Source organism: Roseomonas gilardii (genome assembly GCF_001941945.1).
In the GTDB taxonomy this organism is placed as follows: Bacteria; Pseudomonadota; Alphaproteobacteria; order Acetobacterales; family Acetobacteraceae; genus Roseomonas.
On record NZ_CP015583.1, the window covers coordinates 739,862 to 795,195 of the forward strand.

Consider the following 55,334-nt stretch of genomic DNA (forward strand, 5'->3'; position numbering starts at 1 on the left):
AGGGAAAATACCAGTATTTCACCGAGGCGCGCATGGACCGGCTGCGGCAACTCGGCTTCAACCACCCGGCCACGGAGCTGGAGGATGGCGTCGGCCGCTATGTCCGCCAGCTCATGGCCGAGTCCCCGTTGGAGCCGCAGAACCGGGCATGATCCCCGCCATCCTCTTTCCCGCTTTCGACCCGGTGGCCATCCAGCTCGGCCCCTTCGCCATCCGCTGGTACGCCCTGGCCTATATCACCGGCATCCTGCTGGGCTGGTGGATGGTGCGCCGGCTGGTGCAGCTCGCCCCCCAGGCCGCGACGCGGGAGCAGGTGGACGACTTCGTGACCTGGGCCACGCTGGGCATCGTGCTGGGCGGGCGCATCGGCTACGTCCTGTTCTACCGCCCCGGCCACTATATCGAGCACCCGCTGGAGGCGCTCTATCTCTGGCAGGGCGGCATGTCCTTCCATGGCGGTGCGGCGGGCGTGATCCTGGCACTGTACTTCTTCACCCGCTCCCAAAGGCTGGACTTCCTCGGCTTCTCCGACCGGGTGACCTCGGTGGTGCCAGTCGGCCTGTTCTTCGGGCGCATTGCCAACTTCATCAACGGCGAGCTCTGGGGCCGCGTCACCGACGTCCCCTGGGGCATGATCTTCCCGACCGGCGGGCCGGAGCCGCGTCATCCCTCGCAGCTCTATCAGGCCAGCATGGAGGGGGTGATCCTCTTCATCCTGCTGCAGATCCTGGTCCACCGCTCGACGCTGCGGGCGCGGAGCGGCTTTGTTTCCGGCGCCTTCCTGGCCGGCTATGGCGTCGCCCGCATCGTCGGGGAGCTGTTCCGCCAGCCGGACGCGCAGCTCGGCTTCCTCTTCGCCGGGATCACCATGGGGCAGCTCCTGTCCCTGCCGATGGTGCTCATCGGGGCCTGGCTGATGTGGCGGTCCCGGCCCGCGACGGCCCCCGCCCCGGGCGCCGTGCGGCACGAGGGCGCCTGACATGGCGGGGGCCGAACGGCTCGACCGCTTCATGGCCCGCGCCGTGGCCGCCTACTATGCCGGCCGCGACCCGCTGGGCCGGGAGGGCGACTTCATCACCGCGCCGGAGATCAGCCAGACCTTCGGCGAGTGCCTGGGCCTCTGGGCCGCCGTCTGCTGGCAGATGATGGGCGCGCCGCGGCGCGTCGTCCTGGCCGAGCTTGGCCCCGGCCGCGGCACGCTGATGGCCGATGCCCTGCGTGCGGTGCGGGAGGTCATCCCCGCCTTCGCCCAGGCGGCCGAGCCGCATCTGGTGGAGGCCTCACCCGTGCTGCGGGCGGCGCAGCGGGCGAAGCTGCCGGACGCGCAGTGGCACGACCGGGTGGAGGACCTGCCGGAAGGGCCGCTCCTGCTCCTGGCAAACGAGTTCCTCGACGCCCTGCCGATCCGGCAGTTCGTGCGGCAGGACGGCTCCTGGCGGGAACGCTGGGTTCGGGACGGCGCCTTCCTCCTCCGCGAGATCGAGGAGCCTCCCCCGCTGCCCCTCTCCGACGACACGCCGGAGGGCACGATCCAGGAGGCCTGCGCCCCGGCCCTGTCCCTGGCCGCATGGGTCGCGGGGCGTCTGGCCCGGCAGGGTGGCGCCGCGCTCTTCATCGACTACGGCCATACCAGGGGCGGCAGCGGCGACAGCCTCCAGGCCGTCCGGCGGCATGAGCCGGTTGATCCCCTGGCGGCCCCCGGCACCGCCGACCTGACTGCGCATGTGGATTTCCGGGCCCTGGCCGACGCCGCCCTTTCCGCCGGCGGCGCCGTGCATGGGCCGGTGCCGCAGGGCATGTTCCTGCGCCGCCTGGGCCTGGGGCAGCGCGCCGCCATGCTGGCCGCCGCCAACCCCCGGCAGGCCCAGGCGCATCTGGCCGCGGCGAACCGCCTGACGGCGCAGGAGGCGATGGGCCTGCTCTTCCAGGCGCTGGCCATCACGCCGCCCGGCTTCCCCACCCCACCCGGATTCGAGAACGCATGAGCACCGCCGAGTTCCTCGTCGCCGCTGGTCTGGCGGGCCTGCCGCATGGCTTCTTCACCCGCCGGGGCGGTGTCTCCGAGGGGGCCTTCGCCTCGCTGAACTGCTCGCTCTCTGGCGCCGACGACCCGGCCCGCGTGGCGGAGAACCGCGCCCTGGCCATGGAGGCACTAGGCCTAGCGCCGGCGGCGCTGGTGGGTCTGCACCAGGTCCATGGCGCCGAGGTGGTGGTGGCACGCGAGCCCTGGTCCGACACGGCGCGGCCGCGCGCGGATGGCGTGGTGACCGACCGGCCCGAGCTGGCCCTGGGGATCGTCACGGCGGATTGCGGCCCGGTGCTCTTCGCCGATGCCGAGGCCGGAGTGATCGGCGCCTGCCATGCAGGCTGGCGCGGGGCCGTGGCCGGGATCTGCGAAGCGGTGCTGGAAGCCATGGAGGGAATCGGGGCGAAGCGCGAGCGTGTCGTGGCCGCGCTGGGCCCCTGCATCCGGCAGGCCTCCTACGAGGTCGGGCGCGATCTCTTCGAGGCCGTGGGCAGGCCGGAATTCTTCCAGCCGGGTATGCGGGATGGGCACTGGCAGTTCGACATGGCGGGCTATATCGCGGCCCGGCTGCAAGGCGCCGGCACCGGGCTGGTGCAGGTGATCGACGCCGACACCCAGGCGGACACCGAACGCTTCTTCTCCCACCGCCGCCGTACCCTGACCGGCGGCGGCCCGATCGGGCACCAGCTCTCGGCCATCGCCCTCCAGGGTTGAAGTTCTTCCGAATCCTTCGCGAGATCGGGCAAATGTGAGGACTGAAATCCTCTGGGAAGGATTCAGTTCTCCTTTTGTTCCTAGAATCGGTCTAGGATCGGGGGATGCCCCCCGATCCCTTGCTCGAACAGCTCGAAAGGACCCTGGCCGACTCCTACAAGCGGGAGATCGAGGCGGAGGAGAATGTCTGGCGCAGCTTGCCCTTCTTCGCCGCGACCCTTGCCCTGCAATTCGCGGGGCTGGCCCAGGCGCGCGACTGGCTGCTGGCGATGCAGGGCAACGCCGCCCTCGTCGCCATCGTGCTGCTGGTCCTGGCCGGCGGCTCGACGGCGCTGGGCCTGCTCTTCCTGGCCCAGTCCATCGCTCCCGCCGAGTTCCGCTACCTGTCCCGAGAGACCGAGCTGCTGCGCTATGCCGGCGCGTTGCGGGAGCAGGAGCGGTCGGTCGGGCGCGAGGTGGCCGAGGCATCCGCCGCGGCCCTGGCCAGCTTCCGCGCGACTCTGGTGGCGCAATACGCCATGGCGGTGGATCATAACCGGGCCATCAACCGCCGCAGGGCGACACGGCGAACCAGGGCCGCCCTGGCGATCCTCTGCTCGGTCCTGCTGGTCACGGCACTGGTGGCGCTGACACTGGGCACCAACATGTCCCATGCCACCGGAGCCGGACCGATCCATGACAGCCAGAAGCCCGCCGAAAGCACCCGCGCCACCGAAAGCGGAGCCATCCGGCCAGGACTGCTCGGCGAAGACCCGGCAGCAGCCAGGCCCGGAGGAAAAGCCGGCCGAACCGCCGATGGTGGTGGTGCGCGAGGGATGGTGGAGCCGCAAGGTGGCGGAGCGGCCGCGCGAGGTGCTGCGGCGGGAGGATGAGGGGAAGAAGCGATAAGCGGCGGGAAGGCCCCGGAGGCCCGCCCGCCGCCTGAAATCATATCTGGAGCCGGCTGTTACTCCGGGCGGATCCACTCGGGCTCGTCGACGATATCGAGATCGTCGAGGTTCACGATCACCTCCTCGGTCCCGGAGCGGACCAGGACGCAGTGCAGGTCCTCGGTGTCGGAGGCGTTCAGCTCCTGATGCGGCAGATAGGGCGGCACCAGCATGAAATCTCCTGCCTTGGCCTCGGTGATGAACTCCAGCCGGTTGCCCCAGCGCATCAGCGCATGGCCCCGCACCACGTAGATGATGCTTTCCAGTGCGCCATGATGGTGCGGGCCGGTCGGATGACCTGGCCTGATGAGGTTGGTTCCGGCCCAGAGATGCTGGGAGCCGTTGCGGCTGCCGCTGATCGCGACCTCGCGGTTCATGCCGAGCGTTTCCGGCGTGTCGCAGCTCCGGGCGCCGGCCTTCACCACCTTGATGCCGTTGTTGCGCCAGTCCTGGGTCTGGCCGGGGGCCTTCGCGATCGTGCCATCGGGCATGACGAGCGTCTCCTTCACGGGAATATTCGTCTCTCGGCCCATATTTTAGGGCGTCGCCAGCATCGTGAAATGGGCTGGTTTTCCAAACTCCCCCGCTTCTCCAGCACAATTCTCTCCCTCTGTCCCGGTGGCGAGGATGGCTTTCCGAAAAGGGTGCCAACCCGCCAAGGTGCCCGAAACCGATGCTCGACGTGAGGCGCCGCACGCGATAAGCGGCCTGCGATGCCTTATATGGTCTTCTTCGTGTTCCTGATCTTCCTGACCGCGCTGGCCTCCTGTGTTGTCGGCTGAACGGCGCGTCCTGGCGGCGCTTCTCCTCCTGCTCCTGCCTCTGGCCGGTTGCGGGGACCTGCCACAGCCCTATCGCGGGCAGCCGGGCGGCATGGCAGCCAAGTTGGTGCAGCCGCCTGCCTACCGGATCGCCGTGCCTCCCCCGGACGGCGCCATGCTGACCGATGCGGGCAGCAAGCGCTTCGCTTCCGATCTCGCGGAGGCGCTGGTGGCGGCCGAGGTGCCGGCCGTGGCGAGCCAGCCCTGGCCGCTCGACTGGCGGCTGAAGGTGGTGGCGAGCCGCGAGGGCCAGACCATCGTGCCGCGCTACACGCTGGAGAACGCCGACGCGCAGTCCGTGGTCGAGGCCCGCGGCAACCCGGTGCGGATCGAGGACTGGGCAGGCGAGGACCCGAAGATGCTGCAACGCGTGGCCACCAGCGATGCCGGCACCGTGGCCACGCTGCTGGCGCGCGCCGATGCCGCCCGGCGCGCGGCGGACCCCGCGACGCTGGTGGCGAACGGCCCGCCACGCCTCCGCTTCATCGGCGTGAAGGGCGCGCCCGGCGACGGCGACACCGCCCTGACCACGCGCATGACCGATTTCCTGGCGGATAAGGGCTTCCTGGTGCAGCCCCAGGCGGAGGGTTCCCTGTTCAGCCTGGAGGGGCAGGTCAACATGGTGCCCATCCCCGACCGGCAGCAGCGGGTGGAGATCCAGTGGATCGTGACCCGCAAGGACGGCCAGGAGATCGGGCGGGCCATCCAGATGAACCAGATCCCGCAGGGGACGCTGAACGGGCTCTGGGGCGATGTCGCCTATGTGGTGAGCCAGGAGGCGGCGCAGGGGGTGCGCGACATCATCTCCAACGCCGGCGGCTTCGGACCGCCGCCCGCCCCGGCCGGCGGGTCCGGCACGAAAGCGCCCGCCGACAAGGCATCCCCGGGCAAGCCGCAGGCTGGCGTGGCAGCGCCCGGTCCGGCGGGGGGCACGGCCTCCGTGGCCACGCCGCTCCTCCTGCCACAGGACGACGAATCCCTGCCGCCACCCCGGGGCTGAGGCATGGGGAGCAGTGCCGCGCAGCCCCTTTCGTGGGGCCGCGACGGCCGCGATCCCGTGGCGGAAGATTTGCTCACTGGATCGCGATTGCTCTGGAAGAGACCCGCCATGCCGCCTACGCTGCGTCGCATGATGCCATTCTCCCTGGAGCCGGGGCTGCGCGCGGTCCTGCTGACCGCCGCGCTCCTCGCGGGATGTGCGGCGGGCGATGGCCCGCGAACCGCGGGCGATGCGCCCCGCGGTGCCTTCGGACCCTATCTGGCGGGCCGTTTCGCCTCCTCCGAGGCGGACAGTGCCATGGCCGCCTCGCAGCTCGGGGAGGCCCTGCGCCAGGACCCCGACCAGGTCGAGGTGCTGCAGCAGGCCTTCGGCGCCGCGGTGATGAATGGCCAGTCCGATGCGGCGCGCCTCGCCCGGCGCCTGCCCGAGGACCAGTTGGCGAACCTGCTGCTCGCCGGGTCGGATGCCCAGGCGGGGCGCTGGGACCGTGCCGAGCAGCGGTTGCGCGCCCTGCCGCGCCGGGGCTCGGCACAGCTTCTCCAGCCTCTGCTGGTCGCCTGGGCCCAGGCGGGGCGGGGCGATACCGCGCAGGCCCTGGCCCTGCTGCGGCCCTTCATCGAGGACGGGCGGCTGCGGGGCGTGATCGCCCTGCACGCCGCGATGATCGCCGATCTCGGCGGGCAGCCGCAGGACGCGGCGCGCTACCTCCGTCTGGCGATCGCGGACACCCGAGAGCCGAACCTCCGTCTGGCGCAGATCGGCGCCGGCATCCTCGCCCGGGCCGGGCAGGAGGCCCAGGGCGCGCGGCTCTTCGACGTGATGGCCCGGGGGAATGACGACATCGCCATGGTGGTGACGCCGGCGCTGCGCCAGAAGGCGTTGCAGGGCCGCGCGGTGGCGAGCGCGACCGAGGGGATGGCGGAGGCTCAGGTCGCCTTCGGGGCGGCGCTCCGCTCCCAGGGGGCCCCGGACCTCGCCCTGATGCTGTCGCGCCTGTCGCTCCGCCTGCGCCCGGATTTCGCCCCGGCCCTGCTCCTCGCCGCCGATTCCCTGGCGGATCAGAAACATACCGACCGCGCCCTGGCGATGCTGGAAATGGTGCCGGAGCGTGATCCCCTGGCGCCGCTGGTGGCACTGCGCCGTGCCGCCTTGCTGGACGCCGTGGGCCGGACCGCCGAGGCCGAAGGGCTGCTGCGCCAGTTGGGGCAGAGCCATCCGCAGGCCGTGCAGCCCGTGGCGCAACTCGGCGACATGCTGCGCACGCGGGGACGCTTCGGCGAGGCCTCGGCGGCCTATGGGGAGGCACTGGCCCGGGCCCGCACGGACGGGTCTGCCGGTTGGCCGCTCTACTATGCCCAGGGCATCGCGATGGAACGCGACGGCCGCTGGGCCGAGGCCGAGGCTTCCTTCCGCCGCGCCCTGGCCCTGGCGCCGGACCAGCCCAGCGTCCTGAACTACCTCGCCTATTCCTGGGCCGAGCGGGGCGAGCGGCTGCCGGAGGCGAAGCGCATGCTGGAACGGGCCGCGGCGCTGCGGCCGCAGGACGGCAACATCGCCGACAGCCTCGGTTGGGTCCTGCTGCGCCAGGGGGAGCTGCCGAAGGCCGTTCAGACGCTGGAGCGGGCCGTGGAACTGGAATCGCGCAATTCCACGATCAACGAGCATCTGGGGGACGCCTATTGGGCGGTCGGCCGGCGGACGGAGGCGCGCTACCAGTGGCGCCGGGCGCTGGATCTTGCTCCGGCATCCGAGGACGGGCCCCGGCTTTCCGCCAAGCTGCGGGATGGGTTGCAGACCCCGCCCACCGCTTCCGCTATGCGCTGAACCATGTCCGACATGATGACGAACCGGCCCCGGGCCACGGGGGCCGGGGCGGCTGAATTCGCCCCGGCCAAGGTCAATCTCTTCCTGCATGTCACCGGGCGGCGCGAGGATGGGTATCACCTGCTCGACAGCCTGGCCGTCTTCGCGGGGGTGGGCGATGAGCTCACGGCCTCGCCGGCGGAAGCGCTGACGCTGGAGATCGACGGGCCGGAAGGCGGTGCCCTGGCCGCCGAGCCGGACAACCTCGTGCTGCGCGCGGCGCGCCTGCTGGCGGAGAGCCATGGTGTGTCCGGCGGCGCGACGCTGCGGCTGACCAAGCGCCTGCCGGTGGCCTCCGGCATCGGCGGCGGCTCGGCCGACGCGGCCGCGGCGCTGCGCCTGCTGTCCCGCCAGTGGCGGCTGGCCCTGCCGCCCGAGGCGGCGGTGACGCGGCTGGGGGCGGATGTGCCCGTCTGCGTCGCGTCCCGGGCCGCGCGCATGGGTGGCATCGGCGAGGAACTGGTGCCGGCGCCGCGTTTCCCGACCTATGGGCTGTTGCTGGCCAATCCGCGCATCCCCCTGTCCACGCCCGCCGTGTTCCGGGCCAGGGCGCCCGGCTTCACGCCCCCGGCGGAACTGCCCGGGTCCTGGCCCGATGCCCGGGCCATGGCCGAGGATCTCCGACTCTGTGCGAACGATCTGGAGGCCCCGGCACGGCAGCTTTGCCCCGCCGTGACGGAGGTGCTTGCGGCGATCGCCACCCGGAAGGACTGCCTGCTGGCACGGATGAGCGGTTCCGGCGCGACCTGCTTCGGCCTCTTTCCCGATCCGGCCGCGGCCCGGGCGGCGGCTGAGAGCCTGCCCTCCGTCTGGTGGCGCTGGGGCGGGGCACCCGCGGAAGGCTGAATCCTGGCCCCTTGCTGCGACGCGGCGGAAAGAAACCCGGGCCGGGAGGTCTTTACGGACCCCCTGGGCTCCGATTATCTCCCTCCCCACGCCGAGGCCCGGTTCGCGGGAGCCTGCTACTGGGGCGTAGCCAAGCGGTAAGGCAGCGGTTTTTGGTACCGCCATTCCCAGGTTCGAATCCTGGCGCCCCAACCAGCAATCACGCTTCCGGTTTCCTAGCGCATGGGTCCCAGCCGGGCGGCGAGGCGACGGGCCAGGGCATAGCCCAGCATGCCGCCGACCGGCGCGGCCGGAAGGGCCAGCAGCCAGCCGAGATGAACGCCCTGCACCACCAGCCCCAGGCCGATGCCGAACATCGTCCCACCGGTCAGGCAGCCGAGGACCCCGGCGGTCAGGCCGAGGATCAGGATCTCTTCGCGTCTCACCATCGTATCCCAGCAGGTGCAGGAAGCCCGTCGCTTTGACAAGCGGGGGTTTGACAAGGGGATGGCGCGCCGTTAAGGGGCGCCCTCCTTCCTGGGAATGTGGACGCGGCACCCTGCCGTGCGCCCGCTCACGGCCTTCCGGGGCCGGGGGACTACCGGGACAAAACAGGTCCATCGGGCCGACGAAGACGAAAGGACCCGCCGCATGACGAAGCGCGCGGAAAGCAAGTACAAGATCAATCGCCGCCTGGGCGTGAACCTCTGGGGCCGTGCGAAGTCCCCGATCGCCAAGCGCGAGTATGGTCCCGGCCAGCATGGCCAGCGCCGCAAGCAGAAGCCGACCGACTTCGGCATCCAGCTGATGGCCAAGCAGAAGCTCAAGGGCTACTACGGCAACATCGGCGAGAAGCAGTTCCGCAAGTATTACGAGGAGGCCGTGCGCCGTAAGGGCGACACCTCCGAGAACCTGATCGAGCTGCTGGAGCGCCGCCTGGACGCCGTGGTGTACCGCATGAAGCTGGCGGTGACGCCCTTCGCGGCCCGCCAGTTCGTCAACCACGGCCACCTGCTGGTGAACGGCAAGCGCGTGAACATCCCCTCCTACCTCGTGAAGGACGGCGACGTCATCGAGGTGAAGGAGAAGTCCAAGCAGCTCACCGCCGTGCTCGACGCCGCGCAGTCCGGCGAGCGTGACGTGCCGGAGTATGTGCAGATCGACCACCGCCAGATGAAGGGCTCCTTCATCCGCGCGCCGAAGCTGAGCGATGTGCCGTACCCGGTGCAGATGGAGCCGAACCTGGTCATCGAGTTCTACTCGCGCTGATATTGATGAAGGCGGGGCCAAAAACTCCGCCTTTTCAATAATTTATCTAAGACAATAAGAGGCGAATCCCCCTCACGCCACCCCTCACGGCAGCCCCCTCACGGTACTCCCACCCTTTCTTGCGAGAGGGCGGCACCACTACGTGGATGTGAGCGGGCGTTACGGCGGAACCCTGGATCGCATGGCTGGCGGCGGTCCGGAGATGCAAGCGAGCGGTTGCACCTAAAAACGAAGCACTCCTGCTCCGTCGCAACCGATACAATGCCACGCTACGAACGCGCGGGCGTACACCCGAAAGACCACATTTGATGCAAGACCGTACCAGCCTCCCCCCGGAGGCCACCACGGCGCATGTCCCCGATTTCGGCGCACCAATCCACGCTTGGTCGGATGGGGGATGCCGCCCCAATCCAGGCTTCGGCGCCCATGCCGCCATCGTGGTTCTGCCAAGCGGGAAAGAAGTAACCTTTGAGGGCACCGAGAAAGACTCAACAAACAACCGCATGGAGTTGAAGGCGGCTCTAAGTATCCTCCAAGGCGCCAAGCACGCGCGCCACATCATTATCCATACGGACAGCGAGTATCTGTTTCTAGGCATCACGCAACGGGTGGAGAAATGGAGGACCAAAGGGTGGATCAACAGCGCAAAAGAGCCTGTCGTGAACCGCGACCTGTGGGAAGCAATTCTGGCAGAGGCAGCCCGTCACCGCGTTGAATGGGTGCTAACACGCGGTCACGCGGATGATGCCATGAACAACCGCGCCGATGCGGCGGTGCAACGGCTGTTGCGGGCTGCCTCTGCCCCGAAGAAGGGGGCGAAATGAACCGCCTCCGAGGGAAGTCGCAGGGGGCAGGAGATGCCCCCCAGACGGTGGCGTTAGCGGATATCGTGGTGATGCCCGCCTATCGCATCCGGGACCGTCTAGACCGGGCTGCCGTAGCGCAATACCGGCAGGCATATGCGCAGGGGGACGTTCTGCCCCCGCTTAGCATCGCCCTGGTGGAAGGCGCATTGATCCTGCGGGACGGTTGGCACCGGTTGGAAGCCCTCCGCGAGATCGGCACGCTGCACACGGAAGCCGTCATCTCGGAGATGTCGGGCAATGAGGCGCGCTGGCAGTCCGGCAAGCTGAACCTCACTCACGGCGTGCGACTTTCGGCGGGCGAGGTGCGGAAGACCTTCAAGGCGTATGTGAGGGCCGGGCATCACAAGAGAGGCGCGCGCGGGTTCAAGACGTACCGCGAAATGGCGGCTGACTTCGGAGGGAACGCCACGCGTTCCAGCCTTCACCGATGGATGCGCGAGGACTTTCCGGCGGTGGCCCGGAAGATCGGCGGCGAAGAAGGAGGAGGAGATGGCAGCTTGAGAGAGCGTAGCCCCGAGGCAGTCTTAGCGCAGCAGGCGGCGAAGCACCTTGAGGGCGTCGAAGCGGCCATGAAAGGCATCAAGACCCCGCGCTTGCGTGGCGAGGTGCTGGCACGGATGGCGGAGGCGCAGCGGAAAGCGAGTGTGGCGTGCCCGTGGACACCGGCAGAAGACGAAACCTTCTAGCGGGAGAGCTAACGCACTGTTTCTGCTGCTGAAATGAGACATCCTGTCCCAATAGGACATGTCTAGGCAACGGCAAGGGCGCTAAACCGCTGACTTAGAACGCGTATTTAACGAGAAACGCGCCACCTCGAAAATGGGGATGGGGCCGATGCGACGCGGCCCCGCCTCCCGCCCGTGGCGGATACTGGATCAGGAAGACGCGGGGGCCGCATCTCCGTGCCCCTGGCGCAGAGCACGAATTTCAGCAGGTGTGCTGCGGACCCACTCACCGGGGCGCGCAAAGACTTCCCCAATGAAGGGTGCGCGTAGCCAAAGGTTGAAGTGACTTGTGGAAGCGTATGCCTCCACCTCGAAAGAGCGACCCAGGGTGAACTTGAAGGACGGGATGATGGTCACGGCGTCTGCAACTTTTGGTTGTCGTTCCGGCAGAGAATCACTCACGGAATCGTGCGTCAAGAGTGCGTCGGGGTGGTCCGGATAGTTTTGGCGCAAAAATCTGACGGGGCATCCAATAATCGGAGTGCACTCGTTTCCCCCCGCACTTCCCCCTGGGAACCCTTGAGGCCAGCCGAAGGGGCCGCGAGAACGGGAGCAGCCTCGCCTCATGGCCGCCCCACCCCCCCGCCATCTTCACCTTCCCCGAAACGCAGCAGACGATCCGCACGGTGTCCCTCGACGGGGCGCCGTGGTTCGTGGCGGGAGATGTAACGCGATGCCTCGGGCTTGTGCGGGGCGGCACCACACTATCCCCGCTGTGTGCTACGGAACGTCGCGTTATCCGTAAGTGGGGCCAGACCCCACTTAAGGGACAGGGCCTCGCCCTCATCTCCGAGAGCGGCCTCTACAAGCTCATCATGCGCTCCGACAAACCCCAGGCGCGCGCCTTCCAAGATTGGGTGACGCGCGACGTGCTCCCCGCGATCCGGAAAGACGGGATGTACGTGATGGGCGAGGAGAAGGTGCGCTCCGGATATGCCTGCAGGGAGCATCTGCCAATCACTAGGGCCTGCCCATATGATTCGGTATGGAGGGAACGATTGATCGGATCACTAGCATTGTCTTTTGAGTTTTGATGCGAATAGATCGCTGCATCTAGGATGTTGTGATCGGATATCGCGCCATGATCGTTGGCTACGCCCGCACCTCCACCGCCGAACAAGACGCCGGTCTAGAAGCCCAGGAACGCGACCTCCGCGCCGCTGGGTGCGAGCGGCTGTTCTCCGAGAAGGTATCCTCGGGGGCAAAGCGGGATCGGCTGGAGGAGGCCGTACGCTTCATCCGCGAGGGGGATGTGCTGGTGGTCACGAAGCCGGATCGCTTGGCCCGCTCCACCGCCGACCTACTGACCATCGTGGAACAGCTTGAGGCCCGCAAGGTGGCGCTGCGCGTCCTCTCCATGGGCGGGCAGGAGGTGGACACCCGCAGCCCTACAGGGCGGCTCATGCTGACAATGCTGGGCGCCGTGGCCGAGTTCGAGCGCGCCTTGATGCTGGAACGCCAGCGGGAGGGCGTGGCCGCTGCCAAGGCCGAGGGAAAGTACAAGGGCCGCGCCCCGACTGCCCGCGCCAAGAGCGCCGAGGTGTTAGCCCTTCATGCCCAAGGGGTGGCGGCGGCCGAGGTCGCACGGCGTGTGGGGATCGGCGTGGCGTCGGTCTTTCGTATCCTCCGGGACCAGCGGGAAGCAGCGTAGCGGCAGGGACGTGCCTTCGATCCCCTGCGTTTTTCCCTGCCCCCCCTCGGCCTTACGAAATGGCAACGTTCTTGACACAACCTTGAATTGTATAGAGCCTGCCGAAGCAATCCTAGGAGGACATTATGGGGGCGGTGGGCGGTGTGTTTGGTCTCGTGATATGGATTGTTTTAGTTCTTGCCCAAGGGGCGGCCTTTTTCGAGGGGCTTGAGTTGTGGTGGGGAACTACTGGGTTCCTTGCATTCGGTGTCTTCGTAGTGGCAATCCTATTCAGGCCGCTTGGAACCCTATTCCTCTCTTGCGTAGCCTTTTACGGCATGTGGAAGGGCTGGCATTGGCCCTTCCTGGGCGCTGTGGCAGCGGCTTTCCCGGCTGTCCTTATGGCTTTTGTCGGGGCAGGAGGAGCGGGCATCCTGGCCCTTTTCGAGCGCATAAAGTCCGGGCTGCGAGCGACATAGCGCTTCGAACAGCAGTGGCGCGGCGCCAATTAACCAAGAGCAGGCAGCCTCACCGCCTCCACACATTCCCGTAGCGCTGTCACGAGGTCGCCACCGAAGTAAACACCGAGCGTCACGTCTGCCTTCGGCAGCTTGTGCCCTACAACCTGCTTCACCACCCGTTCCGGCCGGTTGGCCCGCAGGGCTTCGGTGATGAACCACCGCCGCCACGAGTGAAAGTTGACGCGCGACCGGCGCTGTCCTTCCGCTTTCTCATGCACTTTGAGTTTCACCCGAAAATTGTGGAAGCGGGCTGTGGCGTTGGTTGACCGCTTCCCGAATCGATTCGGTTCCCCGAATTCCGGAAACAACCACGTTGCCGCATCCTGGCCGCCGATCCGCCGTGCTACGATGGCGGCAAGATCAGGATGGATTGGGACCCTTCGGGTGGCTGCTGCGGTCTTCCCTCCACGCACGGTGAAGACATCCCCCTGACAGTGCCCAACGGTAAGCTGGCAAATCTCCTCCACCCGCATCCCACTTAGCGCTGCGACGCGCATGAGATCGGCCAAGCCGTCATCTGGAGCGTGCGCCAGGAGCGTTTGAACCTCTTTGGTGGTGAAGGCGCGTTCACTCTCCTCCCCATCCTGCACCACCTCGCGGGGCTTGGAGGGCGCTTGCCGGGGCCACGGGTTTGCTCCTTCAGCCACGATGCCGCGCCGCTCCATCCATTGCCAGTAGCCGGAGAGAGCGGAAGCAATGTCGCGGATGCGCGCCGCGCTCCGGCCCTTGTCATGGAGGGCAGTGACGTACTGCCCGGCAACGCGGCGGGTGATGCGCTCCACGCCGGAAGGGAAGCCGCTGCTATCCAGCCAAGCGCCCAAGGCCGCCACGTCGCTCCGGTACTGCGCCTTGGTGCGCTCGTGGCGCTGCCGCCCGCGTGGCCCCGGCTGCGCCAGCCAAGTTTCCATGTGGTGGGGCAAGGGGGTAGTCCGGCCCAGGGCGAGGTCCACAAAGTTCTCCGCGCGCTCCCACCCCTCACGACGCCCGATCTCATCATGCCGGGCCGCTACGGTGTCCGTGAGAACATCTGCGGCAAGCTCAGTGTCGGAGAGTTCCACCCGGCCTCCTTCGGCATCATCTCGAAAGACGTAGGCAGGGCGCCCGGAGGGATCACGGCGGAGGCTATCCAGATTGGCCCGGATCGCCAGCGCCTCCGCAGTGACGGGATCGGTGGCGGGGCTGCCGCGCCGTGCTGCGTCAATGCGCGCGTGGAGCGTCAGCAAAGCCGCCGCCAGTCGTGCCTTCGCCACATGCTTGTCGCGGGTGCCAAGCCCTTTCCGCAGCCGCTTCCGGCCCACCACAGCCTGTAGCGAAGGAGGAACGTCCACCACCGCCTCCCAGCTTTGGCGGCGCTGCTCAAGGTATCCAGAAACCTTCGCCACCCCTCGCGGCTCCCCTCACGTTTCACCCCTCACGATGGCTATGAAGCGAAGCGAAAGCAATAGCTTCAGTATGTTGGGCGGATGGAGTGGCGAGTTCTACTCGCGCTGATCCTGCGGCCCCTTCCGGGACCCTGTCGAACGCCGCCCCTGGGGACGAACCCCCGGGGGCGGCGTTTCTCGTTTCTGGGCTATGCTGTGCGTCTTCCCGGGAGAATCGCCTGTGCCGAGTGAGCAGACCCGCCGTGTCCTGGCCCTGATCCTGCCGCTGCTGCAGATCGTCGTGGGGCTTCTGCCGCTGGTGGGGGTGGGGACCTCCATGGCGGTGGTATCCGGGAGCAGCCAGACCCCGGTGGTGCCGGCCTCCTATGCCTTTCCGATCATGTGGACGGTGCTCTTCGCCCTGTCGCTGGCTTATGGCGTCTGGCAGATCCTGCCGATGAATCACGCGGACCCCCTGCTGAGCCGTGTCGGCTGGCCGCTGGTCGGGGTCTTCGCGCTGAACACGCTGTGGGAGGCGGTGGCGCAGTTCTCGGGGCGGAACGGCTTCTTCCTGGTGGCGATCATGCTGCTGAACGTGGTCTGCGCGCTGGCGGCCTTCTTTCTGGCGCGGCGTGGGGTCGAGCCGTCGCGCAGCGGGCGCTGGCTGGTGCTGCCGTTGACCGGGCTGATGGCGGGCTGGCTGACGGCGGCCTGCTTCGCGAACATCTCCGGCGCCGCGCGGGTGGCGGGGATCATCCCGGTGGAAGGGATGGTGGCCACGGTGGCGGCGGTGTTGCTGCTGCTGGCGGCCGGGGGCTTCGCCGCGGCGGTGGTCTGGGCCGCGAAGGGCAGTGTCTGGTATCTGGGCGGCGTCGGCTGGGCGCTGGTGGCCGTGGTGGTGGCCAATCTGGGGGCGAACCAGCTGGATGTGCTGGCGGCGCTGGCGGCCGCGGTGATGCTGGCCCTGGTGGCGGGCGTGGCCTGGACGCGGCGTGTGCCGGGGCGGCGGGGAAAGCAGTTCGGCGCCTGAGGGCTGAAGGGCGCCGGGAGGCAAGCGGTTGCGTTGTGAGGGCGGGGTGCCCGTGCCGTCGGGTGAAGCCGGTGCGGCGGAGCCGGAACGTCCTGCCGGGCCGGCTCGGAGATTGGCGGGACGGGCGGCATTCGGACAAAAGAAACCCCGGCGAGGGCGGGCCCTGCCGGGGTTTTCCTTGGCGCCGGGCGTGTGCCCGGTTGGCGGAGGGGGCTCAGCCGGCCCTCTCAGGCCGCCTGCCCGGTGGGGATGTTCTTGTCCTGGAGCAGGGTCTGGAGCTCGCCGGACTGGAACATCTCCATGATGATGTCGCAACCGCCGACGAACTCGCCCTGGACGTAGAGCTGGGGGATGGTCGGCCAGTTGGTGAAGGTCTTGATGCCTTCACGCAGTTCAGGGTCGGCCAGGACGTTCACGCCCCTGAAGGGCACGCCGACGTGGCTGAGGATCTGCACCACGCGGGCGGAGAAGCCGCATTGCGGGAAGGCCGGGGTGCCCTTCATGTAGAGGACCACCGGGTTCTCGGTGATCTCCTGCTGGATGCGGGCGCTGACGTCGCTCATCGGGGTTCCTTTCAATCGGGGGCGGAGGTCTGCAGGGCGAGGGCGTGGAGTTCGCCCCCCATGCGGCCCCGCAGCGCGGCGTAGACGAGCTGGTGCTGCTGGACGCGGGACTTGCCGCGAAAGGCCTCGGACACGACGGTGGCGGCGTAGTGGTCGCCGTCGCCCGCCAGGTCCTCGATGGTCACGCGGGCGTCCGGGATGGCGGCGCGGATCAGCGCCTCGATCTCGGCTTGCTCCATGGCCATGGGTCAGTTCCCCTCCATCAGTGCGGGCAGGGTAGCCTCGTTGGCGGCCCGCAGCGAAGCCACCGATATGGCGGTGCCGTCGGGGAGAACCAAGTCCTTCTCGCCCGTCTCCCCCAGGATCGTGGCGGGGATGCCGGCGGCCTGGGCGGCGGCGAGGAGGGCCTGTGCGTCGGCGGTGGCGACCACGTAGCGGGACTGGTCCTCGCCGAACCAGAAGGCGTGGGCGGGGATGGAGCCCGCCACGTCCCGGAGGCGGAGGCCGGTGCCGGTCTCCATCAGCATTTCCGCGATCGTAACCAGGAGGCCGCCATCGGCGCAGTCATGGGCGGCCTGGATGCGGCCTTCGGTGATCTGGGCGCGGAGGAAGTCGCCGGTGCGGCGCTCGGTGGCGAGGTCCACGGGCGGGGGGGCGCCGTCCTCGCGGCCCGCGATCTCCCGCAGCCAGAGGGACTGGCCCAGGTGGCCGGTGGTGGCGCCCAGGAGGACTAGGGTAGCGTTGGCGGGGGCGCCGAGGCGGGTGGCCTTCGCCACGTCCTCCAGCACGCCCACGGCGCCGATGGCGGGGGTGGGGAGGATGGGGCGGCCCTCGGTCTCGTTGTAGAGGGAGACGTTGCCGCTCACGACCGGGAAGTCCAGCGCCTTGCAGGCGGCGGCCATGCCGCGGACGGCGCTGGCGAACTGGCCCATGATCTCCGGCTTCTCGGGGTTGCCGAAGTTCATGTTGTCGGTGATCGCGAGGGGGAGGGCGCCGGTCGCGGTGAGGTTGCGCCAAGCCTCGGCCACGGCCTGGGTGCCGCCCATCTCCGGATCGGCCAGGACGTAGCGCGGGGTGCAGTCGGTGGTGATGGCGAGCGCGCGGGTGCCCTCGCCCACGCGGACCACCGCCGCATCGGCGGCGCCGGGGCGGCGGGTGGTGTTGCCGCCGACGGTGGCGTCGTACTGGTCCCAGATCCAGCGGCGGGAGCAGAGGTCCGGGCTGGCGACGAGAGTCTGCAGCGCCTCGCCGATGGTGGTGGGGTTGGGGATGTCGGCCGGGGCCAGAACGGGCTGCTTCGGCGTTTCGGCGGTGGGGCGGCGGTAGAGGGGGGCCTCGGATTCCAGGGGGGCGAGGGGGATGTCGGCCTCGACCTGGCCCTTGTGCCTGACCACGATGCGGCCGGTGTCGGTGATGTGGCCGACGACGGCGAAGTCCAGCTCCCACTTGCGGAAGATGGCTTCGGCGATGTGCTCGGCGCCGGGGCGGAGGACGATCAGCATGCGCTCCTGCGATTCGGAGAGCATCATCTCGTAGGCGGTCATGCCGTCCTCGCGCTGCGGGACGTTGTCGAGGATCATCTCGATCCCCACGCCGCCCTTGCCGGCCATTTCGACGCCGGAGGAGGTGAGGCCGGCGGCGCCCATGTCCTGGATCGCGACGATGGCGTCGGTGGCCATGAGTTCGAGGCAGGCCTCGATCAGCAGCTTCTCCGCGAAGGGGTCGCCGATCTGGACGGTGGGGCGTTTTTCCTCGCTGTCCGCGTTGAATTCCGCGCTGGACATGGTGGCGCCGTGGATGCCGTCGCGGCCGGTCTTGCTGCCGACATAGACCACGGGGTTGCCGATGCCGGCGGCGGCGGAGAGGAAGATGCGGTCCTTCGGCGCGATGCCCACGGTCATGGCGTTGACCAGGGGGTTGCCGTCGTAGCGGGGGTGGAAGTTCACCTCTCCGCCCACCGTGGGCACGCCGACGCAGTTGCCGTAGCCGCCGATGCCGCGAACGACGCCGTCGAGGACACGCTTCGTGACCGGGTTGCTCGGCGAGCCGAAGCGGAGGGCGTTGAGGTTGGCGATGGGGCGGGCGCCCATGGTGAAGACGTCGCGCAGGATGCCGCCCACGCCGGTCGCCGCACCCTGGTAGGGCTCGATGAAGCTCGGGTGGTTGTGGGATTCCATCTTGAAGATGGCGGCCAGCCCCTCGCCGATGTCGATGACGCCGGCATTCTCGCCCGGGCCGTGGATGACCCAGGGGGCCTTGGTCGGCAGCTCCTTCAGCCAGACGCGGCTGGATTTGTAGGAGCAGTGTTCCGACCACATCACCGAGAAGATCCCGAGCTCGGTCATGGAGGGCTGGCGGCCGAGGATGGCGAGGACACGCTCGAACTCATCCGGCTTCAGGCCGAATTCCGCGGCGAGCTGCTTGGCGCGATCCGCCTCCAGTTGGGCGGGCGCGAGGGGGGCGGGGCTGGACATGTTCGCCTTGTGGGAAGGCGCGGGCGCGATGTCCAGGGGTTCGCGCATCGGGGGAGGGTTGCCGGGACGGGTGCTCATGGCCAGGCGTGGCGGAGGCGGTTTGGGAGGCGGGCGCGGCCGCCGGCGGTGCGGTGGAGGGCGGCGAGGGTTTTCAGCCAGTTCCGGTAGGCGGTGATTGTGCCATAGCGCGTTGGAAAGGGCGGGATTTTCGTCCGGCGCAGGGTTTCGGACAAATCCGGGTCGGGGAGGAGCCAGGGCGGGCCGGGGAGGGCGGAGCGGAGGCCGAGGCGGCGGGCGAGGAGGATGAGGCGCAGGCCGAGGATGCGGTAGGCGCGGCGGGCGGCGCGGCAGATGCGATGCTCGATGGCGCGGAGGGGGTGGCTGGGGTGGGTTTCGGCCAGGAGGGTGAGGAGGCGGGACCAGAGGCCGTTATGGGTGAGGCGGCGGAAGTAGCGGGAGATGGTGGCGGGGTTGCCGTAGTGGGGCGGGAGGGCGCGCCAGGGGTCGGGGGTGAGAGCGAGGTGGAAGATGGCGTCCATGCGGAGGCGGAGATCGGCGATGGGGCGGCCAGCGGGTGAGCGCGGGAGGATGTGGGGGAGGAGGGCGAGCCACTCGTCGTCGGTGAGGGGGCGGAAGGGTTGGGGTGGGGAGAAGCGGGAGGGGTGGCGCATGGGTGGGAGTGTAGCATGGGGGTGGGAAATAGGCAAGTTTTCCTAATTCTATATGCCGAAAACTGAGAAACACCTCAATACTGGTTGATGATAGACAAACTGTGATTCTATATCATAATTGCGTATTGTATCGATCGCCAAAGACTATGGCTGCATTGTTTTGCATAGAAATTTTCCGGACATAAATCGGAGAAAGCATGATAAATTTCGAAATCTTGTTGACTTCTGGAGATAAAATAAACTTGCCCCTGGAGGCAGGGCAGTTGACATTAATTATTGGGCCAAATGGGGCTGGAAAGTCATCGTTAGTAGATGAAATTAACAACGCATTTAGCTCAAGTCATGAAGTAGAAAGATTTTCTGGATATAGGCAAATACACTTCAATGGAGATGATATTGATCAAATAGGGCAAGGAATGGAAACTTTTTCAAACAACATCCGTATAGGGTCAAATAGATATCAGAATCATATGAGTGAACAGCATTTAAAGTCTGTTATGAAGAGGATTATGAACAAGCAGACGGAAGCCGCAACAGCAGCTTTAGGCTGTATTGAAAGTGGTATGACACTTGCCCAGGCAAATCAAAAGCACCCACAGCCAATTGTTACTATTAATGAGATATTCGTGGCGGCAAAATTGCCGGTTAAACTAACTGTCGATACAGTGGGCCTTCGAGCGTCACGAGATGGTGAAATCTATAACATTAGTCAATTATCTGATGGCGAGCGGGCAGCTTTGCTCTTAGCTGGAGCAACTGTAATTAGGCCGGAAAGTACATTTCTCATCATAGATGAGCCGGAAAGGCATCTCAATCCGAGCATATCGGGTCCGCTGATCGCAGCCGCTGTACGATCTCGCCCCGATGTGGGGTTTATTTTTTCAACTCATGATTTACAGTTAATAGAATGGCTTACGGTTAATCATTTAGTGTATGTTAAGAATTCTAAAATTACGGCTACCATGCCAGAAAAAAGGAAATATGATGCATTTAATGTAGATTTTAACGCCGAAATTACGGACGACTTGCGGCAGGCAATTTTGGGTAGTCGTCGCGCGTTGCTGTTAGTTGAGGGCCAAATGTCATCGGAGGATAAAGCCCTCTATGGTATGATATATCCTGGGTGGACTGTGAAGGAACAGGGTGGTTGGGATTCTGTTGTCAGCAGTGTTCGATCTCTGAGAAAAAATAGACGCTATCACTGGATTGAAGTTGCGGGATTGATTGATTCTGATGGAAAGAATGATAAAGAGAAAGAAGAATACCAAAAAGATCAAATTTACTCTCTTCCGACACCAACGATAGAAAATTTATTCTTTGACCGAATTGTGGTGCAGCAGATGGCCGAGGCAATTTATGAGTTGCACGGTGGTGCGTCAGTCAGCGAAAGGCTAGAAATAATTAAAGGCCAAATAAAAATTCTTCTAGACGAAAATAAAGAAGACATTCTGCTTAAGCAGTTGGTTTGGGCTGTAAATAGAGAATTATCATCACGAAAGGTATCGATGAAATCCGTTCGTGCTGGGCAAAGCGAAATTCATGGCATTAACATAGAGGAAATTAGATGTTCCATCGATTTAGCTCTGTGCGAACAGTTGAAGGAAGAGGATGTATTCAAAATCATTGCTGCTATACCGATAAAAAATACAAAATTGCCTGCAGGTATTGCTCAGGCTTTAGGTTTTAATGGATATAAGGAGTATGCTAATTCAATTCTAACACAAATGCAGCGAAAATCGGAAAGAGGTCGGTTAATAGTGGAGTCGCTAGCAAAAAGATTGCCCATTTTGCCCGCTTTGTAGAGGAGCGAATGTATTAAACTGAGGTGCAGGAACCTCAGAGTCCTGCTGGGGTGCAGGGGCAGAGCCCCTGCGCTGCGACGTTCGGCCAATCAGGCCCCGACCAGGGTTTCCGCGATGCTGTGGGACAGCGGTTGGCCGGCCTCGCCGCCGTGAGGGAGTCCGTGTAATTCTCAAGGTAAGGCATCATGCCGAGGATGCGGAGGTCGGAGATAGGGGTCTAGTGATGCATGTGGACTTCGAGAGCTACCAGGAACGCCCAGGCAAGAAGCGTGATAGTGGCGAGCGGTAGTAGGAGAGATTGGTAGCTGAGCGGCCTCAGCGGCCAGCGGAACGAAGCGGCGCGGAAGATCACGAAGGTCGCGGCTCCGAAGAGCAAATTGATGGTCAGGTTGAAACCATCATTCTCGGCGATGTTCAAAGGGATCACTGCGATCGGAAACGCCGCGATGATTGCCAGCAGCCGGGGCGGAAGCAGGATGAGGAGTAGAGGAAGGCTGAACTCCTCCATTCCCGAACATCGTATGATGCTCGGATCAAAGAGGTAAGAGCGAGACGGGCAGGCTGAATTGTCGATGAAGAGAAGCTGGAGCAGGACGCCCAGGAGATTTCCCAGCGTCACATAGAGCAAAAGCCAGCCCGATGCCGCCTGGAACCAGGTGTGTGAACGGGGTGGTTTGCCGCCGGACATGAGCGCCCACTCACGGGAGGTGCAGGAACCTCAGGTTCCTGCCGGGGTGCAGGGGCAGGGCCCCTGCGATGCGACGCCCGAACCTCAGGCCCCGACCAGGGTTTCCGCGATGCTCTGGAAGAGGGGTAGGCCGTCCTCGCCGCCGGTGAGGGGGTCCGCGTAGTTCTCGGGGTGGGGCATCATGCCGAGGATGCGGAGGTTGGGGGAGAGGATGCCGGCGATGTCGCGGACGGCACCGTTGCGGTTGCGGTCGGCGTAGCGGAAGGCGACGAGGCCCTCGCCCTCCAGCCGGTCCAGCGTCGTGTCATCGGCGAAGTAGTTGCCGTCGCCGTGGGCCATGGGGGCGCGGAAGGTTTCGCCCTGCTGCCAGCGCGCGGTGTAGGGGGTGCCGGCGCGTTCGACGCGCAGGACGCAGTCCATGGAGAGGAAGCGGAGGCCGGCGTTGCGGAGGAGGGCGCCGGGGAGGAGGCCGGCCTCGGTGAGGATCTGGAAGCCGTTGCAGACGCCGAGGACGTGGCCGCCTTTGGCCGCGAAGTCCTTGATGGACTGCATGATGGGGGACTGGGCGGCCATGGCGCCGCAGCGGAGGTAGTCGCCGTGGGAGAAGCCGCCGGGGAGGACGACGAGGTCGAGGCCCGGGGGGAGGGCGTGCTCGCCATGCCAGAGCATCAGGGGCTCGCGGCCCGAGGCGCGCCTGAGGGCGAGGGCCATGTCGCGCTCGCGGTTGGTGCCGGGGAAGACGACGATGGCGGCCTTCATGGGGGGTGCCTTTCCGTGGAGGTCAGTTCTGCCAGAGCTTCAGGTAGTGCAGGCCGCCCATCAGGACGATGGTGAGGCAGGCGGCGATGGCGGCGGCGGTGACCCAGCGGTCGAGGGTGCGCTTGCCTTCCCGGAGGAGGGAGGGGCGGCGGGCGCGGCGGGGCCGTGCCGTGGGCTGGGGCGGCGGGGCGGGGGGGTAGTGGCGTTCCCGCCAGCGCAGGGTCATGGCGACGAGGACGGTGAGGCCCAGCATGAGGAGGAGGGAGGCCTTGATCATGCGCGCGGGGCCCCTCCGGGTGGGTGGGGGCGCGGCATGGGTAAGGTTCCCTCCGCCGGAATCACGCGGGGGAGACCTCGACGCGGAAGCTCTCGATGACGGTGTTGGCGAGGAGCTTGCGGGCCATGTCCTCGGCCTGGGCCTTCGCCTTGTCCGGGTCGGTCTCGGTCAGGTCGAGCTCGATGACCTTGCCGGCGCGGACGTCGTGGACGGCGTCGTAGCCCAGGTTGGCGAGGGCATGGGCGATGGCCTTGCCCTGGGGATCGAGGACGCCCTGCTTGGGCATGACGGTCACGCGGGCTTTCACGGGGTGGGGTCTCCCAGGGAGTAAGCGGTGGGGCGGGTGAGGGCCTGGCGGGGCCGTCACTGCATCAGTTCGGGGCCCTTGAGGTCGCGGACGCCGGCTTCGGGGAGGATGCCGAGGCGGCGGGCGACTTCCTGGTAGCCTTCCTCGACCTTGCCGAGGTCGCGGCGGAAGCGGTCCTTGTCCATCTTCTCGCCGGTCTTGCTGTCCCAGAGGCGGCAGTTGTCGGGGGAGATCTCGTCGGCGAGGACGATGCGGACCTCCTCGTTCTCGTAGAAGCGGCCGAATTCGAGCTTGAGGTCCACGAGGACGATGCCGATGCCGAGGAAGAGGCCGGTGAGGAAGTCGTTCACGCGCAGGGCGAGCTGGACCATGTCGTCCAGGTCCTGGGTGGAGGCCCAGCCGAAGCAGGTGATGTGCTCCTCGCTGACCATGGGGTCCTGGAGGGCGTCGTTCTTGTAGTAGTACTCGATGATCGAGCGGGGGAGGCGCTGGCCTTCCTGGATGCCGAGGCGTGTGGAGAGGGAGCCGGCGGCGACGTTGCGGACCACCAGTTCGAGGGGGATGATCTCGACCTCCCGGATCAGCTGCTCGCGCATGTTCAGGCGGCGGATGAAGTGGGTGGGGATGCCGATGTCGGAGAGGCGCGTCATCAGGTATTCGCTGATGCGGTTGTTGAGCACGCCCTTGCCGGTGATGACGCCCTTCTTGGCGCCGTTGGCGGCGGAGGCGTCATCCTTGAAGTACTGGACGAGGGTGCCCGGTTCCGGACCTTCGAAGAGGATCTTCGCCTTGCCTTCGTAGAGTTGCCGCCGTCGGGCCATCGTCAATCGTCGTCCAGAAATCCGTCGTGGCCGCCGGACCCTGGGTCGTGGGACCGGGGGTCGGGCAGCCTGTGGCGGGTGGGTATAGCAGGGGGTGGGGGGTTCTTCCACCGCCCAGGGTGTGCCGGCTGACCCGCGTGGCCGTGAGGGCGGTTGGCCCCTTGGGTGACCTGCCGGGTCGTGTCCCGCGCCACGGTCCGGGCGGCGGGCGCGGTTGCCGCGTGAACGGGCCTTATCACGTTTCGGAAGGGGGGCTGTCAACGGAAGCGGTGCTGGGCCGTTAACCCGGGCACAGGCGGACGGGCCGGATGCCCGGTCGGACAACGCCGCAGATGGACGAGGAGAGAGCGCATGCGGAACAGTCTCATGGGTGGCATCGGTGGCTTCGCGGTGGCGGCGGGGCTGATGCTGGGAGCGGTGGGGTTCGTGCCGGCGGCGATGGCACAGAGCCAGACGGGGGCCAGCCAGCAGGGCACGATCGGGACGCCGACAATGCCGGGCGGCGGCGGGTCCACCATGGCGCAGGGTACGCCCGGGGCCACGCCGGGAACGGCGCCCGGGACGGGGACGGCGGCACCGATGACCGCGCCGCGGCCGGCGGGCGAGGCGGGTTCGCGGCCGCAGGCCTCGGGGACGCCGGTGACGACGACGCCTGAGGCCGGGGCGAACAGCTTCACGGAAGGGCAGGCGCGGAGCCGGATCGAGGCGGCGGGTTATTCGCAGGTCTCGGAGCTGAAGAAGGACGATGCGGGCGTCTGGCGCGGGAAGGCCACGCGGAACGGGCAGACCGTGGATGTGGGACTGGATTTCCGCGGCAACGTGGTGATGGGCACCGCTTCCGTCGCGCGCTGATGGCTGACCCTTGCGGCTCCCTCAGGGGAGGACCGCAGGGGCGGAGCGCGCGGATCATGCAAGAACGATACGAGAGGAACGCGAATCATGGCTATGCGGACCATTACCCGGCTGTTCGACACCCACGACCATGCGCTGGCGGCAGTGCGGGATCTGGAGGCGGTGGGTTTCCGGCATGAGGATGTGAGCATCCTCGCCAACAATACCGAGGGACGTTACGGCACGACCTCCACGGCGGCCGGGACGACCACGGAGACCACCACGGACACGGCGGAGAACAGCGAGTCCGGGGCCGGGGTCGGCGCCACGCTGGGGACGGTGCTGGGCGGTGGCGCGGGGCTCGCGGCCGGACTCGGGGCGCTGGCGATCCCGGGCGTGGGCCCGGTGGTCGCGGCGGGCTGGCTGGTGGCGACGCTGACCGGCGCGGGGGCGGGTGCGGCGGCCGGCGGGTTGCTGGGCGCGCTGACCGGGGCCGGGGTGAGCGAGAACGAGGCCGGGACCTATGCCGAGGGCGTGCGGCGGGGCGGGACGCTGGTGACGGTGCGGAGCGAGGATGCGCGCATCGACGAGGCGGAGCGCATCCTGGCCAGCCATGGGCCGGTGGATGCCGCCACGCGCGAGGCGGATTACCGGGCCGGCGGCTGGGCCGGATACCGGGATGATGACGACCTGAACACGTTGGAGGCTGGGCGGGGCACGGCCTCGGCGCCGGATGGCGCGCCGGGGAACCCACCCGGGACGGCGGCGACGCGGGCGGCGGATCGCGCGGCGGGCACCAATCTGAGCGGGGCCTATCCCGGGCAGTCGGACGGTACGCCGGAGAACCCGAAGGGCACGATGGCCAGCCGGGGCTTCGACAAGGTCACGGGCGCGAATACCAGCGGGACCAACCCGACCGGGACGGGGCGCTAAGGCCTGTCCGCCGGGGCTCGCCCGGTTGAGGGTGTGAGGATGGGGGCGGACGGTTGGGTCCGCCCCTTTTCCATGTGACGCTGCGGGCGGGCGGGCTCCGGCAGCGCGATAAGCCGGGGATTTCGTGGCCGGCGTAGCGAGGATCGAGGGACCCGTGGTGCCAGGCGGCACCGCGGGTCCTTTCGTGTCAGGCGCCTTCGCTGGCGAAGACGCGGGCCAGGGTGTCCTGGATGTGGCGGAAGTCCTTGGCCGGGTCCATGGCGGCGTCGAGCGTCGCGGCGTCGAGGGTGGCGGAGACTTCGGGGTCGGCCAGGAGCTCATCGCGGAAGGAGCGGCCATTGGGGGTGCCCAGGGCGGTCCAGGTGGCCATGGCGGCGCGCTGGACGGCGGCATAGGAGGCCTCGCGGCTCATGCCGGCCTGGGTGAGGGCGAGCAGAACCTTCTGGCTGTGGACCACGCCGCCCAGGGCTTCGAGGTTGCGCTTCATCTGCTCGGGATAGACGGTCAGCTTGTCCATCATCGAGGTGGCGCGGGCCAGGGCGAAGTCCAGCGTGATGGTGGCGTCGGGGCCGATGAAGCGCTCGACGCTGCTGTGGCTGATGTCGCGCTCGTGCCAGAGGGCGACATTCTCCAGCGCCGGGGTGGCGTAGCCGCGGATGACGCGGGCGAGGCCGGTGAGGTTCTCGCTCAGCACCGGGTTGCGCTTGTGGGGCATCGCGGAGGAGCCCTTCTGGCCGGGGTGGAAGTATTCCTCGGCCTCCCGCACCTCGGAGCGCTGGAGGTGGCGGACCTCGGTGGCCAAACGTTCGATGGCGCTGGCGGTGATGGCCAGGGCGCAGAAGAAAGCGGCGTGGCGGTCGCGCGGGATCACCTGGGTGGAGACGGGCTCGGCACGCAGGCCGAGGCGGCTGGCGACGAAGGCCTCCACGCGCGGATCGACCGAGGCGAAGGTGCCGACGGGGCCGGAGATGGCGCAGGTCGCGACCTCGTCACGGGCGGCGGCGAGGCGCCTGCGGCAGCGGGCGAATTCCGCCCAGTGGCCGGCGAGCTTGATGCCGAAGGTCGTGGGCTCGGCATGGATGCCGTGGCTGCGGCCGATGGTGGGGGTGAGGGCGTGTTCCTCGGCCCGGCGGCGGAGCGCGGCGAGGAGGGCGTCCATGTCGGCCAGGAGCAGGTCGGCGGCGCGGGTGAGCTGCACGTTCAGGCAGGTGTCGAGCACGTCCGAGGAGGTCATGCCCTGGTGCATGAAGCGGGCCTCGGGGCCGATGCCCTCGCCCAGCCAGGTGAGGAAGGCGATGACGTCGTGGCGGGTGACGCGCTCGATCTCGTCGATGCGGCCGACATCGGCGTCGGTGATGTCGGCGGTGCGCCGGTCGCCCTTTTCCCGGATCACGCGCGCGGCCTCGGCCGGGATGGTGCCGAGGTTGCCCATGGCCTCGGCCGCCAGGGCCTCGATCTCGAACCAGATCTTGTAGCGGGTCGCGGGCGACCAGATCGCGGTCATCTCGGGGCGGGCGTAGCGCGGGACCATGGGGGGGACCTCTCTGAACGGCGCGGTCCCCCTCGCGCGCGGGGGGCGGGTTCGTCAAGGGAAAGCGGTGCGGGGCTGGGGTGCGGGGGCTGGGCGAGCCTTGGCGGGGAGGCCTGCCGCCTTCGGGACGGGCTGCCCCCCCCCCCCGGACTGGGACCGGAACCGGGACCTGGGGGGGGCGGCCCGCTGGCCGTGGGGCGGTGCCTATTCCGGCATGGTCTCGCCGGAACCGCCGAAATCGATCGGGAAGTCCCGCAGCTTCGGCAGGCCGTCGCGCATCGGCAGGACCGTCTCGGCGTAGTTCACATGCACCATCGGGTCGAAGGGCAGGTCCGGGATCGTCGCGGCGAAGACGTCCACCATGTGCAGGGGCGGGTGGCGGGCCATCAGGTGGCCGCCGCAGAGGCGGCAGTACTGCCGCTCGCTCATCGGGGTCTTGGCATAGGTGGCCACGTGCTCGCCGCCCTTGGCCACCTGCACGGCTTCGGGCGGCCAGAGGCTGAAGGCGTTGACCGGCCCGCCCGACCAGGACCGGCAGGAACGGCAGTGGCAGTAGCCCATCGCGTTGGGTTCGCCGGTGACGGTGATCTCGACGGCGCCGCAGAAGCAGGCGCCGGCATAGGATGTGGCCATGGCGTTTCCTCCTGATGTTTCGATTTCATTATGAGTTGCCGCCCGATCCTCCCGGAAGGCAAGGGAAATGCGGCCAGGCCAGTCTCCCGCAGGGGCGGGAGGAGCGTGCTGCCGTCCGGCGGAAGGACGGGGTTCGCGGTGATCGCGGCTGGGTCCGCCCCGCACTCCGCACAAGGCAGGCAAAACCAGATCGTGCAGGCTTGAGGGCCGACGCGGCAGTTTCTTGCGCTACAAAGGCATGACAAGCAACGAAGTCATAAGAGCTGGTGTCCATGACCATCCCCGCCATCCGAGTGACCCGCACCCTGGCGCCGAAGCAGCGCCCCGACGATGCCGACCTGACCTTCGGCAAGGTCATGACCGACCACATGTTCCTGATGGACTACGAGGAGGGGAAAGGCTGGCACGACCCGCGCATCGTTCCCTATGGCCCGCTCAACATGGACCCCGCGACCTCGGTCCTGCATTACGGGCAGACGGTGTTCGACGGGCTGAAGGCCTTTCGCGGCCAGGACGGGACGGTGCGCCTGTTCCGTGCGCAGCGGCATGCCGAGCGGCTGAACAGGTCCTGCGCCGCGCTCTGCATCCCGCCGATGGACCCGGAGCTGATCCGCCGCTCCTTCGAGGCGCTGGTGGCGGTGGACCATGACTGGGTGCCGCACCGGGCGGGGACCTCGCTCTATATCCGGCCGACGGTGGTGGCGACGGAGGTGCAGCTCGGCGTGCATCCGGCGCACCGGCTCACCTACTTCGTGATCTGCTCACCGGTCGGCGCCTATTACAAGGAAGGCGTGAAGCCGGTGAAGATCCTGGCCACGGACAAGTATGTCCGCGCCGTGCGCGGCGGGCTGGGCGAGGCCAAGACGGCGGCCAACTACGCGGCCTCCCTCGCCGCCGCGCAGGATGCCGAGGCGCAGGGCTATACCCAGGTGCTGTGGCTGGATGGCGTGGAGCGGCGCTACCTCGACGAGGTGGGCACCATGAACATCATGGTGAAGATCGGCGACGAGGTGATCACCCCGCCGCTGGCTGGCACCATCCTGGACGGCGTGACGCGGAACTCCATCCTGACCCTGCTGCGCGACTGGGGCGTGAAGGCCAGCGAGCGGCCGATCACCATCGACGAGGTGATGCAGGCCGGGCGCGACGGCACGCTGAAGGAGATGTGGGGCACGGGCACCGCCGCCGTGGTCTCGCCGGTCGGCCTGCTGGGCTACAAGGGCGAGAAGATCACCATCAATGGCGGCGAGACCGGGCCGCTGACGCAGAAGCTGTACGAGGCGATCGTGGCGATCCAGTACGGCACCGCGCCGGATGCCCATGGCTGGACGAGCGAGGTGAAGGTGCCGGCGGAGGCGTCGTAAGGCGCTCCGGTTCGGGCGTTGCGCTGTTCCGGGGGGAAGGCGCTGCCTTCGCCCCCGGACCCCCCATCCGCCAGGACGCTGCGCGCCCTGGACCCGGTTCGTTGGCGCTTGCCGCGGCCGGATCTCGCCGGAGAGCCATGCTCTCCGGCGGGCTGCCGGCGCCGCGAGTGCGGGCAGGGTGTTTTTCTGTTTTCGGGGCCTCATTGATCCACCTGCGCTCAGGGATCAGGCCCGGGACCGGCCTTGCCGCGGAGTACCGGCGAAAGGCGGGGTCTGGGGAGGCGGCGCCTCCCCAGGGAGCCGCTCAGCGCCAGCCGAGGGCGGGGGCGACCTGCTTCAGGATGCCCTCGATGACATGGGCGCAGTATTCGACGCCGAGCTGGTTGGGGATGGTCAGCAGCAGGGTGTCGGCCTCGGCGATGGCCTCGTCCTCGCGGAGCTGGGCGATCAGGGCCTCGGGCTCGGCGGTGTAGCCGCGGCCGAAGATGGCACGGGTGCTGTCGCCGAGAAGGCCGACCTGGTCCTGCTCCTTGCCGCCACGGCCGAAATACTCGCGGTCCCGGTCGTCGAGCAGGGGGAAGATGCTGCGGCTGACGGAGACGCGCGGGGCGCGGTCGTGGCCGGCCTCCTTCCAGGCCTCGCGGTAGAGGCGGATCTGCTTCGCCTGCTGGATGTGGAAGGGCTCGCCGGTCTCGTCATCCTTGAGGGTGGAACTCTGCAGGTTCATGCCGAGCTTCGCCGCCCAGACGGCCGTGGCGTTGGAGCCGGAACCCCACCAGATGCGCTCGCGCAGCCCCTCGGAATAGGGCTCCAGCCGCAGCAGGCCGGGCGGGTTGGGGAACATCGGGCGCGGGTTGGGGCGGGCGAAGCCCTGGCCCTTCAGCACCTCCAGGAAGACCTCGGCATGGCGGCGGCCCAGATCGGCATCCGTCTCGCCCTCGGCGGGGACGTAGCCGAAGTGGCGCCAGCCATCGATCACCTGCTCGGGCGAGCCGCGGCTGAGGCCGAGCTGGAGGCGGCCGTCGGAGATGAGGTCGGCGGCGCCGGCATCCTCCGCCATGTAGAGCGGGTTCTCGTAGCGCATGTCGATGACGGCGGTGCCGAGCTCGATCGTCTTCGTCCGCGCGCCCATGGCGGCGAGGAGCGGGAAGGGCGAGGCGAGCTGGCGGGCGAAATGGTGGACGCGGATATAGGCGCCGTCCGTGCCCAGTTCCTCGGCCGCGACGGCGAGGTCGATGGTCTGGTGCATGACGTCGGCGGCGCTGCGGGTGCCGGAATGCGGCGAGGGCGTCCAATGGCCGAAGGAGAGGAAGCCGATCTTCTTCATGGATTTCAGGGGTCCGGTGGGGCGGCGGAGCGGCCCCTTGCGCGAGGGTGGTCGGGAGGCGCCGGCCTGGGGAGCCTCGCCTGTCGCGGGGGATATGGTGCGGGTGCGGGCGGATGGTCATCATCGCGGGTGATGACCGTCATGGCGTGCTTCCGGACGCTGCCATCCTGGAGCGGAGCCCCGCGCCCCGCCGAGGAGACCTGAGGCCGGATCGCGAAGGTTCCGGCTTTCGCGGCCGCGTATTGGTACGCCGGATCGGTGGGTGGCCGATCGTTCCTTGTGATCACGAATTCTTGAGGAATGTGGAGCAGGCTTCCTTCCGGAGCTTCGGTGTCCGGGTGCGCCGGAGGCTTTCTTTCTGTCGATAAGGTCTTCTCATGTCACTGAACTTCCTGCGCGGGCTGACGATCCGCGCGCGCATCCTCATGGCGTTCGGCTGCGTACTTCTTTGCACGCTGATCCTGGGCGGCTTCGCCCTGAAGCAGATAGGGGAGGTGGCCCAGGTCGCGGCCGAGATCCGCGGCAACTGGCTGCCTTCGGTGCGCTACCTCGGCCAACTGGCCAGCAACAGCGAGCGGCTGCGCGGGGCCCAGAGCTCGCTCTTCCTGGCCCGGGACGAGGAGAACAAGAAGACCTTCCTGGAGGGGGGCCAGGCTGCCATGGAGGCAGCCAACGCCGCGCTGGAAGCCTACAGGCCCCTGGTCACGCCGGGCGAGGGGGCCATGCTCGCGACGCAGGTGATGGAGGACTGGAAGCAGGTCCTGCGGGCCCGCGACGAGTTCCTGACGCTCAAGCAGCGTGGCGACGGGGTGGCGCTGTCCGCGCTGCTGGAGGGGCCGGTCTCCCAGACCGCCCAGCAGCTGCGGACGTCCCTGGCCAAGCTGATCGAGGTGAACCGGCGTGGCGGGGAGGCGGCCTCGGTCTTGGCGGCGGAGGCGGAGCACACCGCCCGGATCGGAATCGCCGCCTCCGCCGCGCTGGCGGTGCTGCTGTGCCTGGGCTGCGGCTTTTCGATCGTGCGCGGCGTGTCGCGTCCGGTGAGGGACATGACCACCGCCATGGAGCGGTTGGCCGGGCATGACCTGTCCGTGACGATCCCGGGCCTGGAGCGCCAGGACGAGATCGGCGGCATGGCGCGCGCCGTGGCGGTGTTCCGCGACAGCATGCAGACGGCGGACCGGCTGGCGGCCGAGCAGGCGGCCGAGCACCAGGCGAGGGAGCAGAGGGCGGAGCGGATCGAGCGCCTCGTGCAGGGTTTCGAGACCCGTGCCGGCGGCATGGTCGGCGTGCTGTCCGCCGCCGCGACCGAGCTGGAGGCGACCGCGCGCGGCATGCGTGCCACGGCCGAGCAGACCAACCATCAGGCCAGCGAGGTGAGCGGTGCCGCCGAGCAGGCGGGGCAGGGCGTGCAGACGGTGGCGGCCGCGGCCGAGGAGCTCGCCACCTCGATCCAGGAGATCAGCCGCCAAGTATCGCAGGCCGCCGGGGTGACCAACAAGGCGGTGGACGAGGCCCGGCGCACCAATGAGACGGTGCGGCTGCTGGCCGAAGGGGCTGCGCGGATCGGCGAGGTGGTGGGGCTGATCAGCAGCATCGCGGGCCAGACAAACCTGTTGGCGCTGAACGCCACGATCGAGGCGGCGCGGGCGGGCGAGGCCGGCAAGGGCTTCGCTGTCGTCGCCTCGGAGGTGAAGGCGCTGGCGGCCCAGACGGCGCGGGCGACGGAGGAGATCGGCGCGCAGATCGGCCAGATCCAGCAGGCCACCTCCGGTGCGGTGGTGGCGATCCAGAACATCGCCGCGACGATCGAGGAGGTGAGCGCGATCACGGTCACCATCGCCTCCGCGGTGGAGGAGCAGAGCGCGGCCACGGGTGAGATCTCGCGGACGGTGAACCAGACCGCGTTGGCGACGGATGCGGTCGGACGCAACATCGTCGAGGTCAGTCGAGGAGCGAGCGACACCGGGGCGGCGGCGACGCAGGTGCTGGGGGCCGCGGGCGATCTGTCGAAGCAGTCGGAGCAACTGACCCACGAGGTGCACGAGTTCACCACGGGGGTGAGGGCCGCCTGATCCCCTGGCAGCTCCCCTGGCGGCGGCTCCGGCCCGCATCGCCCGCGGCCTCCGGCGAGGGCCGTGTGGCGGGGTGGCTCAGCCGATGGCGGCGGCGTCGGGGCCGTTGAGGGCGAGTTCCAGCAGGGTTTCGAGGGCCGGGCGCAGGGCGGCTTCGGCGGGGGCGGCGAGGGCGAGGCGGACGGCATCGGGGGCGTGTCCGGGGCCGGCAGCGAACTCGGCGGCGGGGGAAACGGCGACGCGGCGGCGGGCGGCGGCGGCCACGAAGGTCTCGGCGTGCCAAGGGGCGGGCAGTTCGAGCCAGAGGTGATAGGCGCGCGGGTCGCCGCGCAGGGAAAGGCCGGCGCCGCCGAGGAGGCTGCGCGCCAGGGCGTTGCGGCGGCGGGCGTCCTGGCGCTTGCGGCGGACAAGCTCCCCGACGCTGTCATCCTCCATCCAGGCGGTGGCGGCGGCGAGAGTGAAGCCCTGCGCTACCCAGCCGCCGACGCGCAGGGCGGCGGCGAGGCGAGGGCGCAGGGCGGGCGGGGCGGTGAGGATGCCCAGGGTCATGCCGGGGGCGACGCGCTTGGAGAGGCTGTCCACCAGGACGACGCGTTCCGGCGCATGGGCGGCCAGGGGCGGCAGGATGTCCTCCGCGAGGAAGCCATAGACGGAGTCCTCCACCACCAGGATGTCCAGGCTGCGGCAGAGGGCCGCGATCTCCCGACGGCGGGCCTCCGGCATGCTGGGGCCGAGCGGGTTGTGCAGGTCCGGCTGCAGGTAGAGCAGGCGCAGGGGATGGGCGGCATGAGCGGCGGCCAGGGCATCGGGGCGCAGGCCCTGCGCGTCCATGGCAATGGGGACGGGGGCGAGGCCGAGGCGAAGGGCGATGCCCTTGGCGAGCGGATAGGTCATGGCCTCCAGCCCCAGCCGCTCGCCGGGGGCGATGAGGGCGGTGAAGCAGGCGGAGAGGGCCTGCTGGCCGCGCCCGGCGAAGAGCAGGGAATCGGGGTCCGGCGCCCAGCCGGTTCGGGCGAGGAGACGGGCGGTGGCAGCGCGGGCGGCGGCGTCACCGGCGGCGGCGCCATGGGAAAGCAGGGGTTGCAGCGCCTCCGGCCCCGACAGGCGGGCGAGGGCGGGGGCGAGGAGGGCGCCCTGCTCGGGGAGGACGGAGAAGTTCACCTCCAGGTCGGTGATGGCGTCGGCATGAGTTTCGCGCGCCGGAAGGCCGGGCGGGGCGGGGGTGGCGCGCAGGAAGGTGCCGCGCCCGACCTCGCCCACCGCGATGCCGCGCCGGATGAGCTCGGCATAGACGCGGGAGGCGGTGGAGGGGGCGATGCCCTGGCGGTGGGCGTAGTCGCGGCTGGGGGGCAGGCGTTCGCCCGGCTGGCGGCGGCCGGCGGCGAGGTCCGCCGCAAGGTCATGGGCGAAGCGGTCGGCAAGGTCGCGGAAGTCGGTCACCGGAATATTGTACCGAGAACAATTGCGCGGTTGAAGGGTAAATCGGTGGCGTGCCAGAAAGTCATTCAGTGCAATTTGGTGCGATTCTCAGATGTTCGGAGCAATTTTCGGGGTTGATCGGAGCAATCCGCCCTTTGACGGCCTGCCCGGGGCCTCAGCCTGGAGTGCGGTGGGACGGGCGATCGCGCGGCTTGCCGTCTGGCACCGCAACGCCGCGACGCGGCGGGTGCTGCGGGAGCTTCCGGAGCGGGAACTGGCCGATATCGGCCTGACGCCCATGGATGCGGCGATGGAGGCGAGCCGGCCCTTCTGGGATGGTTCCGCCGGGATCGTCGCCGAACGGGCGCGCCGGTCATGAGCGGCGGGCGCTATCGCTTCGTGACGGTGGATGTCTTCGCCTCGGAGCGCTACGCGGGCAATCCGCTGGCGGTGCTGCCGGATGCGGCGGGGCTGGACGGAGCGGCGATGCAGCGCATCGCGCGGGAGTTCAACCTGTCCGAGACGGCCTTCGTGCTGCCGCCGGAGCAGGCCGGGCACCAGGCCAGGGTGCGGATCTTCACGCCGGCGCGGGAGATGCCCTTTGCCGGGCATCCGAATATCGGCACGGGATTCGTGCTGGCTTCGGAGGTTGCGGCGCGGGGCGAGGCGGTGCCGGAGGCGATGGTCTTCGAGGAGATTGCCGGGCTGGTGCCGGTGCGGCCGCTGCTGCGGGACGGCGCGGTGGCCGGGGCTTCGCTGGAGGCGCCGCAGGCCCTGTCGCGCCTCGGCACCTGTGGCGCGGCGGAGGTGGCGGCCTGTCTATCGCTGCGGGCGGAGGATGTGGTGGTGGCGGGCCATGCGCCGCAGGTCGTCTCGGTGGGCACGCCTTTCCTGGTGGTGGAACTGGCGGGACTGGGGGCGCTGGGGCGCATCCGGCCGGACCCGCTGGCCTGGAGCGGGACGCTGCCGCGCGACGGGGCCGGGTCGATCTATGCCTATGTGCGGATGGCGGAAGGCGGGCTGCGTTCGCGCATGTTCACGCGCGAGCTGTATGAGGACCCGGCGACGGGAAGCGCCACGGCGACGGTGGCGGCCCTGCTGCTCGACCTGTCCGGGGAGGAACGGCTGGCGCTGCCGGTGCGGCAGGGGGTGGAGATGGGGCGGTCGAGCCTGTTGCGGGCGTGGGCCTGGCGTGAGGGCGGGACCGTCCGTGCCGGGGTAGCGGGGGACTGCGCGAGGGTGATGGAGGGGTGGCTGCTGGCCTGAAGCGAGCGGCGTGGGCCTGTGCGATGTTGCCGTAAGATTGCCGAGTGTTTAAGTGGCGGCGTGGCGGGCGGTGGCGCCCGGCGGGATTCCGGCCGGGCCGTTTCGGCCGCGAGGGGAGCGATTAAACGCCGATGAGTCTGGATTGGTTGTTGGCCCTCGGGCAGGTGTTGTTGATCGACCTGGTTCTGGCCGGCGACAACGCGATCGTGGTGGGCATGGCGGCGGCCGGGCTGCCGCCGGACCAGCGGCGCAAGGCGATCCTGTGGGGCATCGGCGCCGCGACGATCATGCGGATCGGCTTCGCGGCGATCACCACGCAGCTCCTGGCGATCGTCGGGCTGACGCTGATGGGCGGCCTGCTGCTGCTCTGGGTCTGCTGGAAGATGTACCGCGAGCTGCGGGCGGGGCATGAGCAGGATGCCGGGGCCGAGGCCGCGCATGAGGCGGTGTCCGGCCATGCGGGTGCCGCGCCGGGGGCGCCGCGCAAGACGCTGGGCCAGGCGATCATCCAGATCCTGGTCGCGGATGTGTCCATGAGCCTCGACAACGTGCTGGCGGTGGCCGGCGCGGCGAAGGAGCATCTGGACGTGCTGGTGATCGGCCTTGCCATCTCGGTGGTGCTGATGGGCGTGGCGGCGACCTTCATCGCGAAGATGCTGGAGCGGTTCCGCTGGATCGCCTGGGTCGGGTTGCTGGTGATCCTCTACGTGGCACTGAACATGATCTACGAGGGTTGGCACGAGGTCGGGCCGCATGTCTCGGCCTGGTTCGGCGGGGGCGCCGCCACGCGGTGAGGCCACGAGGCCGGGGGGGGCATGATGCCCCGGCCGGCGGGGCTCCGGCGGCGGAGTCCGGGATGGGTTCGAGGGGCGGGATGCCGGTGCATCCCGCCCTTTTCCGTTCCTGGCGGCTTCCGTACCCAAGGGGGGCTAACCGAGGGGAGGGTGTGATCCTTGCCGGCCGTTCATGCGGAGAAGCGCCGGAAAAGGCCCGGAGATGACGCCGTCGGAGCAGGACGGGACCGGCGGATGCCGCGGAAGCGGCCATGCCGCCTTGATTCGGCGCGGCTTTCTGCCCCCGGGTACATTCCAGGCCGCATGGAACCGGTCTAGCTTCGCCGTCATCTGGGAAGGGCGCTGCACCTCGCCGGGAGGGCTCCCGCACGCGTCCGGTGAGGAAATGCGGATATGGAATCGCTGACCGGGATGCTGCCCGGGCTGCTGGAGATCATCTGGCTCAACATCATCCTGTCCGGCGACAACGCGGTGGTGATCGGACTGGCGGCGGCGGGGCTGCCGGCGCACCAGCGCGCCAAGGCGGTGCTGTTCGGCGTCATCGCGGCGGCGGTGCTGCGGATCGTCTTCTCGGTCTTCGCCACGCTGCTGCTGTCGCTGTGGTGGATCGACCTGCTCGGCGGCGCGGCGCTGCTCTACATCGCCTGGAACTTCTGGCGGGAGCTGCGCAGCAAGGACGAGGAGGAGGAAGGGCACGGCAAGGCCGCCGAGAAGACGATCTGGCAGGCGCTGTGGCAGATCATCCTGGCCGACGTGTCGATGAGCCTGGACAACGTGCTGGCCGTGGCGGCGGTGGCGCGCAACGACCTGCCGCTGCTGGTCGTCGGGCTGCTGATTTCCATCATCATGATGGGCGTGCTGGGCGGGCTGCTGGCCAAGCTGCTCGATCGCTGGCGGTGGGTCGCCTATCTGGGCGTCTTCCTGATCCTCTATGTGGGCCTGCAACTGATCTGGGAGGGCCTTGTGTCGGCCAATCTCGTCTTGAACCTCGGACTGCCGCTGCCCGTTCCGGCGGAGGGGCATTCGTGAGCCGGGTGCTGCCGAAGGCGCTGCGGGCGGGGGGCCTCGCGCTGGCGCTGCTGGCCGGGGCCTGTGCCCAGTCGGGCGGGGGCGATCCGGATTCGGTCGAGGCGGGTTCCCCCCGCCCGGCCATGGCGGAGGTGCTGGCGCGGCTTCCGCCGCAGGCGGCGGGGATGCTGCGGGGCGGGAACGTGGCCGCCCCCGCGCTGGGCGCCGATGCGCGGACGGTGGACTATGCCACGCCCTCGCGCACCGTGGCGGCGCAGGTCACGCTCTATGACCGGGGCCCGGGTGCCATCAGCGGTGCGGCGGTGGAGGCGGAGCTGGCCTCGCTGGTGCGGGAATCCACCTCCATCGATGCCGAGGTGACGGGGCGCAGCTTCCGCGAGGTGTCGCGCAGCCAGGTGCCGCTGGCCAATGGCGGGCCGCTGCGCTGCGCGCTGCTGGAAGGACGGCTGGGGCGCACCCGGATCGAGCGGCATCTCTGCGTCGGCACGGTGGGCGGGCGCTTCCTGCGGACGCAGTTGACGATGGCGGCGGACGGGGGCGCGTCCAGCGTGGACGCACCACGCTTCGCGCGCGAGGTCGGCGCGGCGCTGCGGGCCGGAGGCTCCTCGCGGAGCTGAGGGCGGCCCGTTTTCAGAGCAGTCCTTCCTGGCGGAAGGACAGTGTGCGGTCGCAGCCGACGATCAGGTGGTCGTGGACGAGGATGCCCAGCGCCGTGGTGGCGGCGCGGATCGCCGTGGTCGTCGCCAGGTCGGCGCGGGAAGGGGTCGGGTCGCCGCTGGGGTGGTTGTGGACCAGGATCACGGCAGCGGCGCCGAGTTCCAGGGCGCGGCGGACGATTTCGCGCGGATAGGCGGGGGCGTGGTCCAGCGTGCCGCGCGCCTGGGCCTCGTCGGCCAGGAGGCGGTTGCGGCTGTCGAGGAAGAGGATGCGGAACTGCTCCACATCCTCCCAGGACAGGGCGGCCGAGAGATAGGCGGTGAGGCGCGGCCAGTTGTCCAGGACGGGCCCCTGGCGGGCCTCCTGCGCCAATAGGCGCAGGGCGGCGGCGCGGGCGAGGCGGAGGGAGGCCAGCACGGCATCGCCGACGCCGGGGATGGCGCGCAGCTCGGCCTCGGGGGCGGTGATGGCGCGGGCGAAGCTGCCGAAGCGGGCAAGCAGGGCCTTGGCCAGGGGCTTGGTGTCGCCGCGCGGCAGGGCGGCGAAGAGCAGGAGTTCCAGCAGCTCGTAGTCGGGCATGGCCTCGGCGCCGCCGCGCAGGAATCGCTGGCGCAGGCGGCGGCGGTGCCCCTCCGGACCCTCCGGCGGCATGGCCGGCGGCCGGTCCGGCGGAGGTGGGAGGTCGAGCAGCGAGGACTGGCCGGGGGAGGGACCAGGAGGCTGCCCAAGGGGGCGCCCTTGGGATGGACCGGGGGTGCGGCCGGTACGGGCTGTGATCTTGCGCGCGATGGGGGCGAACCGAATGATTTTTTCGCCTTTAAGTTGAGCATAACTGGCTTTGTTTCGCCAATGTGCTTTTCTCGGCTATCGCGTTTTGCCGCAAACGCTGAGGGTTCCGCCGGGCGGTGGAGACCCGTTTGACGACCTGTTTCCGGCTTGGCGCGGCCCTTCCCGTGTCATCTGACATATCACAGAGCAAAAGAGTCTTGACGCTACCGGGGCGGTGAAGGAAAGCAGAAGCCAAGTGCCCGGCAAGAAGGGTTTCCCGCCTGGGAAATTGCCGCGCAGGAGGAACGGAACATGGGCAGCAAACCGCCCGGGCAGGGCTTGGCACCCGCCGGAAATTACAGATGGTTCATTATCGGTTTACTTTTCGTCATCACGACGATCAACTACATGGACCGCAACCTGCTGGCGGTGCTGAAGCCGACCATCCAGGGTGAACTCCACTTCAACGAGAGCGAGTACGGCAACATCGTCTTCGCCTTCAGCATGGCCTATGCGGCCGGCTATGCGGGGATGGGTGCCTTCACCGACAAGGTGGGCGTGCGCTGGGGGCTGGCGGTGGCCGCGATGATCTGGTCTGCGGCCTCGGCCTCGCACGGGCTGGTGACCTCGGTGAGCGGCTTCATCCTGGCCCGCGTCATGCTGGGGCTGGGCGAGGGCGGCAACTTCCCGACCTGCATCAAGTCGGTGGCGACCTGGTTTCCGGTGCGCGACCGGGCGCTGGCCACGGGCATCTTCAATTCCGGCAGCAATATCGGCGGGCTGCTGGCGCCGCTGATCGCGGCTTTCGTCACCGTGCACTGGGGCTGGCAGACGGCGTTCTACATCACCGGCCTGGTGGGCTTCGTCTGGGTGGCGGTGTGGCTCGCGACCTACCGGGCGCCGGAGGAGCACCCGAAGGTGAACCCGGCGGAGCTGCGCTATATCCAGAGCGACCACGAGGTGGCGCCGCCGTCGCGGAAAGTGCCCTGGTCGCACCTGCTGCGCTATCCGGGCACCTGGGTCTATCTGGTGGGCGGCATCCTGACCAACCCCGTCTGGTGGTTCTACAACAACTGGGTGCCGAGCTTCCTGTTCTCGAAGTTCCACGTGAACCTGATGGCGCTGGGCCTGCCGCTGGTGGTGATCTACCTGATGACGGATGTGGGCTCGATCGGCGGCGGCTGGCTGTCGGGGCGGCTGATGCGTTCGGGCTTCGGGGTGTTCACGGCGCGCAAGATGGCGCTGCTGGTCTGCGCGCTCTGCACCGTGCCGGTCTTCCTGGCGCCGATGACGGAGCAGATCTGGGTGGCGGTGCTGCTGATCGGCCTGGCCATGGCGGCGCACCAGGGCTTCTCGGCCAACCTGTTCACGCTGGTTTCCGACACCATGCCGAAGGAGGCGGTGGCCGGGGCGGTCGGGCTGGGCGGCTGCATCAGCTCGATCCTGGGCGGCTTCTCGGCCGTGGTGGTGGGGCATGTGCTGGATGCCACGAACAACAACTACACGCTGGTCTTCTTCGTGGGCGCCGGGGCCTATGTGGTCGCGGTGACGCTGATCCACTTCATGCTGCCGAAGGACAAGGCGGTGAGCCTGGACGCGGCGCGCGCCCGGGTCTGAAGGCGGGGGGCATCCCCCCGGGTCGTCGTGCTCGTGGCCCCGGGGGAGCCCCCGTTCCCCCATCCGCCAGGAGCCGGTGGCTCCTGGAGCTGCCTGTGGTTGGCTTCTGTCGCGGCTGGGCGGACCGAATGGATCAGCGCGCGGCCGGGCTGGCCTCGTAGCGGAAGGTGCCGCAGAGCCCGGGGCTGTCGGTCCCCGTGGGTGGGGTCGTGCCGGAAAAGGCGGCCAGGCTGCGGGGGGCGGTGTCGCCCGCGAATTTCCGGGGTGTCCACAGGACGATGTAGGTCACGGGGACCGGTGTCCTGCCGCCGCAGAGGCGGTTGCCGTTCAGCAGGATGGGGTCGGCCGGGCTGGCGACGCGGTAGCGCGTGGCGGCGACCGGGCTGCCTTCCGCCCGGAAGCGCGGCAGGGCGGTGGGCTGGGACAGGATGAGGGCGTGGCCGCCGGCGAAGGTGATCCGGTCCGGTGTGACCGTGATGTCGCCGGTGATGGAGGCGGCGGTGTTGCTGATGGCCTGCCATTGCCGCCCGGCCGGGTCGGCCCGGCCCGTGGCGCAGAGGATCGGCAGGACCAGCAGTGCGGGAAGCAAGTGTCGGTGCATCGGCTTCGTCCCTGGCGGTGACCGGGGGGAGGGTAGCCGATGCGGGGTGGCCGTGTCCCCCCGGCGGCAGGCCCTAGCGCCCTGCGGCGGGGCCGGTGGCGGGGGTGAGGGGGACGATGGTGCCCGGCTTGTCGATGCCGGCGAGGCTGTCGGGCGAGAGGGATTCGATCGGGGTGGATGGACCGCGAGCGGTGGCTGGCGGGGGAATGGCCGCCACCTGCGGCAGGGCGACGTCCTGCCAACCGCCGCCCAGCGCCTTGTAGAGCGAGACGAGGTCCGAGGTCAGGGAAAGCGTGGCCTGGAGGCGCTGCTGCCGTGCCTGGACGAGGCTGCGCTGGGTGTCGAGCACGTCGATGAAGTTGGAGAGGCCGCTGTTGTAGCGGCTGCGGGCCAGGGAAAGGGCGGTCTCGGCGGAGCGGACCGACTGGTCGAGGCTTTCGAGCTGGGCGCGGTCGGTGCGGTAGGCGACGAGGCTGTCCTCGACCTCCCCCAGGGCGTTCAGCACGGCGCCGCGATAGGCCAGCGCGGCCTCGGCCTGCTGCGCGCGGGCGGTGCGGAGGTTCGCGGTGAGGCGGCCGCCCTGGAAGATCGGCAGGGAGATGCTGGGGCCGAAGGAATAGAAGTGGTTCGACCAGTTGGTGAGCGAGCTGGCTTCCAGCCCACGGGCGCCCAGGCTGCCGGTCAGCGAGATGTCCGGGTAGAAATTCGCCACCGCGACGCCGACGCCGGCGGTGGCGGCGTGCAGCCGGGCCTCGGCCTGCCGGATGTCGGGGCGGCGGCGGGCCAGGGAAGCGGGCAGGCCGACCGGCACGGCGGGGGGCGTAGGCGGAATGGGGCGGGCCATCTCCAGTTCCGCATCCAGGGCGCCGGGGGGCTGGCCGGTGAGGATGGCGAGGCGGTTCATCGCCTGGCGGACCTGCCGCTCATAGGTGGGGAGCTGGGCGCGGAGGGTGAAGAGCTGGGTGCGCTGGTTCTCCACGTCCAGCTCGGTGACGAGGCCCTGGCGGCGCTGGCGCTGGGTCAGGTCCAGGATGTCCTGGGCGGTCTGGACGTTCTCGCGCTGTGACTGGGCCAGGGCCTGGGCGCCGCGCAGCCCGGCATAGGCCTGGACCACCTCCGCCTGGAGGGTGACGAGGGCGTCGTTGACGGCCTCGGCCTGCGCCTGGGTCTGGGCCTGGCTCTGCTCCACCGAGCGGCGGACGCGGCCGAAGAGGTCGAGTTCCCAGGAGGCGTCGAAGCCCGCCTGGAAGAGGTCGACCGGGCCGTTCAGCTTGTCGATCAGGGTGTCGCCGGCGGAGGCGGCCTCGCCGCCCAGCCCGTCGAGGCGCTGGGCCAATCCGCTGCGGCGGATGGTGCCCTGCAGGCCGAGCTGCTGACGGGTGTAGCTGCCGGTGCCGTTCAGGCTGGGCAGGCCGGCGGCGCGGGCGGCGGCCTCGCTCTGGCGGGCCTGGACGACGCGCAGCACGGCCTGTTGCAGGTCGAGGTTGCCGCTGACCGCGCGTTCCACCAGCGAGGTGAGGATCGGGTCGTTGAAGCCTGTCCACCAGTGCGGGTCCGGATCGGCGCGCAGGGTGACGGCCTGGGTGGGCGCGCGGGTGGCGTCGTTCCAGGCCGGTGGGGCTTCCGCCTTGGGCGGGGTGAAGTCGGGGCCCACGGTGCAGCCGGCGAGGAGCGAGAGAGCCAGGGGGAGGGCAAGCGGGGCGGCCGTCAGGCGGGGGGTCCGCCGGGGGACGGCCTGACCGGGCACGGGGCGGGGAGGGCGTGTGGGATGCATGGGGCTCAGTGGGCTCCGCCGCCGCCCTGGACCTTCACGCCCGACAGCATCAGGGCGAAGGGGACGATGCAGGCGGCGATGGCGGCGGTGATGATGAAGACGTCGGAATAGGCGAGGATCGCGGTCTGGGTGCGGAGCTGCTGGAACATCCAGCCCTCCGCCTGCTGCATGGCCTCGGCCGCGGGGATGCCGTGGCTGATCATCGCGCCCTGCACCTGCTGCATGGTCGTGTTGAAGGGCTCGTGCAGCGGCGTCAGGTACTGGACCAGATGGGCCTGCCGGATCTGCTGGTGGTCGGTGATCAGCGCGGTGGAGACCGAGATGCCGGTGGAGCCCAGCACGTTGCGGAACATGGAGAAGAGCGCGGTGGCGTCGCCGTTCAGCTCGCGCGGCAGGGTGGCGTAGGCGATGGTGCTGATCGGCACGAAGAGGAAGGCGAGGCCGACGGTCTGCGAGGCGCGGATGATGACCAGGCTACGGAAGCTGAGGTCCGGGGTGAGGTGGCTGGAGTACCAGAAGGAGGTGGCGAGGCAGAGGCCGCCGAAGGCGATCAGCCACTTGGCCGGGATGAAGCCCATCAGCCGGCCGGAGATGGGGATCAGCATCACCAGCAGCACGGCGCCGGGTGCCAGGACGAGGCCGGACCAGGTGGCGGTGTAGCCGAGCTGCTGCTGCGCGAGCTGGGGGATCATCACCGCGCTGCCGTAGAGGGCGAAGCCCATCACCGAGATCAGGACGCAGCCCAGGGTGAAGTTGCGGTCGCGGAAGACGCGCAGGTTCACCATCGGGCGCTTGGCATAGGCGAACCAGTAGGCGCCGCCGACCCAGCCGGTGATGGCGGCCAGGGCCGAGATCCGGATGAAGTTGGAGTCGAGCCAGTCGTAGTTCTCGCCGCGGTCCATGGCGAGCTCCAGGCCGCCCAGGGCGAGCACGATGAAGCCGAGGCCGATGAAGTCGAAGCGCGGGGTGGTCTTGCGTTCCTCGGCCACATGCGGCGGGTCCTCCACCACCGTGAGGACGCCGAAGACGGCGATGAGGCCGATGGGCACGTTGATCAGGAAGATCCAGTGCCAGGAATAGGTGTCGGTGAGGTAGCCGCCGACGACGGGGCCCAGGATGGGGGCCACGATGATGGCCAGCGCGGTGACGGCGAAGGCGGTGCCGCGCTTCTCCGGCGGGAAGGTGTCGAGGATGATGGCCTGCTGCGTCGGCTGCAGGCCGCCGCCGAAGAAGCCCTGCAGCGCGCGGCAGACGAGGAGTTGCCAGAATTCCTGCGAGATGCCGCAGGCGAGCGAGGCGACGGTGAAGGCGGCGAGGCAGATGGTGAAGTAGCGCTTCCGCCCCAGCCAGCGGCTGAGATAGCCGGAGATGGTGAGCACGATGCCGTTGGCGACGAGATAGGTGGTGAGCGCCCAGGTGCTCTCGTCGTTGGAGACGGACATGCTGCCGGCGATGTGCGGCAGGGAGACGTTGACGATGGTGGTGTCGAGCACCTCCATGAAGGCGCCCATGGTGACGACCAGCGTCACCAGCCAGGGATTGTAGCTGGGCTTCCAGTCGCCGCCGGATTTCGCCGCGCTGCCGCTCATGCCCGGATGCCTCCTCCCGGCGCGTCCGTCCCGCCGGGGCTCATTCCAGCGTCACCGTGGGGACGACGGAGAGGCCGAGGGGCATGGGCATGTCGGCGGGCAGGCCGCTGTCGATGACGATCTTCACCGGCACGCGGCGGACGATCTTCACGAAGTTGCCGGTGGCGTTCTCGGCCGGGAAGGTGCTGAAGCGGGCGCCGCTGCCCATCTGGATGCTGTCCACATGGCCGTGCAGCTCCAGGCCGGGGAAGGCGTCCACCTCGATCGCCACGCGCTGGCCGGGGCGCATGCCGTCGAGCTGGTTCTCCTTGAAGTTGGCGACGACCCAGACCTCGGGCGTGACCAGCGACATGACGGACTGGCCCTGTTGCAGGAAGCCGCCCTGTTCCACGTTGCGGCGCGTGACGCGGCCGTCCTGCGGGGCGCGGATCTCGGTGTAGGAGAGGGTGACCTCGGCCTGGGCGAGGTTGGCCTTGGCCTCGTCGATCTGGGCCCGGCGCTGGCGGACGGCGGCCTCGGCCTGGTCGATGTTCTGCTGCGCCAGATTGGCGATCTGGAGCTGCGCCTGGGCCTGGTTCACCTGGGCGGTGGCGGATTGCAGCGTGGCGGTGGCGGTGTCGATGTTGGTCTGGGTGGTGGCGCGCGGGTCCACCGAGCGCTGGCGGCGGTAGTCCGACTGCGCCTGGGTCTGGCTGGCGCGGGCGGCGGAAAGCTGGGCCTCGGCGCTCTTCTGTTCCGCGGGGAAGCGGGTGCGGGCGATGTCGAGGTCGATCTCGGCGCTGTGGAGCTGGGCCTCGGCGAGTTCCAGGTTGGCCGCGGCCTGGTCGCGGCGGGCGATGTAGTCGCGCGGGTCGATGCGCAGGATCACGTCGCCGGCATGGACGAACTGGTTGTCCCGGACGCGCAGCTCGGTGACGTAGCCCGAGACCTGGGGCGCGATGGTGATGGCGCGGCCCTCGGTATAGGCATCGTCGGTGGAGGCGAGGTTGCGCGTCGTCCACCAGTACCAGGTGCCGCCGATGATGGCGATGAGGAGCAGGACGCCGCCGATGATCAGCGGCAGGCGGTTGGTCTTCTGCTTCCCGTCGTCCTTGTCCTTGCCTTTCTGCGGCGCCGGGTCCTTGCGTTCCTCGCTGCCATCCGGCTTGCCGTTGCCGCCATTCTCGTCCGGGCGGTCACGCCGGATGCGGGCGCGGCCACGGGCGGGTTCCTCCAGGTGGCTGGCCCGGACGTGCTGGGGATCGGCCGGATGCGTGAGGGGATGCGAGCCATCCTGTTGCCGGTCAACCACGAACTACCTCGTTGCTCAGGTCCATGCGCGCCCGATTCCGGCCGTATGGGAGGCCGGTGGTGCGCTGCGGAATTACATACCGTCGAGAATGTATGACAGACACTCTTCGTTGATTTTCATTGCCGGCTGTTTAACCGGGCATGTGCCGCCTACCCGGCCGGCGGGGGGCGTTCCGCCGGATTTTCGGGATTCCGGGGCGTTTTCAGGTCTGTCTTCAGGGGGCCGCCCCGGAAGGAGGCGAGCAAGGCCCGCGCCAGTTGCAGGCCTTCCTCGCTCAGGCGGTAGACCTCCGGCTCGCGCAGCCAGAGCTGCATCATGCCCCGGATCTGCACGAAGAGGGCGTCGGCGGCGGTGTCCGGCGTCCAGGGCGGGGCGAGGGGGTGGCGCCTAGCGGCGAGGTGCAGGAGTTCGCGGAACTTGGCGCGCAGATCCTCGTCCGCCTTCTGCAGCCGGTGCAGGGCGGGGGCCATCTCGTCCACGTATTCGCAGCGCTGGTAGAAGATGGTGAGGAGGCGGCGGCGGCGCTCGTCCCGCTCGAACTGCCGCTTGGTGTCGGCCATGACGGTGTCGAGCTCTTCCAGCGGGTCGAGCTCGGGATTCTCGGCGAGGCGGGTGACCAGGTCCTCGTGCGGCAGTTCGGCACGCTCGTTCAGGGTGAGGAAGAGATCGAGCTTGTCGCGGAAGTGCCAGTAGATGGCACCACGGGTGACGCCAGCGACGCGGGCGACTTCCTCCAGTGTGGAGCGGGCCACGCCGCGTTCGTAGAAGACCTTCTCGGCGGCGTCGAGGATCGCCTCGCGCGTCTGCTCTGCCTGAGCCTTTGTATGCCTTGCCACTCCCCCGCCCATCCGCTGCCCGTGCTTACAACCGCGCATGTATGCTGATGGGGGAGATTATGCCAGCATTAAGCACCATGCACAGGCCGCATGGGGGCGCGAAAGAGTATTCTGTTCTCCCTTTCATCTTCCGGTCCGGAAAAGGGCGGGGATCAGTCCTGGGTGAGGGGGCCCGCGGGGACGGGGTGGAAGCGGCCTTCGGCCTCGTCCAGCGCGCTGAGGGTGCCGTCGGCCACGTCGAACCAGACGCCGTGCAGGCTGATCTGGCCGGCGGCCTCGCGTTCCGCCAGCCAGGGGAAGGTGCGGAGGTTGCGCAGGGACTGGCGGATGGCGGCGTGTTCCATGGCGCGCTGGTCGTCCAGCGGGTCCACGCCGTCGCAGCGCAGGACGTGGTCGCGGGCGGGGGCGATCAGGTCCATCCAGCGGGCGACGAAGTCGCCATGCGCCGCGTCCACATGGTCGCGCTGGTTGGTGCGGAAGGCGTTGATGCCGCCGCAGGAGGCATGGCCCAGGACGACGACGTGCTCGACCTCCAGCGACCGGACGGCGAACTCGATGGCGGCCGAGGTGCCGTGGTAGTTGGCGTCGGGCTGGTAAGGGGGGACGAGGTTCGCGACGTTGCGGACCACCACCATCTCGCCGGCATCGGCGTCGAAGACGACCTCCGGCGCGACGCGGCTGTCCACGCAGGCGATCATCAGGATACGCGGGTGCTGGCCGGCCTCGGCAAGCTGGGCGTAGTGGTGCCGCTCGCGCCGGAAGCGCGTGTAGCGGAAGCCGCGGTAGCCCTCCACCAGCCGGGAGGGCAGGGGGGAAGACGGGGCGGGGGCGGAGGGCTTCGTCTGGCCGGACATGCTGGCGGGGTTCAGGCGGGCAGCGCGTAGGGCGGCTTGTGCAGCCCGGCGGGGGAATAGGTGAAGACCTCGCAGCCCGTGGCGGTGACGCCGAGCATGTGCTCGAACTGGGCCGAAAGGGAGCGGTCGCGGGTCACGGCGGTCCAGCCGTCGTCGAGCACCTTCACCTCCGGACGGCCGGCATTCACCATCGGCTCGATGGTGAAGAACATGCCTTCCTTGAGCTTCGGGCCTTCGCCGGGGCGGCCGAAATGCAGGATGTTGGGCGGGGCGTGGAAGGTGCGGCCGACGCCGTGGCCGCAGAAGTCGCGCACCACGGAGAAGCGCTGCTTCTCCACATAGCTCTGGATGGCGTGGCCGATGTCGCCGAGGGTGGCGCCGGGCTTCACCGCGGCGATGCCGCGCAACAGGCTTTCATGCGTCACGTCCATCAGCAGCGCGGCCTTCCGGCTCGGCTCCCCCGCCACGTACATGCGGGAGGTGTCGCCGTACCAGCCGTCGAGGATGGGGGTGACATCGATGTTGAGGATGTCGCCCTCCACCAGCCGCCGGTCGCCGGGGATGCCGTGGCAGACGACGTGGTTGATGGAGATGCAGGAGCTTTTCGGATAGCCGCGGTAGCCCAGCGTCGCCGGGACGGCGCCGTGATCGAGCATGAAGTCGTGCAGCAGCTTGTCCAGGGCCTCCGTGGTGATGCCGGGCACCACGTGGGGTGTGATCATGTCCAGGCAGGCGGCCGCGAGCTGCCCCGCCTTGCGCATGCCCTCGAAATCCTCCGGCCCATGCAGCGGTATCCGCCGCGCCTCGCCCGCTGACTGTTCCATGAAGGCGAAAATGCGGCGGCGGCGCGTGGCTTGCAAGGCTTGGGCATGCGGCGCAAGGGAGGATTGCGCTGGTGTCGGGATTCCGCGTTGCCGGATACCGGGGGGAGGCGGGCGGGACCGGTCCGGGCGCCCCCGCCCCTTCTCCTGGGGCCGTGGCCTCCGGATGTCGCGGCACGGGGGGCGGCAAGGGGAGGAATGTGCATGGCGGCAGGCGGGCGCGCGGAGACGGGGGCCGGGGGCGGCGGGGTGCCGGAGCGGCCTGCCATCGGCGGCGGCGCGGGGCAGGAGGCCGGCAAGGCGGCCGCCCGGCGCGGCTGGGTGGACGATCCGCGCTTCACCGCGGCGATCGTGGCCAGCGCGCTGATCATGCAGAACCTGGACAGCAGCGTGATCGCGACGGCGCTGCCGGCCATGGCGCGGGACCTGGGCAGCGAGCCGCTGCATCTTTCGGCGGCGATCACCTCCTATCTCGTGGCGCTGACGGTCTTCGTGCCGGTAAGCGGCTGGGTGGCCGACCGGTACGGGGCGAAGCGCGTGTTCCTGTGGGCGATCGCGGTCTTTGTCGCCTCCTCCGCGGCCTGCGGCATGGCGCAGGGGCTGACGGAGCTGATCCTGGCGCGGGTGGTGCAGGGCATCGGGGGCGCGATGATGGTGCCGGTGGCGCGGCTGCTGCTGCTGCGCCGGGTGACCAAGGAGGAGATCGTGCGGGCCACCACTTGGCTGACCATGCCGGGGCTGCTGGGGCCGATCATGGGACCGCCGCTGGGGGGCTTCCTGACCGACCAGCTTTCCTGGCGCTGGGTGTTCTGGATCAACCTGCCGATCGGGCTGCTGGGGCTGTTCCTGGCCTGGCGCTTCATCAATGCGCCGGAGCAGGAACGGCCGCCGAAGCTGGACGTGTCGGGGATCACGCTGGTGGGGCTGTCGCTCGCCTGCCTGATGTTCGGCTTCGAGACGGTGGGGCGCGGGGTGGTGGAGCCCGTCTGGAGCTGGGCGGCGCTGGCGGCGGGCGCCGGGCTGGTGGTGTGGGCGGTCCGGCACTGCCTGCGGGCGGAGCATCCGGCGCTGGACCTGAGCCTGCTGCGTATCCCGGCCTTCCAGGTGACGGTGACGGCGGGGACGATGTTCCGCGTCGGGGCGGGGGCGATCCCCTTCCTGGTGCCGCTGGCGATCCAGCTCGGCTTCGGAGCCTCGGCCACCACCTCGGGGCTGATCACGCTGGCCTCGGCGCTGGGGGCCTTCGGCATGAAGCCGCTGATCCACCGGGTGCTGCGCTGGCTGGGCTATCGCGGCACGCTGGTCTGGAACACGGTGATGCAGGGGGCGATCATCCTGCTGCTGGCGACGCTCTCGCCCGGCTGGCCGCTCTGGGGGGTGTTCATCCTGCTGGCGGTGAACGGGATCTTCCGCTCGCTGCACTTCACCTCGCTGAACTCGCTCGCCTATGCGGAGGTGCCGCAGAAGGCGCTGTCGGCGGCGACCAGCCTCTATTCCACGGCGCAGCAGCTTTCCATGGCGCTGGGCGTGGTGATGGGCTCCTCGGTGCTGGCGGCCTCCACGGCGCTGCATGGGCATGGGGAGCCGGCGCTGGGGGATTTCTCGCTCGCCTTCATCGCGGTGGCGGTGGTGGTGCTGGCCTCGCTGCCGCTCTGTCTGCGCCTGCCGCGGGATGCGGGCGAGGCCGTGTCGGGTTACCGGCGGCGCGGAGGGTAGGCGTTGCTCGCGGCGGTTGGGGAGGCGGGCCAGGCTGGTCCGGAAAGAGTGGGATGATCCCGGGCGGTGATGCCCGAATGCCGTCGCGATTGTCGCGATTTTTGTTATCGTATCATTAGAACAATGATAAACTTGCGGTTGTAGGCATCCCATCCCACTGGATCTTTTGCGGCGGACTTGGCCGGCTGCGGAGACCGTCGTTTGCGAGCCATCTCATCAGCCGGACCGATGGATGTTTTCCACCGCAGCAGAATTCCGCTCAGCCTTCCTGGCCGCTCTCCGGAGAGGCGAGGTGTCACCGCATCTTCAGCCCATCATCGCGTTGCGGGATGGTGCCATCGCCGGTTTCGAGGTGCTCGCGCGCTGGCATGATCCGTTGCGGGGGGCCATCAGCCCCGGGCAGTTCATCCCCTGGGCCAGCGAGGCGGGGCTGCTGGGGCCTTTGCTGGAGAGCCTCATGCGGGGATGCTTCGCCGCGGCCGGGGAGTGGCCCTCTTCCTGTTTCCTGGCCTTCAACGTTTCGGCGGAGCAGTTGCGGGAGCCGGATCTTCCCGACCAGATCGGCCGGCTCGCGGCGCAGCATGGCTTTCCGCTCGACCGCCTGCATATCGAGATCACCGAGACCGCGCTGATCGACGATACCGCGGCCGCCGGCGCCGTGCTGGAGCGGCTGGTCCGGATGGGATGTCCCATCTCGATGGACGATTTCGGCACCGGCTATTCCAGCCTCACCTGGCTGCGGACGCTGCCTTTCTCGAAGATCAAGATCGATACCAGCTTCACGCTCACCATGGGGGAGGCGAAGGAGAGCCGGAAGATCGTGGCCGCCGTGGTCGGGCTGGGGCAGAGCCTGGGCCTGGACGTGGTCGCCGAGGGGGTCGAGACGGTCGCTCAGGCGGAACTGCTGCGGCGCATCGGCTGTCCCTATGCGCAGGGATATCTGTTCGGGCGGCCGATGCCGCTCGCGCAGGTGCCCGGGCTGTTGCGGGACCATGTCCGCGTCGAGTTTCGGACCGGGCTGGAAAGGATGTCGCTGGAGCAGCGGGCCGGCCAGATCTCCGCCCTGTACCGCTCCCGGCAGACCTCGATCGGCTTCCTGACGCCGGATTTCAGGGTGGTGGAGGCCAGCGCGACCTTCGCCGAGCGGGTGGGCGTGCCGCTGGCCGATCTGATCGGCATGTCGGTCCGGGATTTCGCGCCGGGCAGCGACGAGCGTATCGAGTGGCTGCATTCCTTCAGGGTCCGGGGATTGCCCTACCCGTCCTTCGAACTGGCCCTGCCCGGCGGGCGAACGGATCTTGTCGTGCTCGACCGTGCCGAGGACGAGGTGGGGGAGTTGCTGGGCTATTCCGTCCTGGGGATCGACATCACCGACCGCAGGAAGGCCGAGGAAGCCCTGCGCGAGAGCGAGGAGTATCTCCGGATCACGGCGGCGCTCAGCCCGCGCATCGCCTGGCAGGCGGATAACCAGGGCCGGCTGATGAGGATCGACGCCCGCCATGCCGAGGCGATCGGCCTGCCTGTCGAGGAACTGCTCGATTTCCGCTGGATGGAAAGGCTGCATCCGGACGACCGGGACAGGACCCTGGCCGACTGGCAGCGCTGCATCACGACCGGCGGGATACACGACAATGAAGGCCGCTTCAGGATGAACGACGGCGCCTATCGCTGGGTTCGTGCCTATGTCGTGCCGCAGAAGGATGCGGAGGGCAACGTTCTGCGGTGGTTCGGGCAGGTCGAGGATATCGATGCCCGCAAGCGGCGGGAGATTGCGTCGGAAGAGGCGGTGCGCCGGCTCCATGCCATCACCGAGAGCAGCGTGAATCTGATCTGGGCGGCACCGCCGGATGGAGGGGTGATCGAGTTCGGCCCACGGGTCGGCCGGCTGTTCGCCCCCTTCGGCACGGGTCTCTGCAGGGCGGGCTGGCGGGAGGTGGCGCATCCGGAGCATGGCGCCATCGCCGAGGAGCGTTGGCGGGCCAGCCTTCGCGACGGCACGCCCTATGACATCGATTTCCGGCTGGGCCTGCGGGGTGCCGAGGATCTCTGGGTCCGCGTGCAGGGGGCGCCATACCGCGACCGGCAGGGCGGGATCGAGATCTGGCACGGCACGATGATCCTGCTCGCGCCGCATCGCGAGCCTGCGGGACCGAGGGTGTCATGCCCGGGTTTGCGCGAGGTGTTCGCCGGGCATCTGGCCGCCGCCGGGCCGTTGGAGGAAGCCGGGCCGTGCCGGGGCGGTTCGCCACCCTGGTCCTGAGAGTTCCGGGGCGTTCCGTCCTCAGCGATCCTCGCGGCAGATCAGTGCGCCGCAGGCGTCGAGCCGGACGCGGTGGTGCCGGAGACCGGCGTTGCTCCGCCAGAGCGGCTTCGCCGGCATGTCCGATGGCAGGTCGAGTTCCTGTGGCGCCTGGCCCAGGTTGAAGACGCAGAGCAGGGATTCCTCCGCGCTTTGACGGCGGAAGCAGATCAAGGGCTCGGGCGCCGCGACCTGCGTGAGGGCGCCGTGGACCAGCGCCGGGTGGTTGCGGCGGAAGCGCAGGAAGTGCCGCCAGGCGTTCAGGGTGGAGGCGGGGTCCCGGCGTTGGGCCTCGGCGGCGAGGGGGCGGTGGGCTTCCGGCATGGGTAGCCAGGGTGTCGCGCCGGAGAAGCCCAGATTCGGCGCGTCCTGCCGCCAGGGCATGGGGGTGCGGCTGCCGTCGCGGCCCTTGTAGTCGGGCCAGAAGGCGATGCCGAAGGGGTCGCGCAGGTCCTCCTGGCGGAGCTCCGCCTCGGGCAGGCCGAGTTCCTCGCCCTGGTAGATGCAGACGCTGCCGCGCATGGTGAGCAGCATGGCCATCAGCAGGCGGAGGAATTCCAGGCCGGGCTGGCCGGGTCGGCCGCCGATCGGGCTCCAGCGCGAGGCGACGCGCTCCACGTCATGGTTGCTGAAAGACCAGCAGGGCCAGCCCTCCTGGTGCTCCGTCATCCAGTGCAGGGTGGAGGCGACGGTCTCGTGGGTGAGGTTCCCCTTCATGAAGCGCAGCGTATAGGCCATGTCGAACATGCCCGGCGCGGTGTAGCGGCGCAGGCGGTCGAAGGCGCCGTCCTGGCTGGAGATCTCGGCCAGGGTGGCGGTGCCGGGGTATTCGTCCTGCAGGCCGCGGATGCGGGCGATGACCTCCAGCGTGCGGGGATGCAGCAGGTCGTGCTGGTGCCGTTGCATGCCGAAGGGCTTGGCCGGGATGGGCTGGCCGGGGCGGTGGGTGGCCGGATTGTCGCGCAGATCGGGGTCGTGGCACATCCAGTCCACGGCATCGAGGCGGAAGCCGTCCACGCCGCGGTCCAGCCAGAAGCGGCCGGTCTGCAGGAGGGCTTCCACCACCTCCTCGTTGTGGAGGTTGAAGGCGGGCTGGCTGCCGAGGAAATGGTGCAGGTAGTACTGCCGGCGCCGGGGTTCCCAGCTCCAGGCCGGGCCGCCGAAGACGGAAAGCCAGTTGGTGGGCGCGGTGCCGTCGGGGGACGGGTCGGCCCAGACGTACCAGTCGGCCTTCGGGTTGTGGCGGGAGGCGCGGCTTTCCTGGAACCAGGGGTGCCGGTTGCTGGAATGGGACCAGACCTGGTCCATCAGCACCCGCAGGCCGAGCCGGTGGGCGCGGGCGAGGACGCGGTCGAAATCGGCCAGCGTGCCGAAGAGCGGATCGACGTCGCAGTAGTCGGAAACGTCGTAGCCGTAGTCCTCCTGCGGCGAGCGCTGGAAGGGGGAGATCCAGAGGGCGTCGGCGCCGAGATCGGCGATGTGGCCGAGGCGGTCGTGCAGGCCGGGCAGGTCGCCGATGCCGTCGCCGTTCCCGTCGGCGAAGCTGCGGGGATAGACCTGATAGATAACGGCACCGCGCCACCATTCGGCCTTGGCGGCGGAGGGGGAGAGGAAGCGCCCGGACCGCGACGGGCGAAGGGAGGCGTTATCGAAGCCAGCGGTGACGTGATTCAACAGGTCGTCCTTCGGGCCCGGCCGGCGCGAGAAAGGTCTGGTTGCCAGACGTCACGGTTGTTCTAGGGACCGGAATCCAGGCTGGTCAACGCTCTTATCACGATCGCGTGATCATTGTTGGGGAGGCGGAATGCCTGCCCTCCCTGCCAGAGGAAACGGAAAATTCCCTCGCTTTCAGCACTCTGACCCTTCGCTGCGGGGTGGAGGCGGAAAGGAGTACCGCAGGGGGCCGGGGTCAGCGGGGCGGGACAGGCCGGGCTCCGGGCGGGGCGGGTGAGGCGGTTGCGGCCGGAGGCCCCCGCCGATGGTGTCCGGGGCCGTTTCGGCGCGGTGCCGCGTGGGCGGCACAGGAAGGGCGCGATGGGTGCCGCGGGCCAGGGCCGCCAGGAAGCTGCCGGGCCAGAAACCGTGTTCCGTCATGGGGGAGGCTTCTGGCCTGTCCCTCCGGGTGGCGGATGTGACGGCGGATACGGCGCGGGCCGTCATGGCGCTCCGGACGCCGGGTCTGGGGAGGAGGCCTGTGCTTCCGGGTGGTGCGGCGGCTGGTGCACCCTGGGGCGCGCCAGCCGCCGGGCGGGGTCAGCCGGGCTGGTTCCGGAGCTTCTCGGCCTCGGCGTAGAAGCGCTTCTCCCAGGCGTTCTGGTTCTCCAGCCCTTCGCGGATGAAGGGGGTGAAGGGGGCGAGGTTGAGGAGGAGCCAGTTCACCAGGCTCGCGGGGAAGCGCAGCGGCTTCACGAAGTCCACGAAGAGAACGACGCGGGTCCGGTCCGTGTGGTTCCAGGCCTCGTGCTCATAGGCGTCGTCGAAGATGAGGGCCTTGCCTTCCTGCCAATGGCAGACCTGCTTGTCCACGCGGATGGCGAGCTGGTCGTCCCTCGATTCCGGCACGATCAGGCCAAGATGCAGGCGCAGCACGCCGTTGTAGGGGCCGCGATGGGGCGGCAGGTGCTTGCCCGGCTCGAAGATCGAGAACATCGCGGTCTTGAGGCCGGGGATCTTCTGCACGATGCGCCAGGTCTCGGGGCACTGCTCGATGTTCTGCTTCGAGGAGAGGCCGTAGCCGGTGAGGAAGAAGGTCTTCCAGGCGCGGTCCGTGCTGATGGTGCGGACATCGGCGGAGAGCTCGTGGAAGCCGGGGAGGTCTTCCTGGCGCAGGAGGACGCGGTCGAGCTCCTTGCGGATGGCGGGCCATTCGCGCTCGATCTCCGCCGCCCAGGGGAAGGTGGCGTTGCTGTAGACGGGCGGGTTGCCGACCTTGGTGTGGCGGAGGTTCAGCCGTTCCGCCCAGGCGACGATGGACATGAAGAAGCGTGTCGTGCGGCTGGGCCGGTCCATCGCGGCCATGCCTTCGGTGCCGAAGGTCTGCTGGGGGGAGGTGGCCGCGGCGGGGGGCTTGGTCGTGGTGTGGTTCATGACGTGTCTTGTCCTCCTGCGCGGCGGGTCAGCCAAGTTCCCCGGGGGCGGCGGTGTGGCGGGGCGAATCCCCGAACGCGGAATAGGCGCGCGCAGGTTACAACCCTATGACGGTGAGATTGAGTCGCAATGCCGTGGGCAGGCATTCGCGGGCTGCGTGGCGCCGTTGCGGGACGGGGTAGGTCCGGCGGGAAAAAGGCTCAGCCTTCGCGGATCATGGGAGGGCGCGCGCAGGCAGCCGGAAGCTGGCGGGCACGCTCCTGCGAGGTGTCCTTTCCCCAAC

The 55,334-nt window shown here is 68.8% G+C and carries 53 protein-coding genes and 1 tRNA gene (1 of these 54 cut by a window edge); 28 read left to right on the forward strand and 26 right to left on the reverse strand.

Going from position 1 to position 55,334, the window contains the following annotated elements; translation table 11 throughout:
* The 5 genes from rfaD to RGI145_RS03255 form a co-directional block, all read left to right on the forward strand.
* Positions 1-152: the end of an ADP-glyceromanno-heptose 6-epimerase gene (gene rfaD, locus RGI145_RS03235; protein WP_075797214.1), read on the forward strand. Its footprint begins 841 nt before the window's first position; 152 of the gene's 993 nt are visible here — the last part of the coding sequence; its start codon lies beyond the left edge, outside the window; it ends in the stop codon at positions 150-152.
* The gene (gene lgt / locus RGI145_RS03240; RefSeq protein ID WP_075797215.1) at positions 149-979 is read left to right on the forward strand and encodes a prolipoprotein diacylglyceryl transferase; all 831 of its coding nucleotides are present in this window, start codon (positions 149-151) and stop codon (positions 977-979) included. The genes rfaD and lgt overlap by 4 nt, the downstream gene beginning before the upstream one ends.
* A gap of 1 nt (position 980) precedes the next feature.
* Positions 981-1,985 carry a class I SAM-dependent methyltransferase gene (locus RGI145_RS03245; RefSeq protein ID WP_075797216.1) on the forward strand — a complete coding sequence of 335 codons (1,005 nt, stop codon included), beginning with the start codon at positions 981-983 and terminating at the stop codon, positions 1,983-1,985.
* On the forward strand, positions 1,982-2,740 hold the full coding sequence (pgeF, locus tag RGI145_RS03250) for a peptidoglycan editing factor PgeF (protein ID WP_075797217.1): 759 nt from the start codon (positions 1,982-1,984) through the stop codon (positions 2,738-2,740). Before RGI145_RS03245 ends, pgeF begins: the two co-directional genes overlap by 4 nt.
* Positions 2,741-2,844: 104 nt before the next feature.
* A complete protein-coding gene (locus RGI145_RS03255) occupies positions 2,845-3,612 on the forward strand; it encodes a hypothetical protein (protein WP_075797218.1) in 768 nt (255 codons plus the stop codon).
* A 74-nt stretch (positions 3,613-3,686) separates the two neighbouring features.
* On the opposite strand, the gene RGI145_RS03260 is transcribed toward RGI145_RS03255, so the two are convergent.
* Entirely contained in the window at positions 3,687-4,160 is a 474-nt protein-coding gene (locus RGI145_RS03260) for a cupin domain-containing protein (RefSeq protein ID WP_075797219.1), read from the reverse strand.
* 382 nt (positions 4,161-4,542) lie between these two features.
* Here RGI145_RS03260 and RGI145_RS03265 point away from each other — a divergent pair, with 382 nt between their 5' ends.
* From RGI145_RS03265 to RGI145_RS03280, 4 genes are all read left to right on the forward strand, one after another.
* A complete protein-coding gene (locus RGI145_RS03265; RefSeq protein ID WP_156878414.1) occupies positions 4,543-5,490 on the forward strand; it encodes a hypothetical protein in 948 nt (315 codons plus the stop codon).
* A gap of 108 nt (positions 5,491-5,598) precedes the next feature.
* Positions 5,599-7,314, forward strand: a complete 1,716-nt coding sequence (locus tag RGI145_RS03270; RefSeq protein ID WP_075797221.1) for a tetratricopeptide repeat protein — start codon at positions 5,599-5,601, stop codon at positions 7,312-7,314.
* A gap of 15 nt (positions 7,315-7,329) precedes the next feature.
* Entirely contained in the window at positions 7,330-8,199 is an 870-nt protein-coding gene (locus RGI145_RS03275; protein ID WP_075799791.1) for a 4-(cytidine 5'-diphospho)-2-C-methyl-D-erythritol kinase, read from the forward strand.
* A 120-nt stretch (positions 8,200-8,319) separates the two neighbouring features.
* Positions 8,320-8,394, forward strand: a tRNA-Gln gene (locus tag RGI145_RS03280).
* Between the two features lie 20 nt (positions 8,395-8,414).
* On the opposite strand, the gene RGI145_RS03285 is transcribed toward RGI145_RS03280, so the two are convergent.
* Positions 8,415-8,627: a hypothetical protein gene (locus RGI145_RS03285; RefSeq protein WP_075797222.1), complete on the reverse strand. Its 213-nt coding sequence runs from the start codon at positions 8,625-8,627 to the stop codon at positions 8,415-8,417.
* A 202-nt stretch (positions 8,628-8,829) separates the two neighbouring features.
* Here RGI145_RS03285 and rpsD point away from each other — a divergent pair, with 202 nt between their 5' ends.
* The 5 genes from rpsD to RGI145_RS03310 all read left to right on the forward strand — a co-directional run bounded on the left by rpsD (position 8,830) and on the right by RGI145_RS03310 (position 12,689).
* Positions 8,830-9,447: a 30S ribosomal protein S4 gene (gene rpsD, locus RGI145_RS03290; protein WP_027281129.1), complete on the forward strand. Its 618-nt coding sequence runs from the start codon at positions 8,830-8,832 to the stop codon at positions 9,445-9,447.
* Positions 9,448-9,755: 308 nt separating this feature from the next.
* Complete coding sequence (locus tag RGI145_RS03295) at positions 9,756-10,271, forward strand: ribonuclease H family protein (RefSeq protein ID WP_083670339.1); 516 nt, start codon at positions 9,756-9,758, stop codon at positions 10,269-10,271.
* A gap of 71 nt (positions 10,272-10,342) precedes the next feature.
* On the forward strand, positions 10,343-10,999 hold the full coding sequence (locus tag RGI145_RS03300; RefSeq protein WP_156878416.1) for a hypothetical protein: 657 nt from the start codon (positions 10,343-10,345) through the stop codon (positions 10,997-10,999).
* Between the two features lie 692 nt (positions 11,000-11,691).
* Positions 11,692-12,072 carry a BRO-N domain-containing protein gene (locus tag RGI145_RS26180; protein WP_418314504.1) on the forward strand — a complete coding sequence of 127 codons (381 nt, stop codon included), beginning with the start codon at positions 11,692-11,694 and terminating at the stop codon, positions 12,070-12,072.
* A gap of 47 nt (positions 12,073-12,119) precedes the next feature.
* Positions 12,120-12,689: a recombinase family protein gene (locus RGI145_RS03310; protein WP_075797225.1), complete on the forward strand. Its 570-nt coding sequence runs from the start codon at positions 12,120-12,122 to the stop codon at positions 12,687-12,689.
* A 487-nt stretch (positions 12,690-13,176) separates the two neighbouring features.
* Here the strand turns inward: RGI145_RS03310 and RGI145_RS03315 are convergent, their stop codons facing one another.
* Positions 13,177-14,571, reverse strand: a complete 1,395-nt coding sequence (locus RGI145_RS03315) for a tyrosine-type recombinase/integrase (RefSeq protein ID WP_156878417.1) — start codon at positions 14,569-14,571, stop codon at positions 13,177-13,179.
* 220 nt (positions 14,572-14,791) lie between these two features.
* On the opposite strand from RGI145_RS03315, the gene RGI145_RS03320 reads away from it, so the two are divergent.
* On the forward strand, positions 14,792-15,580 hold the full coding sequence (locus RGI145_RS03320) for a hypothetical protein (protein WP_083670341.1): 789 nt from the start codon (positions 14,792-14,794) through the stop codon (positions 15,578-15,580).
* 227 nt (positions 15,581-15,807) lie between these two features.
* Here RGI145_RS03320 and grxD read toward each other — a convergent pair whose 3' ends face one another.
* The 4 genes from grxD to RGI145_RS03340 all read right to left on the reverse strand — a co-directional run bounded on the left by grxD (position 15,808) and on the right by RGI145_RS03340 (position 19,288).
* Positions 15,808-16,143 carry a Grx4 family monothiol glutaredoxin gene (gene grxD, locus RGI145_RS03325; RefSeq protein ID WP_075797228.1) on the reverse strand — a complete coding sequence of 112 codons (336 nt, stop codon included), beginning with the start codon at positions 16,141-16,143 and terminating at the stop codon, positions 15,808-15,810.
* Positions 16,144-16,154: 11 nt separating this feature from the next.
* Positions 16,155-16,388, reverse strand: a complete 234-nt coding sequence (locus RGI145_RS03330) for a BolA family protein (RefSeq protein ID WP_019459690.1) — start codon at positions 16,386-16,388, stop codon at positions 16,155-16,157.
* A gap of 3 nt (positions 16,389-16,391) precedes the next feature.
* Positions 16,392-18,617, reverse strand: a complete 2,226-nt coding sequence (gene purL / locus RGI145_RS03335) for a phosphoribosylformylglycinamidine synthase subunit PurL (protein WP_075799793.1) — start codon at positions 18,615-18,617, stop codon at positions 16,392-16,394.
* Positions 18,618-18,691: 74 nt separating this feature from the next.
* Positions 18,692-19,288 carry an IS5/IS1182 family transposase gene (locus RGI145_RS03340; RefSeq protein WP_075797229.1) on the reverse strand — a complete coding sequence of 199 codons (597 nt, stop codon included), beginning with the start codon at positions 19,286-19,288 and terminating at the stop codon, positions 18,692-18,694.
* Between the two features lie 197 nt (positions 19,289-19,485).
* Between RGI145_RS03340 and RGI145_RS24625 the strand changes: the two genes are divergently transcribed.
* On the forward strand, positions 19,486-21,090 hold the full coding sequence (locus RGI145_RS24625; protein ID WP_083671034.1) for an AAA family ATPase: 1,605 nt from the start codon (positions 19,486-19,488) through the stop codon (positions 21,088-21,090).
* A 217-nt stretch (positions 21,091-21,307) separates the two neighbouring features.
* Here the strand turns inward: RGI145_RS24625 and RGI145_RS24910 are convergent, their stop codons facing one another.
* The 5 genes from RGI145_RS24910 to purC form a co-directional block, all read right to left on the reverse strand.
* Positions 21,308-21,778, reverse strand: a complete 471-nt coding sequence (locus tag RGI145_RS24910) for a hypothetical protein (RefSeq protein WP_156878418.1) — start codon at positions 21,776-21,778, stop codon at positions 21,308-21,310.
* Between the two features lie 84 nt (positions 21,779-21,862).
* Complete coding sequence (purQ, locus tag RGI145_RS03355; protein ID WP_075797231.1) at positions 21,863-22,537, reverse strand: phosphoribosylformylglycinamidine synthase subunit PurQ; 675 nt, start codon at positions 22,535-22,537, stop codon at positions 21,863-21,865.
* Between the two features lie 22 nt (positions 22,538-22,559).
* Complete coding sequence (locus RGI145_RS03360) at positions 22,560-22,814, reverse strand: hypothetical protein (RefSeq protein ID WP_075797232.1); 255 nt, start codon at positions 22,812-22,814, stop codon at positions 22,560-22,562.
* 61 nt (positions 22,815-22,875) lie between these two features.
* Positions 22,876-23,121, reverse strand: coding sequence for a phosphoribosylformylglycinamidine synthase subunit PurS (gene purS, locus RGI145_RS03365; RefSeq protein ID WP_026033446.1), 246 nt, complete (start codon positions 23,119-23,121; stop codon positions 22,876-22,878).
* Between the two features lie 56 nt (positions 23,122-23,177).
* Entirely contained in the window at positions 23,178-23,942 is a 765-nt protein-coding gene (gene purC, locus RGI145_RS03370) for a phosphoribosylaminoimidazolesuccinocarboxamide synthase (protein WP_027281123.1), read from the reverse strand.
* A gap of 351 nt (positions 23,943-24,293) precedes the next feature.
* Here purC and RGI145_RS03375 point away from each other — a divergent pair, with 351 nt between their 5' ends.
* Together RGI145_RS03375 and RGI145_RS25550 are read left to right on the forward strand one after the other, a co-directional pair.
* On the forward strand, positions 24,294-24,794 hold the full coding sequence (locus tag RGI145_RS03375; protein ID WP_083670343.1) for a PepSY domain-containing protein: 501 nt from the start codon (positions 24,294-24,296) through the stop codon (positions 24,792-24,794).
* 87 nt (positions 24,795-24,881) lie between these two features.
* Positions 24,882-25,706 carry a hypothetical protein gene (locus RGI145_RS25550; RefSeq protein ID WP_208863918.1) on the forward strand — a complete coding sequence of 275 codons (825 nt, stop codon included), beginning with the start codon at positions 24,882-24,884 and terminating at the stop codon, positions 25,704-25,706.
* Between the two features lie 187 nt (positions 25,707-25,893).
* Here the strand turns inward: RGI145_RS25550 and purB are convergent, their stop codons facing one another.
* A complete protein-coding gene (gene purB / locus RGI145_RS03385) occupies positions 25,894-27,237 on the reverse strand; it encodes an adenylosuccinate lyase (RefSeq protein ID WP_075797234.1) in 1,344 nt (447 codons plus the stop codon).
* 204 nt (positions 27,238-27,441) lie between these two features.
* Entirely contained in the window at positions 27,442-27,870 is a 429-nt protein-coding gene (locus tag RGI145_RS03390; RefSeq protein WP_075797235.1) for a GFA family protein, read from the reverse strand.
* 272 nt (positions 27,871-28,142) lie between these two features.
* On the opposite strand from RGI145_RS03390, the gene RGI145_RS03395 reads away from it, so the two are divergent.
* Positions 28,143-29,234: a branched-chain amino acid aminotransferase gene (locus tag RGI145_RS03395; RefSeq protein WP_075797236.1), complete on the forward strand. Its 1,092-nt coding sequence runs from the start codon at positions 28,143-28,145 to the stop codon at positions 29,232-29,234.
* 304 nt (positions 29,235-29,538) lie between these two features.
* Here RGI145_RS03395 and RGI145_RS03400 read toward each other — a convergent pair whose 3' ends face one another.
* Complete coding sequence (locus RGI145_RS03400) at positions 29,539-30,561, reverse strand: LLM class flavin-dependent oxidoreductase (RefSeq protein ID WP_075797237.1); 1,023 nt, start codon at positions 30,559-30,561, stop codon at positions 29,539-29,541.
* A gap of 377 nt (positions 30,562-30,938) precedes the next feature.
* Here RGI145_RS03400 and RGI145_RS03405 point away from each other — a divergent pair, with 377 nt between their 5' ends.
* The gene (locus tag RGI145_RS03405) at positions 30,939-32,633 is read left to right on the forward strand and encodes a HAMP domain-containing methyl-accepting chemotaxis protein (protein WP_075797238.1); all 1,695 of its coding nucleotides are present in this window, start codon (positions 30,939-30,941) and stop codon (positions 32,631-32,633) included.
* Between the two features lie 78 nt (positions 32,634-32,711).
* On the opposite strand, the gene RGI145_RS03410 is transcribed toward RGI145_RS03405, so the two are convergent.
* A complete protein-coding gene (locus tag RGI145_RS03410; protein ID WP_075797239.1) occupies positions 32,712-34,073 on the reverse strand; it encodes an aminotransferase-like domain-containing protein in 1,362 nt (453 codons plus the stop codon).
* Positions 34,074-34,242: 169 nt separating this feature from the next.
* Here RGI145_RS03410 and RGI145_RS03415 point away from each other — a divergent pair, with 169 nt between their 5' ends.
* From RGI145_RS03415 to RGI145_RS03435, 5 genes are all read left to right on the forward strand, one after another.
* Positions 34,243-34,431 (forward strand): DUF1127 domain-containing protein, encoded by a 189-nt coding sequence (locus RGI145_RS03415; RefSeq protein ID WP_075797240.1) that lies wholly within the window; start codon positions 34,243-34,245, stop codon positions 34,429-34,431.
* On the forward strand, positions 34,428-35,318 hold the full coding sequence (locus RGI145_RS03420) for a PhzF family phenazine biosynthesis protein (protein WP_075797241.1): 891 nt from the start codon (positions 34,428-34,430) through the stop codon (positions 35,316-35,318). Before RGI145_RS03415 ends, RGI145_RS03420 begins: the two co-directional genes overlap by 4 nt.
* A gap of 131 nt (positions 35,319-35,449) precedes the next feature.
* A complete protein-coding gene (locus RGI145_RS03425) occupies positions 35,450-36,112 on the forward strand; it encodes a TerC family protein (protein ID WP_075797242.1) in 663 nt (220 codons plus the stop codon).
* Between the two features lie 393 nt (positions 36,113-36,505).
* Positions 36,506-37,141, forward strand: a complete 636-nt coding sequence (locus RGI145_RS03430) for a TerC family protein (RefSeq protein WP_075797243.1) — start codon at positions 36,506-36,508, stop codon at positions 37,139-37,141.
* Positions 37,138-37,758: a hypothetical protein gene (locus RGI145_RS03435; protein WP_075797244.1), complete on the forward strand. Its 621-nt coding sequence runs from the start codon at positions 37,138-37,140 to the stop codon at positions 37,756-37,758. The genes RGI145_RS03430 and RGI145_RS03435 overlap by 4 nt, the downstream gene beginning before the upstream one ends.
* A gap of 13 nt (positions 37,759-37,771) precedes the next feature.
* Here RGI145_RS03435 and radC read toward each other — a convergent pair whose 3' ends face one another.
* Positions 37,772-38,449 carry a RadC family protein gene (gene radC / locus RGI145_RS03440; RefSeq protein WP_156878419.1) on the reverse strand — a complete coding sequence of 226 codons (678 nt, stop codon included), beginning with the start codon at positions 38,447-38,449 and terminating at the stop codon, positions 37,772-37,774.
* Positions 38,450-38,878: 429 nt separating this feature from the next.
* Between radC and RGI145_RS03445 the strand changes: the two genes are divergently transcribed.
* Positions 38,879-40,183, forward strand: coding sequence for an MFS transporter (locus RGI145_RS03445; protein WP_075797246.1), 1,305 nt, complete (start codon positions 38,879-38,881; stop codon positions 40,181-40,183).
* Between the two features lie 133 nt (positions 40,184-40,316).
* On the opposite strand, the gene RGI145_RS03450 is transcribed toward RGI145_RS03445, so the two are convergent.
* The 7 genes from RGI145_RS03450 to map form a co-directional block, all read right to left on the reverse strand.
* Positions 40,317-40,784 (reverse strand): hypothetical protein, encoded by a 468-nt coding sequence (locus tag RGI145_RS03450; protein ID WP_156878420.1) that lies wholly within the window; start codon positions 40,782-40,784, stop codon positions 40,317-40,319.
* Between the two features lie 73 nt (positions 40,785-40,857).
* Positions 40,858-42,558 (reverse strand): efflux transporter outer membrane subunit, encoded by a 1,701-nt coding sequence (locus RGI145_RS03460; protein ID WP_083670347.1) that lies wholly within the window; start codon positions 42,556-42,558, stop codon positions 40,858-40,860.
* Positions 42,559-42,563: 5 nt separating this feature from the next.
* Positions 42,564-44,147 carry a DHA2 family efflux MFS transporter permease subunit gene (locus tag RGI145_RS03465; protein WP_075797249.1) on the reverse strand — a complete coding sequence of 528 codons (1,584 nt, stop codon included), beginning with the start codon at positions 44,145-44,147 and terminating at the stop codon, positions 42,564-42,566.
* Positions 44,148-44,187: 40 nt separating this feature from the next.
* Positions 44,188-45,438, reverse strand: coding sequence for an HlyD family secretion protein (locus RGI145_RS03470; protein ID WP_083670349.1), 1,251 nt, complete (start codon positions 45,436-45,438; stop codon positions 44,188-44,190).
* A 149-nt stretch (positions 45,439-45,587) separates the two neighbouring features.
* Entirely contained in the window at positions 45,588-46,274 is a 687-nt protein-coding gene (locus RGI145_RS03475) for a TetR family transcriptional regulator (RefSeq protein WP_167668224.1), read from the reverse strand.
* Positions 46,275-46,426: 152 nt separating this feature from the next.
* Positions 46,427-47,128 (reverse strand): carbonic anhydrase, encoded by a 702-nt coding sequence (locus RGI145_RS03480; RefSeq protein WP_075797251.1) that lies wholly within the window; start codon positions 47,126-47,128, stop codon positions 46,427-46,429.
* 11 nt (positions 47,129-47,139) lie between these two features.
* A complete protein-coding gene (gene map / locus RGI145_RS03485; RefSeq protein ID WP_075799796.1) occupies positions 47,140-47,952 on the reverse strand; it encodes a type I methionyl aminopeptidase in 813 nt (270 codons plus the stop codon).
* Positions 47,953-48,153: 201 nt separating this feature from the next.
* Here map and RGI145_RS03490 point away from each other — a divergent pair, with 201 nt between their 5' ends.
* Positions 48,154-49,665 (forward strand): MDR family MFS transporter, encoded by a 1,512-nt coding sequence (locus RGI145_RS03490; RefSeq protein WP_237183193.1) that lies wholly within the window; start codon positions 48,154-48,156, stop codon positions 49,663-49,665.
* 292 nt (positions 49,666-49,957) lie between these two features.
* Positions 49,958-51,925, forward strand: coding sequence for an EAL domain-containing protein (locus RGI145_RS24915; protein ID WP_208863919.1), 1,968 nt, complete (start codon positions 49,958-49,960; stop codon positions 51,923-51,925).
* A 21-nt stretch (positions 51,926-51,946) separates the two neighbouring features.
* Here the strand turns inward: RGI145_RS24915 and RGI145_RS03500 are convergent, their stop codons facing one another.
* Entirely contained in the window at positions 51,947-53,638 is a 1,692-nt protein-coding gene (locus tag RGI145_RS03500) for an alpha-amylase family glycosyl hydrolase (RefSeq protein ID WP_075797253.1), read from the reverse strand.
* Between the two features lie 579 nt (positions 53,639-54,217).
* On the reverse strand, positions 54,218-55,051 hold the full coding sequence (olsC, locus tag RGI145_RS03505) for an ornithine lipid ester-linked acyl 2-hydroxylase OlsC (protein WP_075797254.1): 834 nt from the start codon (positions 55,049-55,051) through the stop codon (positions 54,218-54,220).
* Positions 55,052-55,334 lie beyond the last annotated feature (283 nt).

Bases quoted from the DNA above. Each gene is read 5' to 3' on its own strand.
- lgt (WP_075797215.1), top strand. From the start codon at position 149: ATGATCCCCGCCATCCTCTTTCCCGCTTTCGACCCGGTGGCCATCCAG.
- RGI145_RS03245 (WP_075797216.1), top strand. From the start codon at position 981: ATGGCGGGGGCCGAACGGCTCGACCGCTTCATGGCCCGCGCCGTGGCC.
- pgeF (WP_075797217.1), top strand. From the start codon at position 1,982: ATGAGCACCGCCGAGTTCCTCGTCGCCGCTGGTCTGGCGGGCCTGCCG.
- RGI145_RS03255 (WP_075797218.1), top strand. From the start codon at position 2,845: ATGCCCCCCGATCCCTTGCTCGAACAGCTCGAAAGGACCCTGGCCGAC.
- RGI145_RS03260 (WP_075797219.1), bottom strand. From the start codon at position 4,160: ATGCCCGATGGCACGATCGCGAAGGCCCCCGGCCAGACCCAGGACTGG.
- RGI145_RS03265 (WP_156878414.1), top strand. From the start codon at position 4,543: ATGGCAGCCAAGTTGGTGCAGCCGCCTGCCTACCGGATCGCCGTGCCT.
- RGI145_RS03270 (WP_075797221.1), top strand. From the start codon at position 5,599: ATGCCGCCTACGCTGCGTCGCATGATGCCATTCTCCCTGGAGCCGGGG.
- RGI145_RS03275 (WP_075799791.1), top strand. From the start codon at position 7,330: ATGACGAACCGGCCCCGGGCCACGGGGGCCGGGGCGGCTGAATTCGCC.
- RGI145_RS03285 (WP_075797222.1), bottom strand. From the start codon at position 8,627: ATGGTGAGACGCGAAGAGATCCTGATCCTCGGCCTGACCGCCGGGGTC.
- rpsD (WP_027281129.1), top strand. From the start codon at position 8,830: ATGACGAAGCGCGCGGAAAGCAAGTACAAGATCAATCGCCGCCTGGGC.
- RGI145_RS03295 (WP_083670339.1), top strand. From the start codon at position 9,756: ATGCAAGACCGTACCAGCCTCCCCCCGGAGGCCACCACGGCGCATGTC.
- RGI145_RS03300 (WP_156878416.1), top strand. From the start codon at position 10,343: ATGCCCGCCTATCGCATCCGGGACCGTCTAGACCGGGCTGCCGTAGCG.
- RGI145_RS03310 (WP_075797225.1), top strand. From the start codon at position 12,120: ATGATCGTTGGCTACGCCCGCACCTCCACCGCCGAACAAGACGCCGGT.
- grxD (WP_075797228.1), bottom strand. From the start codon at position 16,143: ATGAGCGACGTCAGCGCCCGCATCCAGCAGGAGATCACCGAGAACCCG.
- RGI145_RS03330 (WP_019459690.1), bottom strand. From the start codon at position 16,388: ATGGCCATGGAGCAAGCCGAGATCGAGGCGCTGATCCGCGCCGCCATC.
- purL (WP_075799793.1), bottom strand. From the start codon at position 18,617: ATGTCCAGCCCCGCCCCCCTCGCGCCCGCCCAACTGGAGGCGGATCGC.
- RGI145_RS03340 (WP_075797229.1), bottom strand. From the start codon at position 19,288: ATGCGCCACCCCTCCCGCTTCTCCCCACCCCAACCCTTCCGCCCCCTC.
- RGI145_RS24625 (WP_083671034.1), top strand. From the start codon at position 19,486: ATGATAAATTTCGAAATCTTGTTGACTTCTGGAGATAAAATAAACTTG.
- RGI145_RS24910 (WP_156878418.1), bottom strand. From the start codon at position 21,778: ATGTCCGGCGGCAAACCACCCCGTTCACACACCTGGTTCCAGGCGGCA.
- purQ (WP_075797231.1), bottom strand. From the start codon at position 22,537: ATGAAGGCCGCCATCGTCGTCTTCCCCGGCACCAACCGCGAGCGCGAC.
- RGI145_RS03360 (WP_075797232.1), bottom strand. From the start codon at position 22,814: ATGATCAAGGCCTCCCTCCTCCTCATGCTGGGCCTCACCGTCCTCGTC.
- purC (WP_027281123.1), bottom strand. From the start codon at position 23,942: ATGGCCCGACGGCGGCAACTCTACGAAGGCAAGGCGAAGATCCTCTTC.
- RGI145_RS03375 (WP_083670343.1), top strand. From the start codon at position 24,294: ATGCGGAACAGTCTCATGGGTGGCATCGGTGGCTTCGCGGTGGCGGCG.
- RGI145_RS25550 (WP_208863918.1), top strand. From the start codon at position 24,882: ATGGCTATGCGGACCATTACCCGGCTGTTCGACACCCACGACCATGCG.
- purB (WP_075797234.1), bottom strand. From the start codon at position 27,237: ATGGTCCCGCGCTACGCCCGCCCCGAGATGACCGCGATCTGGTCGCCC.
- RGI145_RS03390 (WP_075797235.1), bottom strand. From the start codon at position 27,870: ATGGCCACATCCTATGCCGGCGCCTGCTTCTGCGGCGCCGTCGAGATC.
- RGI145_RS03395 (WP_075797236.1), top strand. From the start codon at position 28,143: ATGACCATCCCCGCCATCCGAGTGACCCGCACCCTGGCGCCGAAGCAG.
- RGI145_RS03400 (WP_075797237.1), bottom strand. From the start codon at position 30,561: ATGAAGAAGATCGGCTTCCTCTCCTTCGGCCATTGGACGCCCTCGCCG.
- RGI145_RS03405 (WP_075797238.1), top strand. From the start codon at position 30,939: ATGTCACTGAACTTCCTGCGCGGGCTGACGATCCGCGCGCGCATCCTC.
- RGI145_RS03420 (WP_075797241.1), top strand. From the start codon at position 34,428: ATGAGCGGCGGGCGCTATCGCTTCGTGACGGTGGATGTCTTCGCCTCG.
- RGI145_RS03425 (WP_075797242.1), top strand. From the start codon at position 35,450: ATGAGTCTGGATTGGTTGTTGGCCCTCGGGCAGGTGTTGTTGATCGAC.
- RGI145_RS03430 (WP_075797243.1), top strand. From the start codon at position 36,506: ATGGAATCGCTGACCGGGATGCTGCCCGGGCTGCTGGAGATCATCTGG.
- radC (WP_156878419.1), bottom strand. From the start codon at position 38,449: ATGCCGCCGGAGGGTCCGGAGGGGCACCGCCGCCGCCTGCGCCAGCGA.
- RGI145_RS03445 (WP_075797246.1), top strand. From the start codon at position 38,879: ATGGGCAGCAAACCGCCCGGGCAGGGCTTGGCACCCGCCGGAAATTAC.
- RGI145_RS03450 (WP_156878420.1), bottom strand. From the start codon at position 40,784: ATGCACCGACACTTGCTTCCCGCACTGCTGGTCCTGCCGATCCTCTGC.
- RGI145_RS03460 (WP_083670347.1), bottom strand. From the start codon at position 42,558: ATGCATCCCACACGCCCTCCCCGCCCCGTGCCCGGTCAGGCCGTCCCC.
- RGI145_RS03465 (WP_075797249.1), bottom strand. From the start codon at position 44,147: ATGAGCGGCAGCGCGGCGAAATCCGGCGGCGACTGGAAGCCCAGCTAC.
- RGI145_RS03480 (WP_075797251.1), bottom strand. From the start codon at position 47,128: ATGTCCGGCCAGACGAAGCCCTCCGCCCCCGCCCCGTCTTCCCCCCTG.
- map (WP_075799796.1), bottom strand. From the start codon at position 47,952: ATGGAACAGTCAGCGGGCGAGGCGCGGCGGATACCGCTGCATGGGCCG.
- RGI145_RS03490 (WP_237183193.1), top strand. From the start codon at position 48,154: ATGGCGGCAGGCGGGCGCGCGGAGACGGGGGCCGGGGGCGGCGGGGTG.
- olsC (WP_075797254.1), bottom strand. From the start codon at position 55,051: ATGAACCACACCACGACCAAGCCCCCCGCCGCGGCCACCTCCCCCCAG.